The organism is Halorientalis brevis, assembly GCF_023077655.1.
The window spans coordinates 279,724-336,372 of sequence record NZ_JALLGV010000003.1 but is presented as its reverse complement, the minus strand read 5'-3'; the positions used below and the strand labels follow the sequence as shown (position 1 = coordinate 336,372).

Genomic DNA, 56,649 nt, shown 5'->3' with positions numbered 1-56,649 from the left:
GTCGCCCTCGTTCAGTGCGGTCGTGATGTGGGCTTCGACGGCCGCGACGTCGTCGTCGCTCATCACGGTCGAGACGTGCGCGCCGAGCAACGTCTCGCGGGCGTATCCGGTCCGTTCGACGAGCGTGTCGTTGACCATCGTGAACCGGCCGTCGGGGTCGACGCGGTAGACGAGGTCGGCGGCCGCGTTGATCCCCGTCTCGTAGGCCTCCAGTTGCTCCTCGCGTTCCTTGCGGTCGGTGACGTCCCGGAAGTACGCCGACAGGCCGGCGTCGTCGGGATACAGCCTGACCTCGAACCACGCCGCCAGCGACTCGTAGTAGGCCTCGAAGATGACCGGCTCCTGTGTCTCCATGGCGCGGCGAGCGTTCGCCTCGAACGTCGTCCCGGACGCGCCGGGGAACACGTCCCAGATGGGCTCACCCAGGACGGCGTCCTCGGTGACGCCGAGCAACTCCTCGGCGTGTGAGTTCAGGAACGTGAACCGGTCGTCGGCGTCGAGGGCGAAGACGCCGTCGTCGATGCGCTCGAACACCGCTTCGACGTCCGCGGTCGCGGCCGGGGGCTCGTCGGTCGGCCCCGGCGATCCCGAGTACGGCGTCACGTGTCGGCAACGACCTCCTCGATCTGCTCGGCGAGCGATTCGAGGTGATCCATCCCCTCGCCTTTCTCGACGTAGGCCGTCACGCCGGCGTCGATGGCCTCGCTTTCGACCGCGTTACTCCCCTTCCCGGTGTAGAGGATGAAGGGGATGTCGAGGCCGGCGTCCCTGACGCGGGCGAGGACGGACAACCCGTCCATCGCGGGCATCTCGAAGTCACAGAGCAGCAGATCGAAGCCGTCGGGGTCGTCCCGTAGGCGGTCGAGCGCGCCGTTCGGATCGGTCGTCGTCTCGATGCGGATGCCCTCCCAGAACCGCTCGAAGTAGTTCTCCGTCGTCGCCAGTGAACCGCGCTCGTCGTCGAGGTGCAGGACTCTGATCGGACGGTCGGTCGCGTCGAACGACACCAGCATTACGGGCCGACCTCCGGGCGCGTGGCGCCGAGGAGCGTCTCGACCAGTTCGTCCGCGGGCGTGACGTGGTCGACGTATCCGCTCTCGCGGGCGTTCGATGGCATCCAGTGGGCCGGACTCGATTCGTCGTCTTGCGCGACGGTCGTCCCGCCCGCGCGCTTGATCGCCTCCACGCCGGCGGTCCCGTCCGTTCCGAGTCCCGTCATCACGACGCCCACGAGCGGTCCGTCGACGGTTTCAGCTGCCGACTGCATCGTCACGTCGGCCGACGGCTGCACGGTCACGTCCCCGTCAGCCTCGACGTGGCCGAGCGTGAGTTCCGTCCCGTCGTCGGCCGCGACGGCGAGGTGTGAGCCGCCGTTGGCGACGACGATCTCGCCCGGGCCGAGGCTCGCGCCGTCCATGGATTCCCGGACCGTGTACTCGCTGATCGCGTCGAGGTTGCGGGCGAACTGGGCGGTGAACCGCTCTCGGAGGTGCTGGACGACGAGCACGCGAAAGCCAGCCTCCCGCGGAAGGGACGCGAGGTGCTGTTTGAGCAACCGCGGCCCGCCGGTCGAACTCGCGATGACGACGACCGGGTTCGCGTCCGGCATCGCGGTGGGTGCCGACGCCGCCGTCGCGTCCCGATCTGTCTGCTCGTCTTCGTCTGGGGCGAGCGGTTCCGGCTGGACCTTGGCGGCGTCCTCGATGGTGTCGATCAGTTCCGCCTTGTACTCGTAGAGATCCAGCGACGGCTCCTCACCGGGTTTGTGGAAGTAGTCCACGGCACCGGCTTCCAGCGCCGAGAGGGTGGTCTCGGCCCCGTCCTCGGTGTAGCGGCTGAGCATGACGACCGGCGTGGGCCGAGTGGTCATGATGCGCTCGACGGCCTCGATGCCGTCCATTCCCGGCATCTTCACGTCCATCGTCACCACGTCCGGTTCGTGGTCGTCGACCATGCTGATGGCCTGCTTACCGTTTCGCGCTTTGCCGACGACCTCGTGGCCCGCCTCCTCGAGGTAGCTGGCGACCTGTGACTGCGTGAAGTGCGAATCGTCGACGACGAGAACTCGTATCATAAGGTATCCTGTCTGGGCGTTCGGAGACTGCCAGCGAATGCTGGTAGCTGCGTGACGCTGCGAATTCGGGTCGATCTGTTGCTGTGAGGGTGTGGGAGGCGCATGCGAGTCACGCCTGGAACGGCGTCTCGGATCGGAGTCTGTCTCATGGGTTGGGGGAATCCCGATGCGTCCATGGCCCGACAGCGCCCGCAGCGGACCCCAGCGAGCCACGGCGAACGAACGCGTTCAGTGTCTGATCCAACACAACTCGCATATAAAAGCGCGATACCTAACGAGAGGGGTACTGACCGCTACTGGCGGAACCGAGCCGTCGCGAGGGGGCGAGGGCGGCCGGAGTGAGCGCCGTGGTGCGGACGGGGAGTCAGCGACCCGTGAGCCTCACGCGTCGTCGAAGAGGGTTTCGCCCTCGACCATGTGGTCGGCGACGGCGTCCATGTCGAGCGTCAGCCCCAGCCCCGGTTCTTCAGGGATCTCGATGTAGCCGTCCTCGATGACCGTCTCTTCCACCAGGTCCGCCCACCAACCCAGCTCGTAGGAGTGGTACTCGACGGCCAGCGCGTTCGGGATGGCAGCGCCGACGTGGGCGCTGGCCATCGTCGCGACGGGCGAGGAGACGTTGTGCATCGCCACGGGGATGTAGTAGGTGTCCGCGAAGTCGGCGATCTTCCGGGTTTCCCGCATCCCGCCGACCTTCGGGAGGTCCGGTGCGACGATGTCGACGGCCTGTTCTTCGAGGAGGCGGCGGTGGCCGTGCTTGCGGTAGACGTTCTCGCCGGCCGTGATCGGCGTCGTTGTACCGTGGGTGACCTTCCGCTGAACGTCGTGGTTCTCCGGCGGGACGGGGTCTTCCAGCCACCAGACGTCGTACTCCTCGATCGCACTCGCCAGTCGCTCGGCGCTGTTGGGCGTGTACGTCCAGTGGCAGTCGAAGGCGACGTCCGCGCGGTCGCGCACGCGTTCGGTCACTGCCTCGACGATCTCTACCTTGTGGCGGACCTCGCCGGGCCGGAGGTGGCGGTTCGCGCGGTCTTTCTCGTGGCCGGAGGGCACGTCCAGGTCGAACTTGAGCGCGTCGTAGCCCAGTTCCTCGACGACGCGCTCGGCCTCGTCTGCACAGGCCTCCGGATCGGCCTCCTCCTCAGTGTGGCAGTCACAGTAGACGCGGACGCTGTCGCGGTACTTCCCGCCGAGCAGCTGGTAGGCGGGCACGTCCAGGAGTTTCCCCGCCACGTCGTGCAGCGCGACTTCGATCCCGGAGATCGCGGTGACCGTCACGCCCTCGATGGAGCCCTCGCCGGACATCTTCTGGACGAGGTGCTCGAACAGTCGGTCGATGTCGAGCGGGTTCTCGCCCACGACGAAGGGTTTCATTCGCTCGATGAGTTCGGGGACGCCAGCGCCCCAGTAGGCCTCGCCGGTGCCGACGACGCCCGCGTCGGTGTAGACGCGCACGAGCGTCCAGGGGAAGTTCCCGTCGACCATCGTCGTCTGCACGTCCGTGATTTCCACGTCGCGCCCGCCTCCGCGAGCGCCGTCGACGCCCATCGTCTCCCCGGAGAGGTCCCGCATCGTGTACTCCGCGTTCGGGTCGTGGAGGCCGGCATAGTCGATACGCATGCCCGGCTCTAGCACCCAGCAGACAGTAAAGGTTGAGCGCGGCGCGGGCCCGACGTCAGCGCCGTCGGTCGCTCACTTCTCGGACTCCCGCTCGTCGAGAATGTCGTCCAAGTCGCGTTCGATGTCGTGACGGTTCCCGCCGATGTCGGCGTTCATCCGCTTGAGCCAGACGAAAAACATCAACACGAGCCCACCGAGCACGACGAGGACGCCGACGAAGCCGGCGACCAGCTGGCCCAGCCGACCGCCGAGCGTCGCCGCCCACACGAGGATCGCGATCCCGCCCAGCACCAGCGCGACGACCGACGGAAACCCCACGTACTCCGTGAACGACCCCAGCATACCTCACTCTCACCGTGGCACCGCTATCAACGTTGGGACGGCTTCGGCCGCTAACAGCGCCCCGCTGTGACCCGGACTACAACAGGTCCAGGTCCCGGAGATCGGTCTCCAGCGCCGCGCGGTCGTCCGCGTCCATCGTCCGCAGCGGACTCCGGAGCGACCCGACGTCGAAGGCCACGTCGCGGAGGGAGAGCGCGGTCTTGACGCCGGCCATGTAGGGGCCGCGCTTGAGCGCGTCGCGAACGTCGTAGACGGTGCTCTGAAGCTCGCGAGCGCGCGCTTCGTCGCCAGCGTCGTAGGCGTCGTAGAGGTCGACGACGAGCTCCGGGAACACGTTCGCGACGGCGCTGACCATCCCGGGACAGCCGATTTCGAGGCCCGCGAAGAGGAGCGAGTCCGACCCCGAGAGGAAGGTCAACTCGGGGAGGGCGTCGATGGCCTGCCCGAGCCACGGGACGTTCTTGCTGGAGTCTTTCACGCCGGCCAGCCCGTCGATGGCAGCGAGGTCGGCCAGCGTGTCCAGCGAGAGAGAGTTGCCCGTCTTGCTCGGGATGTGATAGACGTACACCGGGACGTCGACAGCGTCGGCGACCCGGCGGTAGTGCTCGACGGCCCCGTCGTGGTCCAGCGGGTAGTAGTACGGCGTGACGACGATGACGCCGTCGGCGCCGGCGGCTGCCGCGTGTTCGGCGTGTTGCACCGTCTCGTAGGTGCTCGGCGCGCCCACCCCCGCGACGACGGGGACCTCGTCGACGGCATCGACGACGGCCTCGACGACGCCGTGGCGCTCCTCGGGCGTTAGCAGCGGAACCTCACCGTTGGTCCCGAGCGGAAACACGCCGTGGCAGCCGTGCTCGACGACGAACTCGGCGTGCGCGGCCGTCGCCTCGTAGTCGACCGATTCCTCGTCGTCGAAGGCGGTCACGGTCGGCGGGACGACGCCGTGCAGGGAGAGCGGATCGTCTCGCCCTGGCGCGGGAGCAGCGTTCACCATATCCTGGCTTGCCACGGGCTGGCGGTAATAGTTTCTCCCATCAGCCAATGGTTTTTCGAGAGTGAGTTAACTTTTTGAACCCAGAGTGCATTGGTATGGATACCTATGTGCCAGATAGAAATCAGCCGGTCGCTGGCCGCACGGGTGGGGACCCACGAAGCGCACGTCGCCGTCCGTGACGGAGACACGGTACAGGACGTCATCGAACGGCTCTCGGCCGAGTACGGAACGCAGGTCCAGACGGGGATGCTCGACGGCGAGCGCCTCCGCTCGGACGTCATCGCAGTCAGGAATCCCGACGCCGACCACGAACCGGTCACTGCGGCCTCGCCGCTCACCCCCGGTGACACGCTCGAGTTCCACCTGACCTCCGAACACGACAAGGTCACGCACGCCTGAACGCCGCTGACTCTCCTGCTCTCCACCTGTTCGCCGTTTCTCGGCGTCTTCTCAGCCTTCCAACCGCGCGAGCCTGTTGAGCGCGTAGACGGTCTGGAGCACGTCGGTCGCCTTCCCGGGATCGAAGACGAGTTCGTCCGTGTTCATCACGTGATCGAGCACGTCGCGTGAGGCGTGTTCGGGCGCGGCCGCCAGTCCGTAGTCGTGCTCCTGGACCCACCGCATCACCCGGAGGTCGCTCTTGCTGTCGCCCATCACCACGCTGAACGGCTCGTCGATGTCCAGTACGTCGAAGGCCGCCTCGACGCCGACGACCTTGTTGAGTTCGAGGCTGCCGATCTCGGCGGCGTCGGCCTCGTAGTAGGCGACGTCGATCCGCTCGAACACGTCCCGGACGTCGGCGGGCACGTCGTCGGCCGTCGCGTCCGGGTACTCGCCGTGCTCTTCGAGGACGGTCCGAATCTCGGGGTCCTGGGCCGCGTAGAAGGCCCGCGCCCACTGGCCGGCCAGCTCGGCGTCGGCGTCAGACCCGAGTTCCTCGCAGACGGTGTCGCCGAGCAAGTCGAGTTCGTAGATCAGCGCCTCGTCGATGACGGCCCGGGCGTCGCTGCTTCCCGTCTCGAAGTTGGGTTTCATCGTGACGTTGAACTCGTTGCCCTGGAGGTGACAGCCCCGTCGAAGGTCGTCCGGGGCGTCCGAGAGGACCCGTGAGCGGACGGCGTCGAAGACGTTCCTGATTTCCGCGCCCAGGTCCTCGTACAGCAGTTGTTTGGTGTCGCCACCGTGGCCGGGCGTGAACACGCCGGTGCCGGCCTCGTAGACGATGCTCACGTCCCCCGAGTGGACGAGTTCGTTACCCAGGCCCTGGATGAGGAACCCCTTGACGTTTTCCAGGGTCTGGCCGGTACAGACGACGATGGGGATGCCGTCCTCGTAGAACTCCGTCAGGAGGTGCAGCGTGTCGCGGGGGATCTCGTTGTCGGTCTGGCCGGCCGACCGGAGCGTCTCGTCGACGTCCAGTACCAGCGCGTTGACGGGCTGGCCGTGTTTCGAGAGCAGATCGAGCGCCGTGAACGCCTGTTCCCGGGTGGCCTTCGACGCGATGGCGGCGAAGGTCTCGCCGGTGCTGGGGAAGGCGTCGCGGATCTCGTCTTTCCCTTCGGCGAGTTCGTCGCTGGCGTTCTGCCAGTGTTCCAGGGCGACCCGCGAGTCGACCGGCGGAAAGAGATCGACGAAGTCCTGATAGGCCCGGAGTCGACCGGTGTCGAACTCGTCGTAGAGGCGGTAGAGCTGGTCGTAGCGTTCCATATCTCCGTGTGGACGCGTCAGACCAAAAGACTGCGGGGGCCGCGGGGTGGGACGAGTACGACGGACCGGCGAATCCACTCGCAGTGACGGAGAGAGCGGTCCGGGAATGCAGGGAGAATCTGTCCGTGCTTTCTGTCCAAGTCAGCCGGTATCGACCCTGCGATCCGAATATTTACTCATTACCAAATAAATTATTCGGTGTGTGGTGAGCACGGTGCGGACAGCTGGCAGACGCCAGTCCCGGGCCGTCGTCCAGAGCGGCCGGGGAAAGGACAATAACGAACGCCGTCGAACGGGCTACCTATGAAGAATATCGACGACCTGATGACTAGCGCGGCGGAGCTGGCGGATCGGGGGCTCTCGAAGGGGGAGATCGCTGACGAGCTGAACGTCTCCCGTGAGACGGCGAGCTGGCTGGTCGAGCGCAGCGGCAAGAGCACGACCACGACCCAGACACAGCAGTCCACCGGCGGCCCGGACGACATCCACGTCGACTGGAACACGATCGGTCGCGACTCGAACCGCATGTGGCACATCAGTGCTGCCCTGGCCGACCTGCTCTCGAAACAGGGCGAAGAAGTGGACCTGACCATCGGCATCGAGAAGGCGGGTGCACCGCTGGCGACGGCCGTCGCTCGCGAACTGGATACGGACCTGGGAACCTACGCGCCGCGGAAACACCAGTGGGACGACGACGACATGGACGAACTGGGCGGGACGTTCTCGCGCAACTTCGCGAAGATTCGCGATCGGGAGTGCTACGTCGTCGACGACACCATCACCAGCGGGACGACGATGACCGAGACCGTCCAGGCGATCCGCGAGCAGGGCGGCGAGCCGGTGGCCTGCGTCGTGCTGGTCGACAAGAAGGGGACCGAGGAGATCGAGGGCGTCCCCGTCTACTCGCTCGTTCAGGTCATCCGCGTCGGCAACGACGACTGAAAGGAAGGGTTGATTTGACTCGTCGGACTCACCTCCGACATGGCCGACGACCTGTACGCCGCACTCGAGCGCGTCGCCGAGCGGTTCGACTTCGGCGAGTACGAGGCGCAGGCGTATCTCTCGATTCTCGAACACGGACAACTGACCGCCTCCGAGATCGCCGACCACACCGACATTCCCCAGCCGCGCGTCTACGACACCGTCCGCGGCCTCGCCGACGCCGGCCTCGTCGAACTCCAGGAGACCCGGCCGATGCGCGTCCTCGCGATCGACCCCGAGGAAGCGTTCGACGACATCCAGTCCTCGCTGGACGACCTCGTCGACGGGCTCGAACAGCGCTACACCGCCCCCGCCCGCGACACGGAGGCCGTCTCGCTCATCAAGTCCCGCTCGACCATCCTCCGGTACCTCGAAGAGGTCATCACCGGCGCGGAGTACGAACTCATCCTCTCGCTGTCGCCCGAACTCCTCGAACGGTTCGAGGACGAGCTGATCGCCCAGCACGAGGACGGCGTCGCCATCGAACTCCTGCTGTCGCCGGCCGCCGAGGTGCCCGACCCCGAGTCGTTCGACTACCTCGAGGTCGCCACGACCGTGCGCGCCCGCCGCGGAATCACGACCCCCATCGTCGCCGTCGCCGACGGCGACTACTCCGTCTACGCCACCCAGGAGGCCCTCCGCGGCGATCGCGACCGCTACGGCGTCATCTTCAACCGCTCGGAACTGGGGTTTCTCGTCTCCGGGTTCCTCAACACAGTCCTCTGGACGACCGCCGAAACCATCGCCGAGGGACCGGACGACCGGCCGTTCCCGCGCCGCTACGCGACCATCCGCCGGTGCATATCCGACCTGCGCCACGCCGAGGGCGACTTCTACGCCTCCATCGAGGGCCGGGACGTGCGCTCGGGAGACCGCGAGGTCGTCGAAGGACCGATCGACGACGCGACCTTCGGCGCCGGCCGCGAGACCGCGACCCTCATCGTCGAGACCGACGACGGCCCCGTCGAAGTCGGCGGCCAGGTCGCCGCCTTAGAAGACATCGAAGCCCACGAGATCCGCGTCGGGAAAGACCAGCCCCCGGGCGTGTAACGACGCGCGAGACACCAGGGAGCGCGTCGGAGGTCCACGAGTCGGTCGCGATTCTGACCGCCGCCGTTTTCGCGGAGTGCGGTATCCAGTCCGTCGAGCGACGCTCACGCGTCGAGCGCGCACCAGTCGCTGGTCAGCAGACGGAAAGAAAACGGAAAACGAATCGCGACTCGGGTCCCCGGCTACAGGATGTCGTCGTACTCGTAGGTGTCGATCTCGACGCCTTCCTCGGTGACCTCGGCGACGACCAGTCCGTTCCCGGAGCCGGTGTCGCGCTCGGCTGCGGCGTTGACCGCGTCGGCGGCGACGACGCGCGCCTCGTCCATCGAGAGGTCGTCCTCGTAGCGACTCTCCAGGGTCCCGTACGCGACGGTGAGCCCGGAGCCGGTGACGGTGTAGTCGTCTTTCATGACGCCGCCAGCCGGGTCGATGCTGAACACGTGGCTGCCCTCGTCGTCGACGCCGCCCAGGATCGGGTTGATGGCGAAGAAGGGGCCGCCGCGGGCGAAGTTGCCGGCGAGCGTGGCCAGTGCGGGAATCGAGATGTCCTCGCCGCGGCGGACCTCGTAGAGGTTGACCTCGGCGCGAAGCGAGCGGATAAAGGACTGGGCACCACCGACCGAGCCCACGAGCGTGAGAGCTGCCGTCGGGTGGATCTGCTCGACCTTCTGGACGTTCTTGTTCGAGACGAAGCGGCCGCCGAGCGAGGCGCGGCGATCGGTCGCGACGATGACGCCGTCGTCGTTCGCGATGCCGACGGTCGTCGTCCCGGTCTTGTTCACCTTCTCGTTGTCCTTGCCACTCGTGGACGGCAGCGTGCCGAGTTCCGGTTCGTAGGGGCTCTGCAGGCCGTCGTCCAATCTGGGCTGTTGCGTCGGGTCCATGCCGTGGTTCCAGTCAGTCATTCTTCCTCACCTTCGGTGTCTACGTCTTCGAGGTACGTTGCGATCTCCTCGTCGGTGTGCTGGCGATACTGCTCGGTCTCGACGTCGATGGTCCCCAGGGCGACGCCCTCGGGAGTGACTTCGCTGTCGCCGACCTCGGCGAGGGCGGACAGCGCGAGATCGATCCCGCCGTCGAGATCCAGGTCCTCGCGGTACTCCTCTTCGAAGTAGCTGAGGAGATCTTCACGATTGCCACCCACGGCGAGTGCCTGCCACTCGTAGGGCGTCCCCGACGGGTCGGTCTCGAACAGGCGCGGCTCGCCGTTCTGGATGCCGCCGACGATCAGCGCGACACCGAACGGGCGTGCGCCGCCCGTCTGGGTGTACTGCTGGATCTGGTCGGTGATGTCCTTGGTCAGCGACTCGACGTCGATCGGCTCCTCGTAGCGCAGTTGGTTGACCTGCGCGTCCCGCCGGGCGAAGTCGATGAGCTGGCGGGCGTCGGCGACGTGGCCGGCGCTGGCGATGCCGACGTGGTCGTCGATCTTGTGGAGTTTCTCGACGCTCGACCGCTCCAGAAGTGGAGAGCGAACGCGCGTGTCGGCCGCGAGAACGACGCCGTCAGTCGTGCGGACGCCGACGCTGGCTGTCCCGCGCTTGACGGCCTCGCGGGCGTACTCGACCTGATAGAGACGTCCGTCCGGGGAGAAGATAGTGATCCCCCGGTCGTACGCCTGCTGTTGTGAGTTTCCCTGCATGATTTGCATCGAAAGCCGGGAGTGGCCTTCACCTCCGGTTAGTGCCACCCGTATTTAAACCCATTTATGGTAGCAAGTGACACCGTGATCGCGTGTCGACGAGACCGTAAGGTCGATTGTGGCAGGAGGTGGAGTCCCGGTTGTGGTCAAGGGCACGTACACAATACTCGTGAATCTTCCGGAAGCGGCGACTGTCACCGTCGGTGCACTCGGCGAGCAAACGTTCCCAGCCGGCTACTACGCGTACACGGGCAGCGCGTTCGGTCCCGGCGGGTTCGCACGCGTCGATCGCCACGTGGAAATCGCCGCCGGCGACCGCGACGCCCGCCACTGGCACGTCGACTACCTCCTCGGTGATACCCCCGCACGGATCGAGACAGTCGTCCGCTCGCCCGAGGTCGACGTCGAGTGCGCGGTCGCCCGAGCTGTCGCCGACGTGGGCGAGACCGTCGTCACGGGGTTCGGTGCGTCCGATTGCGACTGTGACACCCACCTCCACCACGCGACTGCCAAAGACAGGTTGTTGACTGCAGTACGTAGTGCCCACGAGTGACGCTTCGTTTGAGCGGGGCCCGCCCGGCTTACCGCCCCTCGAACTCCGGCTCGCGATCCTGAAGGAACGCCTGGACGCCCTCGCTGAAGTCCTCGGTCGTGATGATTCGCTCCTGCGCGCGGGCTTCCGCCCGCAGTGCCTCCTCCAGCGGGCGGTGACTGTTGCGTTGCACCAGCCGCTTGGTCTCGCCCAGCGCCAGCGTCGGTCGCGAGGCGAGCGTCGCCACGCGCTCGGCGACCGCGTCCTCGAACTCCTCGCTCGAGATCGCCTCGGTGGCGATCCCCAGCTCGACCGCCTCCGCGGCGTCGACCCGCCGTCCCGTCATCAGCAGATCGAGTGCCCGCCGAACGCCCACCAACCGCGGGAGGACGTACGTGGCACCGGTGTCCGGCGCGAGGCCGATGTCGGTAAAGCCCCAGCCGAACTGGGCACCGGCTTCGGCGTAGACGAAGTCACACGCCGTCGCGATCGACGCCCCCGCACCCACGCACGCGCCCCTCACGCGGGCGACGGTCGGTTTCGCCATCCGAAGGAGGGCCGTCGCGATGGCGTTCAGTCCGGTTTCGAGTTCCTGGCTCACGCTCGCACCGGCGATGCCCTCCGTGAGATCGAGGCCGGAGCAGAAGTCCTCACCCGCGCCCGTGACGACGACACACCGGACGCCGTCGTCGGTCGCCAGCGAGCGGAGCTCCGCGGCCATCTCCTGGCAGGCCTCGGCGCTGATCGCGTTCTTGCGCTCCGGGTTCGAGATGGTGATCGTTGCGTAGTCTGCCTCTCGCGTCACGTCGATGGTTGTCATTGCACTCACCGATGTACTGGAGCCGGAGAGAGTTGTTGCCTCGGATGGAAGGCCTCGATGCAGAGACAGTTCGGGACGGTCGCCTCGAAGGTCTCGGACCCCTTCTTACAGCCGAGACACCGAACCATCGGCTCTCTCCTCCGTTGGATGCGTCAGTCACCAAGCCAGCCAGACACCGAATCCAACGACGAACGTGGACATGACCGGTAGGTACGTGGGGACCAGCCGGTAGAATCACCAGATGGTAGCGGGGTGTGGTTTGAAACAAACTCAACTCCGTTTTGAGCGGTGGCTCCAGGATGAGTAGTATCGCCGGAAATTAGGTGGCTGGGGAGATAAGGCCCCAGTCTTCGAGCGGTCAAAGACCGCCCGAAAGTCAGGTGGGCCAATCCGGATTTGAACCGGAGGCCTCCCGGTTATCAGCCGAGCGCTCAACCTGACTGAGCTATTGGCCCAGGTGAGCGCATTAGGGTGTATCCCCCTGGTTATGTTAAGCGTTTCTTTTCACCAGAGGGCTGTGGGTGACTCACATCCCCCAAAAGACGTGCTGGCGTCGACAGAACTCGCCCGTTACCGGTCGGTCTCGTCGTCTCGACTCGAGCCGCCGTCGGGATCGATGTCGTAGACGTCGTCGTCCATCTCGTAGCTGTCGTCGGCCGTACCGCCGGCCGAGTCGCCACCCGGGAACCCGCCGACGTAGACGTTGCCGGAGGCGAATCCGCCCGTCTTGGCGTCGACGTACGGGGAGACGACCCACTTTTTCGTCGCGACCCGGATCGGATAGCGCGTCACCGGAACCACCAGGAGGAGGCCGATGAGGTCGGTGACCAGGCCGGGCGTCAGCAGCATGGCACCGGAGACCAGCAGGAGGCCACCGTCGACGAGTTCGTTCGTCGGGGGCTCACCCTGACCGAGTTTGCGCTGTATCTTCCGGATGGTGTGGCGGCCTTCGGCGCGGACCAGCAGCATCCCGATCAGTGCGGTCAGGACGACGATGAGGACCGTCTCGAGAGTCCCGAACCACGCTGCCACCGCCACGAGCAGCATGACGTCGAACAGGGGAATGAGCAACAACAGCGCAATGATGCGCAGCATACCCGCCTTTAGTGGCCGCGCACCCAAAATAGAACCGCTTCGCCACCACTTTTTCGTCAGGGGGTATCCTCGCGAGCCGGGGGCTCGCTGTGGGTACCCCCTGAAGCGAAAACCCGGACTAAAAAGGCCGACGGCGAAGCTGTCGGTGAACCGCCTCCCTCCGGTCGGCGGATGCGAGTGTGCTCAACAGCGATGCACGCTGGCCGAACGTGCGTGATCGCCATTGCAGAGAGCAAACAGCTGACCCGCACAGTTGCGAGCGACAGCGCCTGCGGGGAATAGATCGGCACGTCGACCGCTCCGGATTTTGACCGTAGTTATCGGTCAGAAAGTCTTAGTACGCTCCGCGTGGTAACTGGTGTCATGGTTCGGTGTCCGCGGTGTGGAAACGCAGTCGATCAACTGCAATCGCTCCCGCGTGCGGCAATCACGGCTGGCCCACGAGCAGGGACAACCAGCGACGAGGACGTGAGGGCATGTAGCTGGTGTATTCACGAGATTATCGAAGGATGACGCCACTTCGGCGAGTGGGGGAGCGGTACTGACCAGCGCATTCGCCCGAACTCAGTGAGGGTGAAAGTCGGCTCGTCGTTCTTTTTGGGTTATCCGTTCGCGGGGCGGTCGCCGCCAGCGACCCGGCGCTCGCGAGAGCGAACCGCTCGTGAGCCAACCAGAAACCGGCGGTATCTGGTGCAGAAGAAAAAGATGGGATGGCAGAATACTTGTCCGGCGACGGCCACCGCCCGGTATGGACGAACACGCGGCGGACACCAAAGTGGAGTGGCGCGAATGGGGCGAAGAGGCCTTCGCGGTGGCCGACCGCAGTGGCAAACCCGTCTTGCTCTCGCTGTCGGCCCCGTGGTGTACCCACTGTCACGAGATGGACGCGACGACGTACTCGGAACCGCGCATCGCGGCCAACGTCAACGACGGGTTCGTCCCCGTCCGCGTCGACGTGGACCGCCACCCGCGCGTCCGCGAACGCTACAACATGGGCGGGTTCCCCTCGACCGTGTTCGTCACGCCCGAGGGCGAGATCATCACTGGCGCGGGCTATCTGGGTATCGACGGGTTCCGGGACATCCTCACGTCGGTGCGCCAGACCTGGGACGCGAAGGGCACCGAGAGCGGCCGCGTCCCGCGCGCGCTCCGTGACGGCACGCCACCGGCCGGCGAGGTCACGCCGCGCATCGAGGAGCACATGGTCGAACAGTTGCTCGCGGCGTTCGACGACGAGTTCGGCGGCTGGGGAACGGACACGAAGTTCCCGCTCCCCCGGACCGTCGAATTCGCCCTCGTTCGGGCGCGCGACCAGGCCACCCGGACGCTGGAAGCCATCCGGACCCACCTGCTCGACACCTACGACGGCGGCTTCTACCGCTACGCCCTGGAACGGAACTGGGGTGGCGCCAGTCGGGAGAAGCTGCTCGACGAGAACGCGGGGCTGATCCGCGCGTTCGCTCGCGCGTACCGCTACACCGGCGACGAGGGGTATCGCGAGCCCGCCGAGCAGACCGTCGACTACCTCACGACGACGCTGTGGACCGGCGACGCCTTCGCCGCCAGCCAGGCCGGGTCCGAGGAGTACTACCAGCTCGAACCGACCGACCGCGAGGACGCCGACGCGCCCCACGTCGACGAAACCGTCCTGGCCGACCGGAACGGGCTGGCCGCGGGGGCACTGCTCGCCCTCCACGCGTACACGGACGACGAGCGAGCGCGGCGCTACGCCGAGCGAGCGCTCGACCACGTGCTGACCGAACTCGTCGACGACGGCGAAGTGCTGCACTTCGCGGACCCCGAGACCGGCGAGGTCGGCGAGGCGGGACTCCTGCTCGACCAGGCCCGCGTGCTGGAGGGACTGACCACGGCCTGGCAGGTCACCGGTGACCACGCCGAGGACGCACGCGCGATCGCGGACTACACGCTCGACGAATTACAGGACGCCGACGGCGCGTTCCGCGACGGGCCGGCCGCGGGCGCAGGCCTCTGTGATCGCGCCCTCTATCCGTTGGATACGAACGTCGAGCTCGCGGACGCGCTGCTAGACCTGGCAGCCCTGACTGGCGAGGAGCGGTACCGCGATGCAGCCCGGGACGCGGTCGCTGCGTTCGCCGGCGCGGCCGACCGCATGGGCGTCGAAGTGGCCGGCTACGCGGCGGTCACGTCGCGACTCCAGTCCCCGCGAACCTTCCGGGTCGGAACGCGAGCGGGCAGCGACCTCCACCGCGCAGCGCTCCGCATCGCCGATCACGAGGCCGTCGTCGTGCCGGGCGCCGACGTCCCGGACGGCGAAGTCCACCTCTTCGAGGGCGGCGAACAGGTGGGCACCGCCGACACCCCGGATTCGCTGGCGGACCTCGCTACCGACGCCTGAGTCCGGTGGACGCGCCAACGCACGCATCGGTCCCTCGCTGAAACCAGCGAAATCGCAGGGCATATACACATCACTGTGTGAACGTACAGTATCGACAGGTCATTCGGCAGACACTCCCCGCGTCGTCGGGGAGACCGACACCCGTCGGCGCCGCCTCGAACCGACGGACAGGTTTCCGAATCGGACCTGCGCACAGAACCCGGCATACCCGGGTAATTCCCGCCGTGACGGACCCGAGTACCATAATACACAGTGGTAAACCTGCGATGCGTTTATAAGCCCCCGAACCAACCTAACGTAATAATGGCAAGTCTGAGAGATTTGGGGTTGTCCGAATACGAGGCGCGCGCCTACCGCGCGCTGCTGAAGACTGGGCCGACGACTGCCAAAGAGTTGTCACGTGTGAGCGACGTGCCGATGGGTCGGATCTACGACGTCCTCAACAGCATCGAGACGTACAACCTCGTCCGGAGTCAGAGCGCGAGCCGGCCGAAGAAGTACGTCGCCGTCGAGCCACAGACGGCGCTCGACCGGCTGCTCGAAGACAAAAAGCGGGAACTCGACGAGAAGGCGAGTCAGTACGAGAACATCGTCGACGAGCTCGTGGGCGAACTCGAGACGGCCGAGCCGGTCGAGGAGACGTTCTGGACCGCTGCCGTCGGCCCCGAGGAGACGGTCGACCTGCTCGTCGAGCGGCTGGCGGCCGCGGACGAACGGATCATCATGGTCGCGTCGACGCTCTCCCAGCAGTTCGACATCGACATGGTCGGCGACCTGATCGTCGAGGAACTGGGCGACGCACTCGACCGCGGCGTGGACGTGTCGCTGCTGATGCGGCCGGAACTGGTCGGCGAACTGCCCGAGAGCGTCGGCGAGCACTACCGGACACATCTCGCCCGCCACGACCAGTTCTCGCTGCGGACCTCCGGGAACGTCACGGGGACCTTCGAACTCATCGACAACGCCGAAGTGTGCATCGAGGTGCCGCACCCGCTCAACGCCGAGGAGACGTTCGCCATGATCGACCTCAAGGACCGGGAGTTCGCCGCGAACGTCAGGTCTGAGTTCGACCCCAAGTGGGAAGACGCCGAGCCGCTGAACCTCTAGGCGCTGCTCGCTGTCGGTCGAGCCGTTTCGCAGGGGAAAAGAACGCTACTGTTCGATCGGGAGCGCCTGGTTCGACTGTATCCACGCGTTCGGGTTCTCCGGGTCGGAGATCATCGAGACGGTCTGTGCACCGATCGGGAATTCTTCGTACAGTTCGCGGATCGCGGGGGTCGTGTCGGCCGTATTCATTTGCTGGGGTCTACCTCTCAGGTTCGACAGCAGTACCGTCGACGACGACGGTCAGGTCCGAGCGGACTTCCACGTCGTGCCCGTGGTAGCGGAACGTCACGGACAGACCGTCGGCCCGTGATTCGAACAGGCGATCCAGTGCGTCGGGATCGACCGCCATGAACAGCGGCCTGTTGAGGTCGACTGGATCGACGTCGCGCACCGACGCGACCGCGCGCACGACTGCATCGGTTGGCTGGACGGGACGCTGCCGTTCTTTTATCGTGTTCATTACGCTAACCCAGGGGAGAGAACGGCCTGGGGTTGCCCGCTATATGTATAAACAGCCGCCAGCTAGCGGTGTAACTGTATTCACCGCCCGGTCTCGACGGCGTCAGCAGCGTCCCAGGCGCCGAACTGGCAGTCTGAGCCCGCCCGTGTGGCTGGGGTAACAGGCAGACAGTGGTCGCGGTGATCACATCGGCACTCCGTCTTCGTCGCTCGCGCGCGGACGGTCCCCAGTCGAAGCCCGCCGCCACAACGATGTCTGTCGTCGGAGGCAAGATCGGGATCGGAATCGAGCAACTGGCAACCGAGCCACGACGGCATTCGGTTCAGACGGGACACAGCAACGGTCCTGGCGCCGGACGCGATTGTCGCGACTGGCCGGTGGCGATCGACCCGTGAGAGAACACCCGAAACCACCGCGTCGGGGAGCTTCCCAGCACGGCTTGCCGGAGGACAGGTGGTGCGTTTCACGTCCCAATTGCTACCTGTGGATCGAGAGATCCGCACCGCACAGCGACGTAAGTCCGTCTTACTCAGCGGAGTACCCTGTGAAGAGGCACTAAAAACGAACGCCACAGGGACGAAGCGGCCGCAACGACCGGCGACGCCCGCGCGAAAGAGGAGCGCTCACACCCGCCGAAAGTAGGCTAAACTTTACCGTTGGGCTCTTTACCGCCAGAACCGTTTCGAATTGAAGATATGGCTCGGTCCGCTTTGCGGTGGCTCGTTCCCGACGTTCTCAGGGAGCGGTTCGCGTTGAAGTTCACGGTGGCACTGGTCGTCCTGGCGGTCGTGGTAGCGGCGCTCGGAGTCGGCGCGGCGTTCAGCGTCGGCGCCCGATACGGGGTCGCAGCGACGTTCCTCGGCGTTGGACTCGTCGCGCTCGTCGGGTACTCTCTCGGACGGGACGCGGCGACGGCCATCACCGACCTGTCGGAGAAGGCCCAGCAGTTAGAGCGCTACGAGGGGATCATCCAGGCGGTCGGCGATCCCATGTACGCACTCGATGCGGACGGGAACTTCCTGTTCGTCAACGACGCCATCGAACAGCTGGCCGGCTACGACCCCAGCGAGTTGGTCGGCGAGCACGTCTCGACGGTGATGACGGAGGCGGACCTGGCGACGGCACAGGAACTGATCCGGGACGTGCTCCAACGCGGCGAAGCGCCGTATCTCACCTTCGAGATGGCGGTCCAGACTGCCGACGGCGGCGAGGTGCTGACGGAAAACCACATGGCGCTGCTTCCGGCGGAGGACGGCCAGTTCCGTGGAACCGCCGGCGTCGTCCGCGACATCACCGAGCGCAAACAGCGCGAACAGGAACTGGAAATCGCCGACAAGCTGTTCGAGAGCACGCAGGACGTCCTCTACGTGATCGACGTCGACGAGGAGAGCGACGAGTTCCGGTTCGAACGGGTGAATCCCGCGTTCGAGGAGGAGACTGGCCTCTCGAACGCGGACATTCGGGGCCGAGATCTGCGAGCTGTCTTCAGCGAGGAAGAAGCCAGCGCGATGATCGAAAACCATCGCACGTGTATCGAGCAGCAGGAACCCATCGAACTCGTCGAACAGGTCGCAGTCCCCGAGGAAGGGACGTACTGGGAGACGCGGATGGCACCCGTCGTCACCGACGGCACCGTCGAGCGGGTCGTCGGGGCCACGCGCAACATCACCGAGCGCAAGCGGCGCGAAGAAGAACTCGAGCGCCAGCGCTCCCTCCTCACACAGACCCAGGAACTCGCCCACGTTGGCGGCTGGGAACTCGACCTCGGTGGAGACCCACCGTACGAAGGAACCCTCACCGACGAGCTCAAACGCATTCACGAGGTTCCGCTCGACGAGTCGTTCGACATGGAGCGGGGGATCGAGTTCTACCATCCCGAGGACCGCCCCCGCGTCCGCGACGCGGTCGAGCGCGCCATCGAGGACGGCGAGCCCTACGACATCGAAGTGCGGCTCGTCACCGCCGAGGGGAACGAACGGTGGGTGCGGACCACCTGCGAACCCGTCATCGACGACGGAGCGGTCGTCAAGCTGCGAGGGACGCTCCAGGACGTCACCGAGCGCAAACAGCGCGAGCGGGAACTGGAAGCGGCGACCGAGCGCCTCGATTCCATCGTGTCGAACATCCCCGTGATCCTGTTCGCGGTCGACGACGACGGGACGTTCACCCTCTCGGAAGGAAACGGACTGAAGAAACTGGGCCTCGACCCCGGCGAGGTCGTCGGCGAGTCGGTGACAGACGTCTACGCGGACAACACGGACGTCGTCGAGGCCATCGAGCGCGCACTCGACGGGGAGCGAGTGAGCAAAACCGTCGAGATCGGCGACATCGTCTTCGAGAGCACCTATCAGCCGGTGTTCGAGGACGGCGTGGTCACGGAGGTCATCGGCGTCGCCTTCGACGTCACCGAGCGCAAACGCCACGAGCGGGAGCTCCGGAAGACGAACCGGCAGCTCAACGCGCTCATCGAGAACACCGCTGAAGCCGTCTACATCAAGAACAGAGCCGGCGAGTACGAACTGATGAACGAGGCCGCGGCCGGGCTCTTCGACCTCGAACCCGAAGACGTGGTCGGGAAGCGCGACGAGGAGCTCTTCGACGAGGAGACTGCGGCTGCACTCCGTGAACAGGACAGGCGGCTCGTGGAGACCGGCAAGCAGATCAACGCCGAGGCGGTTCGGTTCATCGACGGCGAGAAGATCACGTTCCTCGACAACAAGTTCCCCTACCGCGACGCGGACGGCGAGATCATCGGCGTCATGGGACTCAGTCGCGACATCACCGAGCGCAAACAGCGCGAACAGGAACTCGAAATCGCCGAGACCCTGTTCGAGAACACCCAGGACGCGCTCTTCGTGATCGACGTCGACGAGGACGCCGACGAGTTCCGGTTCAAACGCGTGAACCCAGCGTACGAAGCGACCACTGGGTTCCCGAACGAGGAGGTCCGCGGAGAGACCCCTCGAGCGGTCTTCGGCGACGAAGACGGCGAGACCCTCTTGGCGCACTACAGAGAGTGCGTCGCCCAGCGGGACCCGCACAAATACGAAGTCCAGCTGTCGATCCGCGACTCGGAGACGTGCTGGGAGACCCGGCTCGCACCCGTCGTTATCGACGACACCGTCGAACAGATCGTCGGGGCGACGCGGAACATCACCGAGCGCAAAGAGCGCGAGGACGAACTCCAGCGCCAGCGCTCCCTCCTCGAACAGGCCCAGGAGATCGCCCACGTCGGCGGCTGGGAACTCGATTTCCGCGGAGAGCCGCCGTACGAAGTCCAGCTCACTGACGAACTCAAACGCATTCACGAGGTTCCGCTCGACGAGTCGTTCGACATGGAGCGGGGGATCGAGTTCTACCATCCCGAGGACCGCCCCCGCGTCCGCGACGCGATCGAGCGTGCCATCGAGGACGGCGAGCCCTACGACATCGAAGCACGCTTCATCACCGCCGAGGGCAACGAACGGTGGGTCCGGACGACCAGCGAACCAGTCCTCGAAGACGGCGAGATCATCAAGCTCCGGGGCTCACTCCAGGACATCACCGAGCGCAAGGAGCGCGAACAGGAACTCGAACGCCAGCGCTCCCTCCTCGAACAGGCCCAGGAACTCGCCGGCGTCGGCGGCTGGGAAGTCGACCTCGCGGGGGAACCACCGTACGAAGTGTCGCTCACCGACGAACTCTACCGCATCCACGGACTCTCTCCGGGCGAGAACTTCGACCTGGAGACGGGGATCGAGATGTACCATCCCGAAGATCAGGCGGGCGTTCGCGAAGTCGTCACGCGCGCGATCGAGGAGGGAGAACCGTACACCGAGGAATCGCGCCTCATCGGCGCCGATGGCGTCCAGCGATGGGTACGGTCCGCCGGGGAGCCGGTGTACGAGGACGGAGACGTCGTCAAGCTCCGAGGCGCACTCCAGGAGATCACCGAGCGCAAAGAGCGCGAGCGCGAACTGGAGGCAACGACCGAGCGCCTCGACTCCGTCGTGTCGAACATCCCCGTGATCCTGTACGCACTCGACGATGACGGCACGTTCACGCTGTCTTCCGGCAAAGGGCTGGAGAAGCTCGACCTCGAACCCGGCGAAGTCGTCGGCGAGTCCGTGGAGGACGTCTACGAGGGGCGAGACGAGATCCTCGAAGACGTCGCGCGGGCGCTCGACGGCGAGACCGTCAACTCGGTCCGCGAGATCGACGGCGTCGTCTTCGAGAGCACCTATCAGCCGGTATCCGAGGACGGCGAGGTCACGGAGGTCATCGGCGTTTCCTTCGACGTCACCGAGCGCAAGGAGCACGAACGGGAACTCGAGCGGCAGCGCTACCTCCTCGAACAGGCCCAGCAACTCGCCGGCGTCGGCGGCTGGGAACTCGACCTCACAGCGGGACCGCCGTACGACCTCCAGTTCACGGACGAGCTCAAGCGCATCTACGGCGTCCCGCTCGAGGAGTCGTTCGACCTGGAGAAGGGGATCGAGTTCGCGCACCCGGACGACCAGCAGGAGCTTCGCGAACTCGTCGAGGGCGCGCTCGAAGCGGGCGAACCGTACAGCTTCGAGTGCCGACTCATACGCGCGGACGGCGTCGAGCGATGGGTGCGATCCTCGGGCGAGCCCGTCCGTGCGGACGGCGAGGTCGTCAAGTACCAGGGCGTCCTCCAGGACGTCACTGACCGCAAACAGTACGAGCTAGCGCTCGAATCGCTCCACGACGCGACCCGGGAGTTGCTCCACGCGGAGTCCGAAGCCGCGATCTCTGAGACCGTCGTCGACATCGCCGAGGAGATCATCGACGTACCCGGAGTCGGCGTCTACCTGCTCGACAGCGAGGCCAACGCGTTCGCGCCGATCGCGATGACGACGGGATACGGCAGCCTGTGTGACGGCGTGCAGCCGCTCCCGATGGGGGACGACGAATCAGCGGCCTGGCAGGCGTTCGTCGACGGGGAGACCGTCTCGCTCGACGACCGCGCATCGCTTCAGTGGCTGCTCCACGACGAGACGCAACCGGACCGTTTCCACACGAGCCGTGGAGACCGCTCCGAGACCGCGACGGAATCCGACGCGACCACACAGAGTGGTCTGGTCGTGCCAGTCGGAGACCACGGCGTCGTGACGGTGGTATCGGCCGACGAGTCGGTTGACAGCCGGACGCGACAGCTCGTCGAGACGCTCGTCGCGACGACGGAAGCGGCGTTCGACCGCCTCGAAAGCGAGTCGAGCCTGCGAGAGCGAGACGAACAGCTCCAGGCACAGAACAAGCGCCTCAGGCGCCAGGTCGAGATCACCGACATCATCCGGAACGTCGACCAGTCGCTGATCGACGCGACGTCCCGCTCCGAGATCGAGACCGCCGTCTGTGAGCAGCTCGCCGAAAGCGACGTGATTTCGTTCGCCTGGATCGGCAGCCACGACAACACCGACGAAGCCGTCGTCCCCCAGACGTGGGCTGGGCAGGGCCAGCGCTACCTCGACAGCGTCGCCCTGACGGGCGAGGACAGCGAACCCGCCTGGCAGACTGCCGACGCGGAGTCGCCGACGGTCGTCGGAAGCGTCCTGGAGCGACTGCGCTCCGAGCCGTGGCGCAGAACGGCCCTCGAACACGACTTCCAGTCGGTCATGAGCGTCCCGGTCAGACACGACGAGTACACCTACGGCGTGCTGGCCGTCTACGCAGACGAACCGAACGCGTTCGGCGATCTCGAACGGTCCGTGTTCGTCGAACTCGGTGAGACCGTCGGGAACGCCATCAGCGCCGTCCAGACGAAGCAGGCGCTCTACATGGACACTGCCACGGAGCTGAAGCTCCGCTTTTTCAACGAGGAGTCGCTCCTGTTGAAACTCGCGACCGAGGCCGACTGTCGCGTCGAGTTCGACGGCCTCTCGGCCGACAGCGGCGAGACGACGCGGCTGTTTTTCACCGTGACTGACGCGCGCGCGGCGGAGATTACAGCGCTTCTGGACCGGTTCGTGACAGTGTCCGAGTACCGGATCATCAGCACGACCGACGACGGCGACCACTTCGAGGCCACCATCTCGGAAGGGCTCGTCGCCTCGACGCTCGTCTCACACGGCGTCCGGCCGCGCTCGATGATCGCCGAGAACGGGGAACTGGACGTCATCGTCGACGTGCCGCGCGAGACGGACGTCCGCGAGTTCGTCGAACTGCTGCAGGATCGCCACCAGTCCGTCGAACTCGTCGCACGGCGCGACGTCGAGCGCTCGATCGGCACGAAAGCCGACCTCGTCGAATCCCTCCTCGGCGCGTTGACCGATCGACAGCGCGAGACGCTCACCACTGCGTACTACAGTGGCTTCTTCGAGTGGCCGCGCGAGACGACCGGCGAGGAAGTCGCGACCATGCTCGACGTCTCACAACCGACCGTCAACCGGCACCTCCGACTCGCACAGCGCAGCCTGCTCGGCCAGTTGTTCGACGCCGAACAGCAGCCGGCGATGCCCACCGCGTAGGCCGCCCACAGCGACGCGGTTTCCGGCCTAAGCTGACCATAGCTGTCCGTAAGCCGAGACAACCGTATACATATTGCCTCGCCAGCGAGCCGACCGAATACACGTACCGGCCAGTCCTATCGCGTAACGGTACCTTACCGTTCGATAGGCGATACCGTCGAGACGGCGTCCGACCGACTCGACTCGCACCCACCGATGCTACTGAACACACTCACCGACTCATCGACGCACCTTCGAGCCAGTCTCGTCGAAGCAAACCGAGCCCTGCTGGCCGCGTCCGGCCTGTCCACGAGCACGCAGGACGGCGACGCCCCGGCCGACGAGATCGAACCGGCCGCCGACCTCCCGAACTGGGACGTCACCACCGACGTCGACGATCCCGACGAACTCACCGTCGGCGACAGCGTCCGGTTCGGCAAGACGATCTCCGATGCGGACGTCACCCAGTTCGCCGCCGTAAGCGGCGACACGAACCCGCTCCACCTGGACGAAGCGGCAGCCAGCGACACGATGTTCGGCACCCGGATCGCACACGGGATCCTCGTCTCCGGGCTGATCAGCGCCGCGCTGGCCCGTCTCCCCGGTCGCGTCGTCTACCTCTCACAGGACCTGGAGTTCCACAGTCCGGTCTACCTCGGCGCCCAGGTCACCGCCGACTGCACAGTCGTCGAACCGATCAGCGACGACCGGTATCGGCTGTCGACGACGGTCACCGACGAGGACGGAACCGTCATCGACGGTGAAGCCGTGGTGCTGGTCCAGCCCGGAACCGAGAGGGATGACGAACGCTAATTCGGCGCACAGGAGCCCACAGCGCGAATCCAACAGCCGAATGACACACTGTCACTGCTGCGGGTCGGCGATCGACACCTCCGATTGGTACCCGATCGTCACCGCGAAGGACGAACGCGGCAACGTCGCGCTCTACGCGTTCTGTGACAAGCAGTGTCGCGAGACGTGGCGTGCCCAGACGGCCGATTGATCGGAAGAACCACAGTGACGAACGAAGCGGTTGGTCTCCCCGGCAGCGCCCGTGACCCGCCGTGCGGACGAGCCGTCACCTGTGCCGCAGTTTCTGAACGGCGTAGACGATCGACGCGATCAGCCCGGGAATCGCCCCCATCGCGATCACGATCCCCAGGTCACCGATGAGTCGGGAGAAGACCAGCAGTGCGACCGGGAAGTAGTACACACCGCTCGGACGCCACGCGTCGGGTTCGCCCTCGCCGGACTCTGCGGCCAGCGCGTGGGCGAGCCGCTCGTGATAGACGTGGAGACCAAGCACCAGCGGCGACAGCGGAACGAGCGCGACTCCCAGCAGCGCTACCGGAGCGAACACGAGCGCCAGCACGGACGCCGGAACGAGCACGACCCCCAGCAGCGGAAAGATCGGCCAGGGAATCTTCCGCCAGACCGGTAAGAACAGCGTTACTCGCGGCCCGTCCGGCAGCGAGAGCGACGTCGGCTCCGTGACCACGCCACCATCGGTCACGTCAACCGTGTCCTCCGTTCCCGACGCACACTCGTGATCGCCCGGGAGTCGGTGGTCGATGCAGAACGCGTCCCCGCAGTCACGACAGTCGTATGCCGTCTCTATCCCATCCCCACATTCGGCACAGCTTGCCATACGTCCGTCTATTTCTATAAGACGATAATAATCTTGGGCATCTGACACCCCACCTTTTTCATCGTCGGGTCGCCAGCGGCGACCACTCCTCGAAAAACGTGGGCGAAAAACGGACCGCTCGCCATGCTCGCGGTCCGTGAACCGCCTCCCTCCGGTCGGCAGACGCTAGTCGTCCCCGTTGACCTCGCCCACGAGCGTCCCGAACTCCGCGACCCGTTCCGCGTGGGCGTTGTGCTGGTGGATCGACTCGTCGTTGGACTGTTTCATCGTCACGATGGCGTCCTCGGGGAGATCCGGGAACGCGTCGACGACGCCCTCGGCCATCGAGCGGACGCAGTCCTCGACGAACTTCGCGTCCTTGTGGGACTCGTAGGTCATGTGGTCCTCGTCCGGGCGCTTGGCCAGGTTGTAGATGCGCGCGCTCATCGAATCGCGGGCGACCTCGATGATGTCGTTCAGGTCCGCCTCGGGCGCGCCCTCGCTCTCGATGGTCAGCGTGGCGTGGCCCCGCTGGGAGTGGCCTGGCTGCGGTACCTCTTCTAAGAACTGGTCGATGACTTCGTCCTCGACGTTCAGGCCGCGGAGCGTCTCCCGTGCGCGGGACGTGCTCATTCCCTGCGAGCAGGGACAGACGGTCATCCCGGTGACGCGGGCGCCGATCTCCTCGTGGGTGCCATCCTCGGTGGCGGTCGCCGAGGCGATGATGTCCGCGGTCGACTGGGTCGGGCGGTCGCTCTCGGGCGTCCGCTCGCGGGTGACGTACTCCGCCTCCATGCGGACCTCGGCCTTGGTCGTGTAGTCGTGCTTGTCGAGCAGCCGTTCGGCGGCCTCACCGCAGACGTCTTCGACGCGGTAGGCTTCCTCTGCGACGGCGGCTTCGAGCGTCTCGTCGATGACCTCCATGTTCCGGGACATGTCTGCGCCCTTCCGCCAGGACGGCAGGTCGACGAACACCGAAAAGTCCGCCATGAGAACGATCGGACGGTCGTCTTGGCGACCGAGTTTGACGAGTTTCTCGACCCCCGTGACGCCGACACGGTTCAAGCCCACGCGTACTTCCGGACTGGATGCCTGGACGTCCGGCAGTTGCTGACTCATTGGAGTCTTCTTAGGCTTGAACTACCGTTAGTGCTTTCGAAAAGAAATTTGCTCTGCGTGAAGCCAGTCCCGGCTCCCACGGCTCGCACGCTCAGGAGCGGTCGACGTCTCCGGTGGGCTGACCGGTCGAAGCGGGATCCGCGACGGCCGCTTCCGATTCAGGAGGGTTCTCCGCCGCTGGGAGGTGGAGCGTGACGACACTGCCCCGGGGCTCGTTCTCGTCGATCGCGATGGTGCCCCCGGATTCGGTGACGATCCAGTTGATGATCCAGAGGCCGAGGCCGCTGACGTGATCGAGTTGGGTCTCCCGTCCGCGCAGGAGGACCTCGCGTTCGTCCTCGTGGATGCCGGGGCCGTTGTCGGTGATCTCGATCGCCACGTCACCGGCGTCGGTCAGCCAGACCGAGACCGACACCTCGACCAGCGGGTCCGGATTGTCGTTGTGTTCGATCGCGTTCTCGAGGGCGTTGGAGATGGCCGAATCGACGAGTTCGATGGCCGAGGCGTGCGCCGAATCGGGCAGGGCCGTGTCGATAGAGAGGTCGGGGCGTTCTGCCTCGATTTCGGCGACGACCTCGCGGACGGCTGCCGCCACGTCGATCGGTCGCGACTCGACGTTTTCCCCGTCGAGCGCCTGCTCGATCTGGCGGACCTTGGCGCTCAGATCGACCATGCCCGAGACGTGGTGCTGGATGGCCTGGACCCACTCGGCGTCGGGGTGGTTCTGCATGCCGAGTTCGGCGTACCCCAGGATGACGTTCGCCTCGTTGCGCAGGTCGTGACGCAGCGCCCGGTTGAGCACGTCCAACCGTTGTTCGCGCTGTCGGCGGTCGGTCACGTCCTGGAGGCTCACGAGCCTCCCGCGCAGCAGCCCACCGCCACGGCGCAACTCCGTCACCCGCACGTCGTAGTGGCGAAGCGTCCCGTTCTGCCGAAGCGCGACCTCGGTCCCGGTGTCGTCCTCAGAGAGCGTCTCGTCGCTCACGTCGGTCAGCGCGTCCGCGAGCCCCGGAACGACCTCGTCGATGGGTTCACCGACGATGGCAGCGGCCGGCTCACCCGCGATGTGCCTGGCGGGTTCGTTGAAATCCGAGATGCAGCCGCGGTCGTCGAGGATGAACACCGCCTCGACGAGGTTGTCCAGGAGTTCGTCACGGGCGATCTCACGTGCGACGGGCATCAGTTCGAGGAGTTTGTGTCTGTAGATGGCGATCAGAAACGCCACCGCCGTCACCGAGAACGCGACCGGCGTCGGGTCGATTGGGACGGAGAGGAGGCCGGACACGTACAGCGCGTTGCTGAGCCAGGGTGCCATCACCCCGACGAGGACGGCGGCGGACTGGCTCCGAAACACGGTCTCCGAGACCACGTAGGTTCGGACGAGCAGATACGTCCCCACCAGCGTCAAGAGGTACGAATAGGCGCTGTGGAACCAGAACCAGGGACCGTACTGAACGGCGAGCGTCGAAACGGAGCCGGTGTGCTCGACGACCCGGCGCGTCCACATCAGCTGGTGCGAGGGATTCGTCCAGACCACGAGCTGTGTGAGCACCGGGACCACGAGCAGCGGGAGCGGTCCGTACCGAGTCAGCCACACGTCGCGGTTGGCGTACTCGACGGCGAAAAAGAGGAACGCGACCGGGACGAGAGAGACGCCGACGAACGCGAGATTAGCGAACGCCCGGAGTCCACCGGGGTCGGTTCGAGCGACGCCGAGTGCGGCGGTCGCCGCCCAGACGGCCGTCGCAGCGGAGAGAACAGCCAGTGGCGTGGCGCCCGCCGCCTCGCGGTGGCGGAACGAGACGACGGCAGCGGCTAACAACAGGACTGTTACACCGGCGAACAGCACCGTATACGGCGTCTGTTCCCATGCCATGAGAGCCAGCGACGGCTATGACGGAGAGTCGAGGGAGTCGAAATCGGGTTCCGGCATCCGGAAGAGCGCGCCGAACTCGCCCTCCTCTAAGTCCATCACAGCGTCGTCGAGTTCCGCTTCGAGTTCGTTGATTCGATCGGTCAATTCCTGGTACTCCTCGTTGGTTTCGAGCGCCGACTGGCTCTTCGAGGTCTGGAGCGCAGCCCGCTTCGAGACCAGCGAGAAGTACTTCTGGAACGTGTCGTCGTACGACGAATAGGTGAGCAGTCTGTCCACCGTCTCGTAGAGATCGTCCCGCGAGACCGGCTTGACGACGTAATCGTCGAAGCCCATGTCGAGAATGTCGAAGTCCGGATCGACTGCCGTCACCATCGCCACGCGGCAGTCGTATCCCTCCTCGCGGATGTGTTCTAAGACCTCGTCACCGGACATGCCCGGCATCCGGCGGTCCAGGAGGACGGCGTCGATCTCCTCGTCCAGCTTCTCGACCGCTTCCGACCCATCATAGGCTGTCCGGACGTCGTATTCGTCCTGGAGATGAGCCGCATAGACGTCCGTGACTGCAGATTCGTCGTCGACGATGAGGATTGTTGTTTCGCCCAAACCTATCCACTCACGTTATCAGGTCGCAAAGAACAGGCAAAAAGTTTCCGCCCGTTCCTCAGAAATGAAAATCAGGATGCACGAACGCAGTGGCTGCCCGTGTGGGCGGAATCGGACGAATGCGGAGCGGTGGCAACCGTTCTGAACACGCAGTCAGTCGGTCCGCCGGACGGTTGCGGCCGAACTGTCGACGTGGCTACTCGTCGGACGGCCCAGCGGCGACCGTCCGGCCGTCGTGGAGTTCGCGGAACACGGCCGCGAAGTCCTCGTCGTCGAACTGCTCGACCCTAGCGTCGAGTTGCTCGCGTACCTCCTCCCGTCGGGCCGTCAGGTCCGCGAACTCCTCGCTGTTTTCGAGCGCCGCGTCGCTCTTGTTCGCCAGCAACGTCGCGTACTTGGTGCTGAGGACGTAGTACTCCCGGAGTTTCGCCTCGTATTCGGCGCACGTCAGCAGTCGCTCGAGCGTCTCGAACAGGTCGTCGCGAGAGACGGGCTTGATGACGTAGTCGTCGAACGGCATCTCGATGATGTCGAAGTCCGGGTCGACCGCCGTCACCATCGCCACGCGACAGTCGAGACCGCGCTCACGAATCTCGTCGAGGACGTCGTCGCCCGACACGCCGGGCATCCGACGGTCGAGCAGCACCACGTCCACGTCCGGCCCCAGTTCGTCCAGTGCCTCCTCCCCGCTGTATGCCGTTTCGACGCGGTACTCGGACGACAACTGCGCCGCGTAGGCGTCGGCCACGTCGGGTTCGTCGTCCACCACCAGAACGGTGGGGAGGTCACCGGAACTCATCAGGGTAGCACCTTAGACGCAACAGAATGATAAGCGTTCCGGATGTTTCGATAGACCAAGACGTTTTGCAGCTGCCACCACGAGGCAAAGTCCGCGCTTCAGCGACGCTCACCGCCAATTCCACCCCGTCGTGAGTGAGAGAGTTACAGTAATCATCAAACCGAGAGATCGACTGACGAGAAACGCTGGTTCGCTCGCACGTGGGGCGAAAAATCACTCGCCAACGATCTCGTCGTACCGCGCGCCCGTCTGTTTCAGCGTCTCGGTCGAGTACAGTCGCTCGTGCTCGCAGGGCAGGTACTCGTCGGCGAGTTCGTCGATCTTCTCGTCGACGGCCGCCGATTCGCGGCCGTGAATCATCGTGAAGAGGTTGTACGGCCAGTCTTGCTCGGGGCGGCGCGGGCGGTGATAGCACAGGGTGACGTAGGGCAGCGAGCCCGCAGTCGACCCCCACTCGTCCAGTTTCTCGTCGGGCACGTCCCACACCACCATGCAGTTGCTGTCGAAGCCGGTCGCGACGTGGTTGACCACGCAGCCGATGCGCTTGATACACCCATCGGCGAGCAGTCCCTCGATGGCCGCTAACACGTCAGCCACGTCGGCGCCCACCGCGTCGGCGACGTCCCGATAGGGCGTCGCCGACAGCGGGAAGCCGTCCTGGATTTCGAGCAGGAGCCGCCGATCCAGCGCGGAGAGGTCCGCCGCGGCGTCCTCGCTGATTCGAGTGGCCGAGGCGTCCGTTTCTGCGAAGGATTCCCGGGCGAAGCGGTCAGTGTTCACGACGGGGAACTCCAGATCGATGTAGTAGTCGGTGAGCATCGGGAGGACGAGGACGTCGAGGCCGGTTCGGTCCTCGATCTCGGCGATGATGCGGTCGCGCGTCTCCCGCGACCCGGCAGTCACGACGAACCACATGTTCCACTCGTGATCCCGTCGGTAGTTGTGGTTGACCTGTCGGTAGCCGTTGACGACCTCGGCGACCTCGTCGAAGCGGTCGTCGGGCGCTGCGACGGCTGCCAGCGTCGACGACCCGATGACGGGCGGGTTGAGCACGGCGCCGAACCGACGGAACACGCCCTCGTCGCGGAGCCGTTCGACTCGCTGGAGGGCGTCGGTTTCCGTGATACCCAGATCGTCGGCGACGACGCGGAACGGCCGTTCGGCGATTGGGAAGTCGCTCTGGTAGCCGTCGATCAGGGCCGCGTCCGCGTCGTCGATCTCGTCGCGCCAGTCGCCCGACTGGAGGCTCATTAGCCGGCCTATGGAGTCGTGGCGTGTAATCCTGTCGTTTCACCGCAACTGGTCAGCAACGAACGGGGACAACCTATTCGTGGGAGCGCCGGCCAGTAGGGAGCGATGGTCAGGTACTTCGATGATATCGAGGTCGGAGAAACCTACGAGCACGGCAGCCAGGACGTCACGAAAGACGAGATCGTCGAGTTCGCCGAACAGTACGACCCGCAGCCGTTCCACGTCGACGAGGACGCCGCAGAAGAGACGGCGTTCGGCGGCCTCGCAGCCAGCGGCTGGCATACCGCTTCGATGTGCATGCGCCTGCTCGTCGAAGTGATGGACGAGGCCGACTGGGCGTCCCAGGGGGCACGCGGCGTCGACGCCCTGCGCTGGATTCGGCCAGTCCGCCCCGGCGACACGCTCTCGGTCGAGGTCGAAGTCGTCGACAAACGAACCGACGAAGACAATCCTGCGGTCGGCCACGTCGACAGCAAGCTCACGGGGTACAACCAGGACGGCGAGGCGGTCATCTCCTGGATCGGGTTGGGCATGGTCGAGCGACGTCACGACGACCAGTGAGCGGCCACACCCCGGCTCGCCAGTCGAAGTGCCGTCACGTCGAGAGCGTATCTCATCGGGTTGGTAAGTGAGCCTCCTTTTCACGACGGATGCGGGCTGATAGCGGGGTAGCAGCCCGATATACAGGCGAATCTACACGTTTTTGCTCGTGCCGACCGACCAGTCGAAAATGGGTGTCCAACCGGACCCCTCCGAGGTGTTCCAGCGGGCGGTCGATGAAGGGCAACGGCGGCTGGACCAGTCGCCACTCGAACTCTTCGCGACCAGTTTCATCGCCGGCTTTACCATCGTCTTCGGGATCGCCGCGCTCGGCATCGTTGAGGCGGCGTTCGCGTCGCAGTTCGAGGACATTGCCAGCGTCGCCGGGGCGCTCATTTTCGGCACTGGCATCGTGTTCCTGGTGGTCGGTCGCGCGGAGCTGTTCACGGAGAACTTCTTCGACCCGGTCGCGGCGGCGGCCGAGAACTCCCAGTCGTGGCTCGTCTCGAAGCTCGTCCGCCTGTGGGTCGTTACCTTCGTCCTCAACCTCGTCGGCGGCGCACTGATGGTGTGGGTCCTGTCGGTCGACGGTGCACTCCCGTCAGGAACGGCTCACGCGTTACGCGGGTTCGCCGAGGATACCGTCGTCCGAGACCCGGTCGCTGGCTTCGCGAAAGGCATCACTGGCGGCGGTCTCGTCACGCTACTCTCCTTTCTCTTGTCGGCGGTCAATAGCGTCAGGAGTCAGATCACGGTCTCCTACATGGTCGGAGTTCTGTTGGCGCTGGGGCCGTTCGACCACGTCATCGTCACCGTGTTGCACCTGTTGTTCGGCGTCTTTTTCGGTGCCGACATCGGCCTCGGAACGCTGGCCGAAATCACAGCCGTCGTCACTGCCGGGAACATCGTCGGCGGACTCGGACTGGTGACACTGTCTCACATCGCGCAGGTGCAGGGGGCGCGCGAGGACGGCGGGTGAGACCCGACGTCGCAGCGTCGCGGTCGTCGTTCGGCGTCGTGGGAGAAGCGGCGCGTTCCGCAGGCTATTTCGCTCTGGCGGCCCGAGCGCCGAGTATGGCAGAAGCGACCCAGGAGTTCGGCGAGTGGCCGCTCAAACGGCTGATGACCGAAGTCGTCGGTTCGGGGCCCAAATCCGCAGCGGACATGGACCACGCGCAGGCCCGGGAGGCCTTCGAGCGCATCCTGGCCGACGAACCCGACCCCACGACGTTCGGCGCGTTCATGCTGGCCAACCGCTGGAAGCGCAACAATCCCGAGGAGCTGTCCGCGTTCACCGACGTCATGCGCGAGCAGTCCGTCGTGACGGCCGAACCCGACGCCGACCCCGTCGATTGCGGGGCGAACTACGACGGCAAAGCCGACACCGCCATCCTCGGTGTGGCCGCGGGCGCCGTCGCTGCGGCCGCCGGCACCCCGATCGTCATCCACTCCGGGGACCGCATCCCCTCCCAGAAGTCCGACTCGTACAAGCACGTGCTCGACGAACTCGGCGTCCGGACCGACCTCGAACCCGAAGAGAGCGCCGACATGGTCGACGAGGTCGGCGTGGGCTACTACTACCAGCCCAACTTCAACCCCGGCGTCGACGACATCTGGGAGCGACGGGACCAGATGGGCGTCCGGACGTTCGTCAACACCGTCGAGACGCTGGCCAACCCCGCCAACGCCGACGTCCACCTCGGCAGTTTCTACCACCTGCCCTTCGCCCTCAAGATGACCAACACCCTCCGGGAAGCCGAGACCCAGGACGTCAGCCGCGTCCTGATGTTCCAGGGCCTGGAAGGCTACGACGACGTCCGCCCCGGCTCGACCGTCGTCGCCGAGTGGAGCGAGGGCGACGAGGAGGTCGCCGACTTCGAGATCGAGACGCCCGAGTACGGGATGGACTTCGAGAGCGAGGACCTCGAAGTCGACGACGTCGCCGCCGACTCCGCGACGATCACCGAGGAAGTGCTGGCCGGCGACCGCGACGACCAGTTCGCCGACGCCGTCGCCGTCAACGCCGCGCTGCGCATGTACGCCCGCGAAGACGTCGACACCCTCGACGACGGACTCGACGTCGCGCGCGAGACCATCGAGAGCGGCGACGCCGAAGCGGTGCTGGACGACCTGCAGTCCTTCTAACTCACGCGGGCGTTTCTGCGGTTTCTCCCGTCAGTTCTTCGGAGCCACGACCCAGGAACACCAGCCCGACGCCCGTCGTCAGCAGGTTGACGCCGAGGATGAGGCCGAGTCCCCAGGCGGCAGTCGACGGCAGGCCGGCCCACAGGAGTGCGGCGAGCAACAGCGAGAGCAAGCCGCTGAAGACGTTCCACTCCCAGTTTGGCTCGTTTCGGACGGTGAAACTCAGCCCGATGAGGACGAGCCCTTCGACGGCGAGGAACGCGACGAGCAGCACGGTCAGCGACGCCAGCGTGAGAACCGGGTTCGCCATCAGCAGGATGCCGGCCCCCGTGTAGAGGAGCCCCAGGAGCACCTGTGCGATCGAGCCGCTCCAGCCGGCCGCCGAGAAGGCGTGCGCGTAGTGGAAGACGCCGCCGACGATCAGCGTCGCCCCGAACAGAAGCGCCAGCGAGATGCCGGTCACGAACGGGAACGCGATCGCCAGCACCCCCAGCAGCGCGAGCAGGACGCCGGCCGCCTGGAGCGTCCGCCGCTTGTCGGCGACCACCGTCGCCAGCGTCGCGTCGGTCGGTGTTTCCGTGCTCATACGCGCGCACAGGAACCGGAGACGGGTAAGGATATTCACGATAAATGGTTATATTCGAGTGGAGTTACGCGCCGCTGGCATGCCGGTCGGTTTCGGGTCACTCGGGAACGACTGTGACGATCACCGAACCGTGAGCGCGCCGTAGATGGCGAGCAGGACGGCGAGGAAGGCGACGAGGGCCGCGCCGTCAGCGCCGAGCGACTCGCGGAGGGCGACCCAGAGACCGAGGAACGCCGCGAAGACGGCGAGTGCGACGCCGAGCCCCCAGAGCGCGGCGCGGCCCGGACTGTCCCGCCGCGAGCGTTTGCTGTAACTGTACGGTGGGAGCGCGCCCATCGCGAGCGTCGTGAGGAAGACGGCGTAGAGGTTGCCGTCGAAACGCAGGTAGATGACGAGAACGGCAGGCAGCGCAGCGAGGAGTCCGGTAACCAGGACCGCGTTCGTCGCGGCCATTCCGCTGGTGCCCTCCGCCGTCGCCCGGTCAGTGCTCATGGCGGCACCTCGCAGCCCGGGACAAAAAACGGGCCGCTCCGTGCCGAACGGTGGCACGACAGCACCAGTCGACAGCACATTTATCGGGACAGACCGCATGCGTGGGGGCATGACCGGTGACCTCTCGACCGGGGTCGAACTCCTCGACAGCGCCATGGGTGGCGGCGTGCCACCGGGCAGTCTCGTGGCACTGACCGCGCCGCCGCGCGCACAGAGCGAACCGCTGTTGTACGCGATGGCGGCCGAGAACCCGACGCGATACCTTTCGACGCTTCGCACGAGCGACGAGGTGACCGACGCCATCACCGCCACGCTGCCCTCGACGGCCGGCGTCAGCATCGACGTCCGCGCGGTCAGCGGTGACGACATCCTCGCCAGCCCGGAGCAGTATCTCGGCGGCCTTGACTCGCACTCGCTGGTGATCATCGACCCGACGACCGAACTGGAGCAGGGTGACCGCGAACGCTACCGCTCGTTTCTGGACACCTGCAAGCGCGCGCTCCGGATGACCGACAGCGTCGGCCTGCTCCACTGCCACGAGAACACGCCCTCGGTCCTCCGCCGGGACATGACGCTGGCCCGCGCCGACCAGGTGTGGGACGTCTGTGCCGAGGTCATCGACGAGAACCTCCGGACCCGGATGGCCATCACCAAGGTCCGCGGTGGCTCGCCGTTCGGACTGGTCGATCTGAACTTCTCGGACGGCGGCGTGACCGCCGACGCGCGGCGCTAATCGGACGACCAAATGGCCCCAGACACCAGACTTTTCCCCTGACCCGACGGAGGGGACTCCATGAGCAACCCGACTGTCACGCTGTCGACGAACCACGGAGACATCGAAATCGAACTGTTCGCAGAGCGCGCGCCGACGACCGTCGAGAACTTCCTCAACCTCGCCGAACACGACCCCGCGGCGAACGACGAACCCGGCGTCGAGACGACGACGTGGGAAGACCCCGAGACGGGCGAGGTCCGCGGCGACTCACTGTACGAGGGGATCACCTTCCACCGCATCATCGAGGACTTCATGATCCAGGGCGGGGATCCCACGGGGACGGGTCGAGGCGGCCCCGGCTACCAGTTCGACGACGAGTTCCACGACGAGCTCCGCCACGACGGCCCCGGCAAACTGTCGATGGCCAACTCCGGCCCCGACACGAACGGCTCACAGTTTTTCATCACACTCGGCGCACAGCCACACCTCGACGACAAACACGCCGTCTTCGGCGAAGTCGTCGACGGGATGGACGTCGTCGAAGAGATCGGCGCCGTCGAGACCGACGGCAGAGACAAGCCGCTCGACGACGTCGTCATCGAATCCGTCGATATCGACCGCTGAGGAACGCGACCAACACCGAACCACGGTGACGAACGCCTCGTCACCGAGTCGTCGTTCACGTGACGACGAGAGTTTCGCTCGCTGAAACTGTCATAGCTGCTTTATTACACGGCTCGCGGAACATCCGACCAGCATGGTCCCGCCTGCAGAGCAGCCCTCCACACCCGAGAGCTGGTACCGTCCACGAACACGCTCGCGACTGCCGCCAAGCCGAGCGGTCCGACGCGCACCGATCGGCAGGCGGCGGTCCCGGCGACCGAGCGCGCCGCGACCGGTTAGCGCCGGAGGTCACCGATGACGCTCCGTACGGAATCCCTCGGGAAACAGTACGGCGAGGGGACGTGGGGGGTCCGCGACGTGACTCTCGAATTAGAAGAGGGGATTCACGGCCTCCTCGGGCCGAACGGGTCGGGGAAATCGACGCTGATGGGGATTCTCTCGACGATCCTGAAGCCGACGACGGGCACAGCCACCTGGAACGGAACGGACATCGTCGAGTCACCCGGCACCGTGCGATCGGTACTCGGCTATCTCCCGCAGGACTTCGGCGTGTACCCGGACCTGACGGTGACGGAGTTTCTAGAGTACATGGCTGCCTTGCGGGGACTCGACAGCGAGACGGCGAGCGCACGGATCGACGAGTTGCTCGAACTGACGAATCTCACCGGCGTCCGAACCCGGAAGCTCGAGACGTTCTCCGGCGGGATGCGCCAGCGCGTCGGGATCGCGCAAGCGCTGCTCAACGACCCCGAGCTGCTCGTCGTCGACGAGCCGACAGTGGGACTCGATCCCGAGGAGCGGGTCCGCCTGCGCAGCGCGCTCGCCAACACCGCGACCGACCGGGTGGTCGTCCTCTCGACGCACATCGTCCCGGACGTGGAGGCGACAGCGAACGAAATCGCCATCCTCGACGACGGCCGGTTGCTCACACACGCGACGGTCGACGAACTGATCGACCGGGTCGCCGAGACCGTCTACGAGTGCGTGGTGCCGCGGTCGGAACTGTCCACGCTCGCCGACCAGTATCAGGTGTGCAGCACTGTCCAGCGGTCCGACGGCGTCAAAGCCCGGGTGCTCGGCGAGTCCCCGCCCACGGAGACCGCAGCGCAGGTCCCGGCGACGCTCGAGGACGCGTACCTCGAAACGGTCGAACGACCACACTGACATGCGCCGGATCTATCACGTCGCGCGAGCGGACTTCCTGCAACGGGTGCGATCCCGGCGGCTGCTAGTCGTGCTCGCTGTCGTGGCGTACCTCGGGTACCTCGTCAACGTCGGCGCGATCGAGCTCGCCTACCAGATCGAGATGGGAGACGCGCTGACGAACGTCCACGGCGCGAACACGGCGTCGTTCGTCGGCCTCAAAGCCGGCATGACCGCCGCTGCGGTGTTGCTGTTCGGCGGGTTCTACCTCATGAAGGGCACACTCGAGCGCGACCGGCAGACCAACGTCGACCAACTCGTCGGAACGACCCCGGTCACCGACCGGGAGTTCCTGGCCGGGAAGTGGCTGAGCAATATCGGGTACGGCGTCCTCGTCCTCGCGACGCTGGGCTTCGCAACAGTCGTCAATCACGCGGTCCACGGCGTCGGACCGACCAAGCCGCTCGCACTCCTGGGACCGATCGTCGCGTTCGGGCTCCCGCTCTGTGCCCTCGTCGGCGCAGTGTCACTGCTGTTCGAGTCCGTCGAGCGACTCCGGGGAACCGGCGGGAACGTCGGTTACCTGCTGCTCGCGACGGTCGCACTGGCGAGTCTCGCCTCCGCAGAGGGGACGCCGCCGAGCGAGTTGCCGCTCTGGATCAAGGCGAGCGATCTCCTCGGTCACGTCGCTGTCTACACGTTAACTGCGGACCCGCTAACCGCAGCGGTGCCCGCAGCCGACGGCGTGCTCCCGTCGTTCGGCCTGCTCGAGGGCGACCAGACGTTCACCTACGATGGGCAGTCGTGGCCGATCTGGATATACGTTCAGCGTGCCGGCCTGGTGCTGCCAGCGCTGGTCGTCGTCCTCGTCGCGGCGGTTCCGTTCCGGCGGGTCCGATCAGTGACGTCCTCGGAGCAAACCGGGCGCTTGTCGCGACTCACCGCACTGCTACCTGCAGTCTGGTCCGGTCGCGAGAACAGCGACCCCGACGAGACCGCGGCCGACTCACAACCCGTCGATTCGGTATCACTCACGCCCGTCGAAGACCGGAGCACGGGGGGGTTCTGGCGCCTCGTGGCTGCGGAGGTGCGGCTGGCTGTCCGGGGCCGGCGGTGGTGGTGGTACGCTGGTGTAGCCGCGCTCGTCCTCGTCCCGATCGGGACTCTCCTGCGCGGCGGGCTGGCGAGTTCTCACGCCACGGTCACGCGACAGGTTCTGGTGCCGCTCGCGTTCGTCTGGCCGATATTCGTCTGGTCGGAGATGGGCGTGCGGACGACGCGACACCGACTGACGGCGCTGGTGCTTTCGTCGAAGTACCCTGTCGAACAACTCGTTGCAGAGTGGATCGCTGGGATCGCCGTGGCCGTCAGCGTCAGTAGCGGTCTGGGAGCGCTGTTCGTCGTCAGTGGGCAGCCAGCACTCCTCGTCGGACTCGCGAGTGGTGCGGTGTTCGCCCCGTCACTGGCGCTCGCAGCGGGGACCTGGAGTCAGTCGTCATGGCTGTTCGAGCTGTCTTACCTGATGCTGTGGTACGTCGGACCGCTCAACGGTGCAACACCGGTCGATTTCCTCGGTTCGACCGCCGCCAGCATCGAGACCGGCGTCCCACTCGCCTTCCTCGGTGTGGGGATCGCGCTGTTCGGTGCAGCACTGCTCCATCGGAAACTCGAGCTGCGGTGAGCGGGCGACTCTCTGCGTCAGTCGCACCGAGCAGCCGACAGTTCCCGCTCGCTGACGGGAGCCCACGACTAAGGCCCTCAGGCTCGTTTTGTCGAGACATGCACTGGCGCGACAGCCCTGTCGACGTGCCCCGTGTCTGGTCCGACGACTGGCGTGTCGGTCGCGGCCGCCACACCGGTGTTGATCCGACGTGAGCCCCGTGACCGACGGCGGCTTCGACCGGAAACGGGTCGGGCTGTGGGCCATCTTTCTGGTGCTGGTGGTCGGATCGCTGTTCGTCGCCTGGCAGTACGTCGGCACGCTCATCCTCGGGTTGTTCGCCTACTACGTCGCGCGTCCGGTGTTCGAGCGACTGGAGCAGCGCATCCCCACACGAACGCTCGCAGTGGCGGTGACGCTGCTGGTCGTGGCCCTGCCGGTTCTGTTGCTGTTGGGGTGGACGGTCACGACCGCGGTCCAGCAGTTCTCTGCGCTGCTCGGGTCCGACATGGCAGACCAGTTCGGTACGTTACTGGAGCCGTACGTCGGTACGTCGCCGTCGCTCGCGGACCTCGAGACGAACGCCAGAGCCGTCCTCGAAGACCCATCGCAACTCGACCGGCTGAACCAGTCGGCCACGACAGTGCTGGGGACCCTCATCGACTCGATCGTCTCGGTGCTGAACGCGCTCATTCACCTGTTCATCACACTCATCGTCGCGTTCTACCTGCTCCGGGACGACTACCGCATCGCAGCGTGGGCACGCGAAACCTTCGTGACGGCCGACGGCGTCGTCGACTCGTACCTGATGGCGGTCGACAGCGACCTCCAGAGCGTGTTCTTCGGGAACATCCTCAACGCGCTGCTCACCGCCGTGCTGGGCGTCGTCACGTACAGCGGGCTCAACCTCGTCGCGCCCGCCGCCGTTCGGATCCCGGACCCGGTGTTGATCGGTCTAGTCGCTGGCGTCGCCAGCCTCGTGCCGGTCATCGGCATCAAACTCGTCTGGGTTCCCATCGGTGCGTATCTACTCGGGAACGCGCTGCTGGTCGACCCGACCGCGGTGTGGTTCGTGGCGCTGTTCGCCGGGGTGTCGATCATCATCGTGGATACGATTCCCGATCAGTTGCTCCGCCCGTACGTGAGCGGGCGAACGCTCCACGTCGGTGCCGTCATGCTCGCCTACACGATCGGCCCGCTTCTATTCGGGTGGTACGGCATCTTCCTCGGCCCCTTCCTGCTCGTCGTGGCCGTCGAGTTCGCCCGCCACGTGTTCCCCTGGCTGGTCGATCCGGAGTACACCCCAGCGAGGGCCAGAACGGAGCCGATCTTCGCGTCCCAGACGGCATCCGAGACGGCACCGGAACCACCGGGAGAGCAGGCAGAGCTGACTGCGACGGTCCCTGCCGAGGAGTCCGACGAGCCGACGCAGTCGGGCGGGCAACCGCCGGCGAGCGGAGGGGAGTCATCCGATTCCGTCGCCGAAGACGGGTCGGTCGCCTCGGACGACGGGCAGGGAGACTCGGCGCAGTAGAGAGCCCCGACGACAGATCGGGACCACAGTTCGCAACTACAGCACACACAGGCTGAAACTATCCTTTTGCCACTGCTGGTGAATATTTCTCGGTGTCCGTTGCAGCGCGGTTTCACGTTCTCGACCGAGTCGTCCCGGGCTGTCCGCCCGAATCGTGGTCCCCACAACAGTAGCCATGAACTCCGATAACTCAGACGATACCATCGACGCAGACTCACAAGACGAGCCGACAGATACCCGATCAGAACGCGTGACGTCCGCGGGAGAACCGGGCGTGCAGTCGCTGGCAGCGAACCGGACGCTCGTGATGGCGGTCGGCGTGCTCATCGCTTTGCTGGGCATCGTCGCCATCCTCGCGCCGTTCGTCTCGGGCCTCGCACTCACGCTCGTGTTCGGTGGCCTCCTCGTCGCCGGCGCGATCTTCCACACCGCCTCGGCCTTCGCGGCACGAGGGTGGAGCGGCTTCGCCTTCGGCGTCCTCCTCGCCGTCCTCTACGGGATCGCTGGGGTCGCCTTGTTGGCGAATCCGACGCTGGGCCTGGTGACGTTGACGCTCCTGCTCGGCATCTACTTCCTCGTCGAAGGGCTCGTCCAGTTGTTGATGGGGTTGCGCATCCGAGCGAACTCGAACTGGGGATGGATGCTGTTTTCCGGCATCGTCTCACTCCTCCTGTCCTCGCTCATCCTGCTCGAATTCCCCAGCAGCGCGGCGTGGGCGGTCGGCCTGCTGTTCGGGGTGAACCTCCTGACGACGGGCGTCGCGATGGCCTCCCTGGCGATGGCGGCGACGCCCGAGGCAGCCCCGACGGCGACCGGTCCGGTCGGAGAGACCAGGACCTGAGGCTGAAACGACAGACGAAAGGTCGGCGGGTCCAAACTGCGGGTATGGCCGACGAGGACGGGCCGATCGACCCGAGCGAGATCGGTGAGCAGGACGCACCGCCGGTCGAAGACAAGCCCTACAAGATCGTGTTCGAGGCGAACAAGTGCTTCGGCGCGGGGAAGTGCGCCGAGGTCTCGGACAACTGGGATCTCGACATCTCGACCGGCGTCGCCAAGCCCAAGACGTACTTTTTCGACGAATCGGAACTCGACCACAACGTCCGCGCCGCCGAGGTCTGCCCGGCGAAGAAAGACGACGGCGTCATCCACGTGGTCGACCGCCGGACCAACGAGGAGATCGCGCCGGACCCCCACGGCGACGGCACGCTCAGCGTCGACTGGTAGTTATCCGTCGAGCGTCCCGTCGCGGTAGGTTTCCGCTTCGTCTCGCAGATAGACGCCCGCTTGCGGATGTTGATCCGCGTCTTCGACGACCTCGCCAGCGTCTCGTGCGTCTGCCAGCGCCGCGCGCGCCGTCTCGCGATCGACCCGTCCGACCACGGCGACGATGTCCAGCAGTTTCTGCTGAGGAATCCCCGGCCCGACCTCGGCAGTCCCGCGGTCGAGGACGAACTCCGGTGCGTCCCGTTCGAGAAAGGCGATGTACTCGGCCACGTCGGTCGAACCGCCGAGCGCCGCGTGCCACTCGGCCGGATACAGACTGAGTCGGCCGTCGCCGAGTTCGTAGAGACGGTCCCGGTCCGTCCACGTTTCCGCGTCGGTGAGCCGATCAGCGACGCCCTTGTCGAACGCCTGGAGGTCGAAGTCGACGTCACGGCGCTCCGCGAGCGCCTCGGCGTAGGTCGTCAGCCGGTCGCGCTCGATGCCGGGCTCGTCGTCGTGTGCGCGTTCGGCCAGCGAAACCAGGTCTTCCACCAGTAGCGTCTCGCCCCGGTGTGCGGCCTCCTCGAGCACGTCGTCGGAGAGTTCGGCCATGGACGCGATTCGGGTGCGACGCGAATAAGTCACAGGAGTTGCGTGCCGAATTTTAAATCCAATAGCGAGGAATTTACCGCCAGCTAATGAACAGAGGGCGACAGCATCAGCAGCGAGGGAGGGAAACGGAAGCGGCAGTCACGAGCGAACTGATCGAGCGGGGCATCTCAGTCCTGACGCCAGCGTTCGGCAACGAGCGGTACGATATGGTCATCGATCGAGACGGGGATCTAGAACGTGTCCAGGTGAAAACGGCGTACAGGCACACACAAAAAGAGCAGACCGTCGTCGTGGAGTTCGATACGACGGTGTATCAGAGTAGCGGGACACCACAGAGAACGTACTATACGGCCGACGAAATCGAGTCCTATTTGATCCACTGCCCGAATCGAGAGACGACGTTGTACGTTCGGTTCGATGAAACGCCGAAGACCCAGATGAACTTCAGTTTCAGAGAGAAGACAGCGTACAACGATCACAACCAAAAAGCAGTAAACTTCGCGGTGGATTACACACTAGACGCGAGACTGTGAGGGGGTAGCCAAGTGGTCAACGGCGCGGGTCTTAAGAACCCGTCTCGAAGGAGTTCCGGGGTTCGAACCCCCGTCCCCTCATCCACTTTTGCCGATCGCTCACGTCGGCGTGGAGTCGGGCACAGCACCGCACGGCAACGCAACGGCCGTCTCCACGTGGTTCGAATCGCATCCTGTTGCGACCAACCTGTGAGCAGCAGGTGCATCGATGGATTCGAACGAGGGGAGTCGCAGCGGCCGACCGGAGTGAGTCCGATCGTCTCCACGTAGTTCGAGTTCACCCCAGCACGTTCCTGAAGGTGAATCCGGAGTAGCAAGCGAACTCGAACAGTAACATCGCCCGAGAGAGCCCGTTCCGGCCGGTGGTTCTCGCTCGAAGAAAACGGCGTATACGCGACTGCACTGAGCAGCTCACTCGGATCGTCGTTACTGGAAGTGTCGCTTACTCTGAGTAGTCCCGTCGCCAGCAACTGACGGCGTCGCAAGAGAGACCGCGGTATTCTGGGGAAAGAGAGGGTCTAGAATGGCAAGTAAGGGCTACAGTCCGGCAGACGTGAGATAACAAAGGGAACGTTCGTGGATGGCAGGATTCGTAGTCCAGTCCCCAGGACGGGTCACGTGGGGCGTGGGCTACACGTAATCCATGCCAAGCAACAACGACCCTCAATCAGCAACCGACGAGACAGATCCGCTGGCAGGCGACGCGACACGACGCGACTTTCTCAAAGGGAGCGGTACCGTGGCAGGATCGGGGATGCTCTTCTCCGGATCCGACGTACAGCCCTTCGAGGAAGCGCTCGCGGGCTGTGACGAGACGGTCCCCGACGAGCCGACCAACGGCGGGAAGGTCTGTCACTTCGAGGTCCACGCCATCGACGTCGACATCGTGTACAACCGCTACGGGTTGCACCAACCCGTCGGCGTGATGTACGCGTTGAAAGACGACCTCGACCGGATCCGCGAGGTTTCGGGCAAACGGCCCTGCGGCAACAACGTCGTCTTCGAGGACGAGGATGCAGCTTTCTTTTGCGACGACGTCCCGGACGACGAACTGGCCGGGCCGGACTCGCGGCTCATTCAGCCGCTCACGCTCCGGGCGAACAAGGGTGACATCATCGAGATCGAGTTCCACAACGACCTCGACCGCCACGCGTCGATGCATCAGACGTCGCTGCCCTACGACGTCGAAGACTCGGACGGGATGGAGGTGGGTTTCAATCCGAACACGACCGTGCCGCCTGGCGAGTCCATCACGTATCGGTGGCACGCCAGGCACTTCGGCGGCCACTTCTTCCTCGACGGAGCGAACCAGGCGTTCGACAGCGCCGAGGAAGACCCGCAGGAGGTGAACCTCCTCTCTCGTGGCCTGTTCGGCTCAGTCGTCGTCCACCCGAAGGGGACGACCTGGACCGACCCGTATACGGGCGAGGAGGTCCAGGGACGCGTCCAGGCCGACGTACACGTGCCCGACGAGATCAGCGAGGAAGCCCAGACCGCCGGGTTCGTCCCAGGGGTCAGTTTCCGGCAGTTCATCGTCCACTACCACACGCCCGAAGGGATACAAACGGCGGATGGCGGCGAGCTCACGTATCCAAACGACGACACGCCACAGACTGTCCACGCCATCAACTACCGGGCGGACCCAACCGGGAACCGGATCCCGACGCTGGACCTCGACGATCCCGACATCGAAGAGCTCAGCGAGAACTTCTACAGTTCCTGGCTCCACGGCGACCCCGGCGGCGGTGACAACGTCTACCCGATGTACGTCGGCGACCCGGTGATGGCGATTCCGATGGGTGCATCCGTCGAAGAGAACCACGTCCACCACCTCCACGGCCACCGCTGGAAGGAGACGCCGCCGCTGGACGAATCGGACACCATCGACTCCCAGACAGTGGGCAACGGTGCCGTCCACCACAGCCCGTACGTGACCGCAGCCGGGACGCCCAGAGCGGGCATCAACGACTTCACGTCGGTTCGCCCGGGGATGGACTTCGACGAGTCGTTCGAGGTCGGTGCCGGCGGCGCGCACAAAACGACCGGTGACGTCCTGTTCCACTGCCACCTGTTCCCCCACTACGGCGAGGGAATGTGGGGCGTCATGCGCGTCCTCGACAAGGAGCGAGAGGGACTGAAAAAACTCCCGAACAACGACCCGCCGCTCGACGCCGACTCGGCCATCCCGGGCTTCCCCGAGTTCATTCCCGGCAAGTTCGGCGACGCACCGCCGTTCCCGCCGTACGGGGCGGCCGGCCTCAACGACTTCCGGAACCCGGAACCCGACGAGGAGGAAGCGCTCACCCGACGGGGCGAGATCCTGCCTGGTGCGCCGTACACAGACCCCTGCGATCCCGAGATCGACGACGACATCTACGACGGCCCGGAGACGGAGTTCGAGGGCGAAAAGCAGGAGTACACCATCGTCGCCCTCCCGGCCGACATCGTCTACAACGACGACGGGCACCACGACCCCAACGGGATCGTCTACGTGTTAGAAGAACACGCCGACCTGGTCCGGGAGGGGAAGATGAACCCCGAACCGCTGGTGATCCGGGCGAACGTCGGCGATTGCGTCGAGATCACGTTCAAAAACGAGGTCACGGAAGAGAACATCGCTGCGATCCCGGGCGATCGGTTCCCCGAGAACCCGCCCGATCAGGACATCGGTGCGGACACCGTCCCCATCGAGGAAGGCGGGAAGTCGAACCACATCCACTTCGTCTCCTACGACCTGCTCGGGTCGGACTCGCTGGCGACGGGCTTTAACTACCGCCAGGACGCTCAGCCGGACGAGCGTAACAAGTACCGGTGGTACGCCGACGAGGAGGGGACCATCTTCTTCCACGACCACATCACCGGCATCGAAGACGTGATGCACGGCTCGTTCGCGGCGATCGTCGTCGAACCGCCGGGATCGGAGTGGCTCGACCCGTACTCGGGAGAGCCCATCCGGAGCGGGACCCAGGCGATCATCGACCCCGAAGACGGTGACGCCTACCGCGAGTTCTGCGTGGCGTATCAGGACTTCGCTCAACTGATCGACCGAGATGGTGAACTCGTCAATAACCAGCAGGAGCACAACGAGAACGCGGGCGTGATGGCGCTCAACTATCGCAATACGCCGTACTACACGCGCAACGACGAGGACCCGGCGTACGTCCACTCTTCGTTCGTCCACGGCGATCCCTCCACGCCAGTGTTCGAGGCCTACGAAGACGATCCGGTCCGGTTCCGACTCTGGCAGGGGGTCTACGAGGAACAACACAACTTCACGATCCACGGCCGGCGGTTCGACGACGTGGGCGTCGGCCCGGAGAACGCCACGACACAGGTCATCGGAACGTCCGAAGCGTTCACGTTTGACCTCCAACAGGATCAGAACTTCGTTGATGGCGACCACGACCACAAGCACGGTCAGAAACACGGACACCACGACCACAAGCACGGTCGCAAACACGGTCAGAAACACGGACACAAACACGGCCGCAAACACGGACGCAAATTCTTCGAGGAACTCGACGTGAATCCAGCGGGGCTTCCCATCAGGGACTACGTCTACGGCTCCGCAGTGGTCGACGACCTCTGGGACGGGATGTGGGGGCTGTTCCGCGAGTTCGGCGGGCGGGTCGACCATCTTCATCCACTCCCGGACTGTGAGCCGCCGGACGAGAAGATCCACCGAGAGGAACTCAAAGAGATGGGCCATCCGGCCCCGTGGAGCGACTTCGACTGGAGCGAGTACGGGCAACTCGCGCGGCTGTTGTACGGGAAAGACGACGACAGGCGATTCCCCCCAGACAAGGACGCCCGCCAGAACGACGCCATCGACGGGAACCCGCCGCCGCTGGCACCGACGCCGGGCGATCCGTGTCCCGACGACGTCTGCCTCCGTGAGTTCGACGTCACGGCGTTCAACACCGAGATCGAGTACAACGAGTTCGGCGACCACGATCCGCTGGGAATCGCCTACGCGCTCGACTGCGACGTCGAGGAGATCAAAAACGGCGACCTCCCGCTGACCCCGCTGGTCTTACGTGCGAACCAGGGAGACTGCATAGAGGTCACGCTGACCAACGACATCGACTTCGACGAGATCGACGTCGAGCACGACCATCCCGAGATGCAGGGGCCAGATCAGGAGTGGGAGCGCTCTGAACGCATCTCTATCCACGCGAAGCAACTGTTCTACGACGTGCTCGGCTCCGACGGCACGACGGCGGGGTTCAACTGGGACCAGACGATCGGTCCCGGCGAGAGCATCACCTACCGGTGGTTCGTCAACGGAATCAGTACGAGCGCGGTCTTGCACGACTACGCGGACCTCCGAAGCAACCGCCACCACGGTGCGTACGGTCGACTCATCGTCGAACAGGAGGGCGTGAAGTTCCTCGATCCGACGACGGCCGAACCCGCACCGCAGGGCCGTGCCGATTCGGCGATGCTGAAGGTGCCCCACGGCACGGACCGCCGCGACTTCGCCCTCGCCTTCGCCGACGGCCAGTACATCTTAAACGAAAACGACCCCGACGACTGTGTGGTCCCGCCCGGCCCTGACGTCGAGAATCCGGACGCCCCGTGTAACCAACTCGGTGACCCCGAAGACCACGGCTATCAGGCGATCAACTACCGGTCGGCGCCGTTCGAGCGCCGGTTCGAGGAGGACCTCGAGCCGTGGCAGGTGTACGCCTCCGACATCGACCCCCCCGGCGACCCCGACACGCCGATTCCGCGCGCCATGCTGGGCGACCCCGTCACGTTCCGCGTCCAGAAGACCGCGGACAAAGCCGACGGCCTCGTGTTCCACCTCTCGGACCACCAGTGGCTGCGACTCGACGATATCGAAGAATCCGACACGATCGGCGTCAACGACGACATCAGTGTCACCCGATCCGACAGCATCACCCCACTCGGGGGCGCCGGTGGCCTGGCCGAAAGCACCGGCGACTTCATCTACCAGGAGACGAGACAGCGCCGCAAGCTAGAAGCCGGGTACTGGGGGATCTTCCGCGTTCGGGACCGCCCCGAGGAATTCGAGACGCCGGTGCAGCCGTTGCCTGACGTCGCCGAACACGAAGGCTACTACCCCGAGGATCGGCCGGGATGGAACGTCTCCTACGGTGACGTGACCGGCAACGGTCACGACGACGTGCTCATCGGCGTTCCGGACAGCAGTCTCAACGGCCACGACGCCGGCGCAGCGTACGTCTTTTACGGCCCAGTCGACGAGCGGGAAATCCTCGACCTGCTCGACGCCGACGCGCAGCTCCTGGGCGAGTCGGCCGGGGACCGCGCCGGCAGGAAAGTCAAGATCGTCGGGAACTCGCTCCTCGTCGACGCGACCTGCCGTGACACTCCCTACGTCATCGACGGCCACGAAAAGCCCGAGGGGACCTGCCGCCTCGGTGAGATCGACACCATGGGCGACGAGCACTGACGCCGGTCGCTCTCCGCCCGTCTTCGGGAACACTGTGACGCTCGTGTGATCGAGAGCGGGACCCTTCGCCGGACACAACGGGCTTTTGCCGACGACGACTCTAGAGGCTGGCAATGACCGACGAGATTCCCGAGCGGGCAGCGAAGACCTTCGACGCTCACGACGCGTTCGAGCGCGACGGCGACGCCTTTCTCGTGACGACCTCTCGCTTCGAGAGCCGCGTCACCGCAACCGACACGGACGACTGGGCGCTGGAATACGCGCTCACCGTCCGGGCACCGATGCTCTCCAGTGCGACCGCGGACGAGGTCGGCGACGCCGTCGAGTCCGGGTGGTTCGACACCTACGAGCGCCGACTGGAGGACGCACCGATGGCAACCCGTGCGGACGTGGAACTCGACGATCTGACCGTCACCGAAGAAGACGGCGCAGCCGTCGCCACGTTCACCTTCGAGTACGGCAACGCCGACCACGCACCGGAGGTCGCGAAGGCCATGGCCGAGTACGTTGAGGGAACCTACGTCGAGGGAGCCGTCCCGGGCTACGACTACGAGGGCGTGGTCGCGGACCTGCTCGGCGAAGCCAGTTCGGCGGGGCAGGGCGAGGGGACCGGGACGCCGCTGTAGCGGTCGCCAAAAAAGCAAGCATCCGCCGAGTCCGAAGGACGAGGCGGTTCACTGCGACCGAGCGGAGTGAGGTCGCAGCAGTTTTTAGCGTAGATTTTTGCGAACCGGGTGCCCGCAGGGCCGTAGGCCCGAGGACACCCGGTGAAGTAAAAAGGTACTAATCCATCGCAATGTACGTCTGCGTGTTCTCGATGCCGTCGATGGACTGGATGCCGTCTGCGGCGACGTTCTTGACTTCGGCTGGGGAGTCGACCGCCACTTTGGCGATGAAGTCGACGTCGCCGGCGACGATCGAGGCTTCGACGATCCCCTCGATGGCCTCGATCTCGGATTTCAGGCGGTCGGCCTCGCCCGAGAGCGCCTTGACCATGACGTAGGCAGTGACCACGCTCAGGCACCTCCCATGGCTGCGGCGCGGGTGTTGCCGTCACCGACGATGATCTGGCGGACGTCGTCGAGCACCTCGAAGTCCGCGAGCACGACGAGGCGGTCGTCCGTTTCGAGCGACGCGTCGGCGTCCGGGAGGCCGAACGTCTCGCCCTGCTTGCCGAAGGCCAGCACCTGCGCCTTGGCGGGGAGTTCGAGTTCGCTGAGGGTGTACCCCTGCATCGGCGAGCCCTCGGTGACCGTGAGTTCGACCATCTGGAGGTTACGGGCGATGTCGGCGACGGCGCGGATGGACCCGCCCATGAGCGCGTTCTTGGCGGCGATGGCACCGAGGCGTTCGGGGTAGATGACCTCGTCGACGTCCGAGGCGTACCGGCGGTAGATGTCCTCGCGGTAGTCCTCGTCGATGCGCAACACGGTGCGACAGCCGTGGTGCTTGGCGATCAGACAGGCGATGAAGTTGTCGTTCAGATCGCCCGAGAGCGCGCCGAGCGCGTCGGCGCTGGCCAGGTCTGCCTGGGCCAGCACCGCCTCGGTTGATCCGTCACCCGCGATCACGTCGAACCCCTCTTTGCGGGCGCGCTCGACGGACTTCTGGTCTTTCTCCACGACGACGACCTCGTGTCCTTCCTCCTTGAGCACGCGCGCGGTGCGCAAGCCGACGCGACCCGCACCCATGATAACGAATCTCATATGCTACATAATCCCACGGGAAGTCATAAAGCTATCCCGGTCGGTCGCCGGCGGCCGTCGGAGATCGTGTCAGAACCCATATACTGACTTCTCAGTACGTGGTCGGAACAAAGCTTTTGCTGTGTGACGGAGTACCACATGTCACGATGGTACGGGCCTACATCATGGTGAAGACGGCAGCGGGGAAATCCGAGGCGTTACTCACGGAGACTCGGGAGTTACCGGGGATCGACGAGGCACACATCGTCGCCGGCAAGTACGACGTCATCGCGGAGGCCCAGGATGACGAAGTGTACGACGTGATGCACTCGGTGGCGACGGACATCCGTGATCTCGACGGCGTCGCCGACACGCGCACCTACATCTGCCTGGAGTGAGACTCAGCGGTCCGGCTCGTCGCGCTCAGCGCGACCTCGCACTGTCTCTCGTTGCTCGCGGACGCGTGGTGACAGGTCCGCGTAGGCGTGCTCGAACACGTCGTCGGGGCCCGACTCACCTGCCGCTTCTGCGATTTCGACGGCGTCGTCTATCGCCTCGGTGGCTTCCTCGCGAGCGTGGTCGCGGAAGCCGTCGTAGACGACGTTTTCAGCGCGGAGGTACTCCGCGAACCGGTCGATGGGGTCGCGCGTCCGCCACTCGGGGAGCTCCTCGTCGCCACGATACCGGTCGGGGTCGTCGCTGGTGGTGTGTGGCCCCTGGCGGTAGGTCAGGCTCTCGACGAGCACCGGTTCGGACTCGCGGACGCGCTTGAGCGCCGACCGGACGAACTCGAAGACCGCCAGCGGGTCGTTGCCGTCGACCTGGCCGCCCGTGAACCCGTAGGCGTCGGCCTTCGCCGCGATGGAGGGAGCGGCGGTCTGGCGGTCCCGCGCGGTGCTGATGGCCCAGTGGTTGTTCTCGCAGAAGAACAGGACGGGGGCGTCGAATACTCCGGCGAAGTTGCAGGCCTCGTGGAAGTCGCCCTCGCTGGTCGCACCGTCGCCGAAGTACGCCACGACGGCGTGGTCGGCGTCCTCGTAGCTCGCGGCCATCCCCGCGCCGACCGCGTGGGGGAGCTGGGTCGCGATCGGAATCGCCTGCGGGAAGTGCGGGAGGTCGTGGTCGGAGTGAAACTCCGGGTGGCCGCGGCGAAAGCGCAGCAGATCGCTCGGCGGAACGCCGCGGGCCAGTTGCATGGCGTTGGCGCGATAGGTCGGGAAGAGCCAGTCGTCGGCGGCCATCGCGTGGGCCGCGCCCACCTGTGACGCCTCCTGTCCGCGGAACGGGGGATACCCGCTCATCCAGCCGCGCCGCTGGAGCGCGAGCGCGCGCTCGTCGAACACCCGCGCTCGCACCATCGCCGCCAGCAACTCGCGTGCCTGGTCCTCGGCGATCGTCACGTCCGAGAACTCCCGCTCACCGATGACCCGATGCATGGCAGAGTGCTCCGAGGGAGAGGGTAAAAAGGGTGACCTCACCTCGGGCGCGGTTCCGACACGCCAAAGGTTCCGTGGCACGTACGCCCGATATGGTCAGCGTCGCCGACGTCGTGGGACTGCTCGTCATTCTCGGTGTCAACACCACCATCGCAGCGCTCGCGACGCGGTTCTTCCGAGTGCGACTGAACACAGGCTGGGGGAGCGCGCTCTACACCGCCCTGTTGTTGCCGCTGCCGCTCGTGGCAGTGGTGTTGGTCCTGGGCGGCATCGGACTGGGACCCAACCTGGGAACCGCGAACGCGGTCCTGGGCGTCACGATCGTCCTGCCGATGGCGCTCGGCATCGCCTTCGACTTCTTCTGGATGCCGGCTCCCGACGAGGTCGACGTCCCCGACCGGACCCGTCAGCAGCGAACCCGGTAGCGGGGTCGCTCAGTCGCGACGGGCAGCGATCGCCGTCGCGGCTTCGTCCAGCACGGCCTCGGGAGACTGGGTCGCGTCGATGCGGACGAAGCGGTCCGGATCGGCCGCGACGAGGGCCTCGTAGTTGTCGCGAACCCGTTCGAGATAGTCCGTCTGTTCGAACTTGTTCGTCGCACCGCTGCGTTCCGCGCCAAGTTCCGGTGGCACGTCGAAGTACAGCGTGCAGTCCGGGACCCGCGTAAAGGGCTCGTGAATCTCCTGGACGTACGCCATCGGCTCGTCGATTCGTCCCTCGAGACTCGCACCCTGGTAGGCGTACCGCGAGTCGGAGTAGCGGTCTGAGACGACGAGGTCACCGTCGGCGAGCGCGGGACGGATCACCCGCGAGAGATGGTCGGCGTGGTCGGCGGTGTAGAGGAACAGTTCGGCCAGGGAATCGGCGTCGTCGTCGGTGATCGAGCGGTAGACGGCGTCGCCGTACCAGGAGTCGGTCGGCTCACGGGTGAAGGTGGCGTCGAACTCGTCGTGGAGCCCCTCCCAGACGGTGGTCTTCCCGCTGCCGTCGATCCCCTCCAGCGTGATGAGCATACCGTCACTGCGAGGGACGGCCTGTAAACGATTGCGCTCGACCGAGCAGTCGTGCTACCTATCGACGTACCCAACCAGTTGCGCACCATCCTTAAAGAGTTATAAAACGAACAGTAGGTCGTATGAACGTACTCGTTGTCGGCGGCAGCGGTTTCATCGGCACCCACTTGAGTGAGGAACTCACGGAACGCGGCCACGACGTGACCGTCGTGTCGCGCACGCCCGAGGACGAGGACCTCCCGGAAGGCGTCTCGACCGTGCGGGGTGACGTGACCGCCTACGACTCGATCGAAGGCGCCTTCGAAGGAAAAGACGCCGTCGTGTTCCTGGTCGCCCTCTCGCCGCTGTTCAAGCCGAAAGGGGGCGACGACCAGCACTTCGCAGTACACACTGAGGGGACGCGGAACGTCGTCGCTGCCGCCGAGGAACACGGCGTCGACCGGCTGCTCCAGATGAGCGCGCTGGGCGCCGACTCGAACGGGTCGACGGCATACATCCGCTCGAAGGGAGAGGCAGAGGAGATCGTCCGCGATTCCGCGCTCGACTGGGTCGTCTTCCGCCCGTCCGTGGTGTTCGGCGAGGGCGGCGAGTTCGTCTCCTTCACGAAGAAGCTAAAGGGGATGTTCGCACCCGGACTCCCGATCTACCCGCTACCGGGCGGCGGCGAGACGCGGTTCCAGCCGATCTGGGTGGGCGACCTCGTCCCGATGCTGGCTGACGCGCTAGAGGAAGACGAACACGTCGGCGGGACCTACGAGATCGGTGGCCCGGAAGTGCTCACGCTGCGGGAGATCACGAACATGGTGTACGACGCCGAGGGGAAGTCCGTCTCGATCGTTCCGATTCCGATGGGACTGGCCGGCATCGGCCTGAAACTCGGGGGCGCGGTTCCTGGGTTCCCGATGGGCGCAGATCAGTACCGATCACTCAAGTTCGACAACACGACAGCAGACAACGACGTCGCTGCTTTCGACGGAGACTCCCCCGACATGCGGACGCTGCAAGAATACCTGACGGCGGCGGGATAAGGACCCATTTTAGGGGCGAGTAAGAGGTCATTAAACTGGATGCTTTCAGGCGATTTGTCGTTTAATGAGTCGTTCTAATTGTTGATAAGCGGGCATAAAACTTATACACATTATGGGACTGTTTCTTTTCATACGGAGACGAAGATATGAAACTCGCGATGATCGGGTTCGGCCAGGCGGGCGGGAAAATCGTCGACAAGTTCCTCGAGTACGACGAACGGACGGGAAGCGGGATCGTCCGCTCCGCCGTTGCCGTCAACACCGCTAAAGCCGACCTACTGGGTCTCGAAAACGTACCGGAAGACAACCGGGTCCTGATCGGACAGGCCCGAGTGAAAGGACACGGTGTCGGCGCCGACAACGAGTTAGGTGCCGAGATCGCCGAAGAAGACATCGACGAGGTGCAGGGAGCCATCGACAACATCCCTGTCCACGAAGTCGATGCCTTCCTCATCATCGCCGGGCTCGGCGGTGGGACCGGTTCCGGGGGTTCCCCGGTGCTGGCGAAACACCTGAAACGAATTTACACCGAACCCGTCTACGGGCTTGGTATCCTGCCCGGCGGCGACGAAGGGGGCATCTACACGCTGAACGCCGCCCGTTCGTTCCAGACGTTCGTGCGCGAGGTGGACAACCTGCTCGTGTTCGACAACGACGCCTGGCGCAAATCCGGCGAGTCCGTCGAAGGTGGCTACGACGCCATCAACGACGAGATCGTCAAGCGGTTCGGCATCCTGTTCGGTGCCGGTGAGGTCAACCAGGGCGGCACCGTCGCAGAGAGCGTCGTCGACTCCTCGGAGATCATCAACACGCTCGCCGGCGGCGGCGTATCCACCGTCGGCTACGCCGCAGAAGAGGTCGAGCAGGAGAACGACGGCGGCCTCCTCTCGCGGTTCAAGGGCGGTGACGACGACGACGGCATGGATTCGGCCAACACCACCAACCGGATCACCAGCCTCGTCCGCAAGGCAGCGCTCGGTCGGCTGACGCTGCCCTGTGAGATCGAGGGCTCCGAGCGCGCGCTGCTCGTCATGAGCGGTCCGCCACAGCACTTGAACCGGAAAGGCATCGAGCGCGGCCGGAAGTGGCTCGAAGAGCAGACCGGGAGCATGGAGGTCCGCGGTGGCGACTACCCGGTGCCGGACTCGGGCTACGTCGCGAGCGTCATCCTCCTGTCGGGCGTCCACAACGTTCCGCGCATCAAGGAGCTCCAGCAGGTGGCCATCGAGGCACAGGACAACATCGACGAGATCCGTGACGAAAGCAAAGCGAATTTAGAGGAGTTAGTCGAGGACGAAGATGATGAGTTGGATCCGCTCTTCTAAGACAGCGGTGGTAGCGGCGCTGCTGGTAGTCCTGCTGGGGGCTACCGGGACGGCGGCGGCGCTAGAGCTGAGTGCATCGAACGTTCCGGAGGAAGCCGAAGTCGGCTCGGAAGTGAACACGACGGTCGTCATCGACGACGCGTACACCGAAAACGCCGAGTGGACCCTCCGCACCGAGACGGAACTGAACAACGTGAGCTGGACGGTCGAGGAGTACGACCAGGGCAGCCGCATCAACCAGTGGTCCGGCGGCGAGAAAACCTTCGAGCAGGCGCTCGCCAGCGACCCCAAGGGCGACGAGGTTCGCATCACGATCCGCGGGGACGTCCCAGCCCTCGAAGATCCGAACTACGAGCCCCGCGAGAACGTCACGCTCGTCGCAGTCAAGCGCACGACGGGTAGCAACACCGAGACGCTGAAGACGTACAGCGTCCACCACTACACGAACGAGAGCAAGACGGCTCGCGAGGCGATCGACTCCGCACAGGCCACCATCGAGCAGGCCGGCGGTGACTCGGAAGCGCAGAGTGACCTCGATCAGGCGATCTCCTCGTACAACAGCGGCAACTACGAGAACGCCATCTCCAACGCCAACGACGCCGAGAACCAGGCACAGCAGAAAAAGCAGTCCAAGCAGACCAACCAGATGCTGCTGTTCGGTGGCATCGGTGCTGTGGTCCTGTTCGTCGTGGTCGGCGGCGTCTGGTACTGGCGCAACCAGCAGGACGACTACGACAAACTGCGGTAAGTTCGTCTCCGACTGCGGCTCGTTTTTCTGCCCCGGTCTTCACCGGCAACCCGCCGCGCGCGGCTATCCGTCGATCGAAGAGACCGGGGTGATTTAGTGGTCCCGCGGAAAGACGCGACCATGCGCGTCGTCGTCCCGTTCGCGACCGAGATGCCCAAGACGCGACTCGGCGGCGTACTCACCGACGCCGAACGCGAGGCCTTCGCTCGCGCGATGCTCAGTGACGTGCTCTCGGCGCTCGACGCGACCGATCACGACCCGGAACTGCTCGCCACTGATCCCGTGGAGAGCGACGTCCCGGTCACCGTCGACGACCGACCACTCACCGAGGCAGTCAACGCGGTACTCGCGTCGTCCTTCGAGACGGGAGCGCACGAGGCGGTCGCCGTCGTCATGGCCGACCTCGCGTTGGCGACGCCACGGGCGCTCCAGAACCTGTTCGCAGCCGACGGCGACGTGGTCCTGGCACCCGGACGGGGCGGCGGGACGAACGCGCTCCTCGTGCGACACCCCGCGTTCCGCGTCGACTATCACGGCGCCTCGATCCGCGACCACCGTCGCGCGGCCGAGCAGGTCGGGGCCACGGTGAGGGAGGTCGATTCGATGCGACTGGCCACCGACGTGGACGAACCGGCAGATCTCGTCGAGGTGCTCCTCCACGGGTCGGGCCAGTCACGCGAGTGGCTCCGCGAAGCGGGGTTCGATCTCGACGTGACCGACGGCAGAGTCGGCCTCGCGCGCGACGGTACACCAGTGGAAACCAACTGACCGCCACATGTTAACAAGCTTCTAAGACCGTCGAGCCCGTAGCGTCGGTACCGTGTCCCTGCCCGCCCGGCTGTACCTGCTCGTCATCACGGTGCTGTTGTTAGCGGCGCTCATGATCTGTATCCCCGTCATCGTCAACATCGTCCGCGAGGGGCTCGACCGTCGTGAGCAGTGGCGAGCCGACGAGATGGAGATGTACAGTCCGGACCCGGAGTTCGAGGCCGGACCGCCAGCAGTGCTCGACGAGGAGACTCCCGACCTGCCACCCGGGATGGTCGCCTGTCCGTACTGCGGGGCGACGAACGAGTCCGGGTTCGCGTACTGTGGCCGCTGCGTGAGCCCGATCTGACGGGCTCGCCGGAACTGGACCCTTTTTCCGAGTCGAGTACGGAGCAATCGATGTGATTCCGGGGGCCACCGAGTACGGGATCGACGTCGCGCCAGCCCAGGCAGCGATCGAGCGATTGCTCGACGTCGAGCCGGCGGACGTCGAGCCGGCAGCCGAACTCTCCTACTGCCGAAACGTGTTCGTTCCGCTGACGACCGCCTGCCGCTACACCTGTACGTACTGCACGTACTACGATCCGCCGGGCCAGGCCGATCTCATGTCCCCCGACGAAATTCGCGAGACGGTCCGTCGCGGCGCGGACGCCGGCTGCACGGAGGCGCTGTTCACGTTCGGCGACGACCCCGACGACCGCTACGCCGCCGTCCACGACCAGCTCGCCGAGTGGGGTCACGACTCGATCCACGCGTACCTCCGGGAGGCCTGCGAGATCGCGCTCGAGGAGGGACTGCTTCCGCACGCGAACCCGGGCGACCAGACGCGCGAGCAGCTGGCACTCGTCGCCGACGTGAACGCCTCGATGGGAGTGATGCTCGAAACCACCGCCG

Annotated in this window: 56 protein-coding genes and 2 tRNA genes (2 of these 58 cut by a window edge); 31 read left to right on the top strand and 27 right to left on the bottom strand. The window is 65.5% G+C overall.

Annotation, left to right across the window (positions count from 1 at the left end; all coding sequences use genetic code 11):
* The 6 genes from MU553_RS23750 to MU553_RS07140 form a co-directional block, all read right to left on the bottom strand.
* A protein-coding gene (locus MU553_RS23750; protein WP_247377159.1) for a PAS domain S-box protein crosses the window boundary here: on the bottom strand, positions 1-603 show its 5' end (the start). It extends 1,971 nt beyond the left edge of the window; 603 of the gene's 2,574 nt are visible here — the first part of the coding sequence; its start codon is at positions 601-603; its stop codon lies off the left edge, out of view.
* Positions 600-1,013, bottom strand: coding sequence for a response regulator (locus tag MU553_RS07160; protein WP_247377157.1), 414 nt, complete (start codon positions 1,011-1,013; stop codon positions 600-602). Before MU553_RS07160 ends, MU553_RS23750 begins: the two co-directional genes overlap by 4 nt.
* Positions 1,013-2,074, bottom strand: coding sequence for a chemotaxis-specific protein-glutamate methyltransferase CheB (gene cheB / locus MU553_RS07155; protein WP_247377155.1), 1,062 nt, complete (start codon positions 2,072-2,074; stop codon positions 1,013-1,015). Before cheB ends, MU553_RS07160 begins: the two co-directional genes overlap by 1 nt.
* A gap of 381 nt (positions 2,075-2,455) precedes the next feature.
* A complete protein-coding gene (locus MU553_RS07150) occupies positions 2,456-3,694 on the bottom strand; it encodes a mandelate racemase/muconate lactonizing enzyme family protein (protein WP_247377153.1) in 1,239 nt (412 codons plus the stop codon).
* 72 nt (positions 3,695-3,766) lie between these two features.
* Positions 3,767-4,036, bottom strand: a complete 270-nt coding sequence (locus MU553_RS07145; protein WP_247377149.1) for a hypothetical protein — start codon at positions 4,034-4,036, stop codon at positions 3,767-3,769.
* A gap of 76 nt (positions 4,037-4,112) precedes the next feature.
* Complete coding sequence (locus tag MU553_RS07140) at positions 4,113-5,030, bottom strand: dihydrodipicolinate synthase family protein (protein WP_247377147.1); 918 nt, start codon at positions 5,028-5,030, stop codon at positions 4,113-4,115.
* A 105-nt stretch (positions 5,031-5,135) separates the two neighbouring features.
* On the opposite strand from MU553_RS07140, the gene MU553_RS07135 reads away from it, so the two are divergent.
* Entirely contained in the window at positions 5,136-5,429 is a 294-nt protein-coding gene (locus MU553_RS07135; RefSeq protein ID WP_247377145.1) for a ubiquitin family protein, read from the top strand.
* A 51-nt stretch (positions 5,430-5,480) separates the two neighbouring features.
* Here MU553_RS07135 and MU553_RS07130 read toward each other — a convergent pair whose 3' ends face one another.
* Entirely contained in the window at positions 5,481-6,737 is a 1,257-nt protein-coding gene (locus MU553_RS07130; RefSeq protein ID WP_247377143.1) for an HAD family hydrolase, read from the bottom strand.
* Positions 6,738-7,040: 303 nt separating this feature from the next.
* On the opposite strand from MU553_RS07130, the gene gfcR reads away from it, so the two are divergent.
* Both gfcR and trmB read left to right on the top strand, forming a co-directional pair.
* Positions 7,041-7,679 (top strand): transcriptional regulator GfcR, encoded by a 639-nt coding sequence (gfcR, locus tag MU553_RS07125; protein WP_247377141.1) that lies wholly within the window; start codon positions 7,041-7,043, stop codon positions 7,677-7,679.
* 39 nt (positions 7,680-7,718) lie between these two features.
* Positions 7,719-8,768 (top strand): HTH-type sugar sensing transcriptional regulator TrmB, encoded by a 1,050-nt coding sequence (trmB, locus tag MU553_RS07120; protein ID WP_247377139.1) that lies wholly within the window; start codon positions 7,719-7,721, stop codon positions 8,766-8,768.
* Between the two features lie 182 nt (positions 8,769-8,950).
* On the opposite strand, the gene psmB is transcribed toward trmB, so the two are convergent.
* A complete protein-coding gene (gene psmB, locus MU553_RS07115) occupies positions 8,951-9,652 on the bottom strand; it encodes an archaeal proteasome endopeptidase complex subunit beta (RefSeq protein WP_247377567.1) in 702 nt (233 codons plus the stop codon).
* A 17-nt stretch (positions 9,653-9,669) separates the two neighbouring features.
* Positions 9,670-10,410: an archaeal proteasome endopeptidase complex subunit alpha gene (gene psmA / locus MU553_RS07110; protein WP_247377137.1), complete on the bottom strand. Its 741-nt coding sequence runs from the start codon at positions 10,408-10,410 to the stop codon at positions 9,670-9,672.
* Between the two features lie 142 nt (positions 10,411-10,552).
* Between psmA and MU553_RS07105 the strand changes: the two genes are divergently transcribed.
* A complete protein-coding gene (locus MU553_RS07105) occupies positions 10,553-10,963 on the top strand; it encodes a GIY-YIG nuclease family protein (protein WP_247377135.1) in 411 nt (136 codons plus the stop codon).
* Positions 10,964-10,991: 28 nt separating this feature from the next.
* Here MU553_RS07105 and MU553_RS07100 read toward each other — a convergent pair whose 3' ends face one another.
* From MU553_RS07100 to MU553_RS07090, 3 genes are all read right to left on the bottom strand, one after another.
* Positions 10,992-11,762, bottom strand: a complete 771-nt coding sequence (locus MU553_RS07100) for an enoyl-CoA hydratase/isomerase family protein (protein WP_247377133.1) — start codon at positions 11,760-11,762, stop codon at positions 10,992-10,994.
* A 381-nt stretch (positions 11,763-12,143) separates the two neighbouring features.
* A tRNA-Ile gene (locus MU553_RS07095) sits at positions 12,144-12,217 on the bottom strand.
* 115 nt (positions 12,218-12,332) lie between these two features.
* Complete coding sequence (locus tag MU553_RS07090) at positions 12,333-12,857, bottom strand: FxsA family protein (RefSeq protein ID WP_247377131.1); 525 nt, start codon at positions 12,855-12,857, stop codon at positions 12,333-12,335.
* A 748-nt stretch (positions 12,858-13,605) separates the two neighbouring features.
* On the opposite strand from MU553_RS07090, the gene MU553_RS07085 reads away from it, so the two are divergent.
* Positions 13,606-15,234, top strand: a complete 1,629-nt coding sequence (locus tag MU553_RS07085) for a DUF255 domain-containing protein (RefSeq protein ID WP_247377129.1) — start codon at positions 13,606-13,608, stop codon at positions 15,232-15,234.
* A gap of 303 nt (positions 15,235-15,537) precedes the next feature.
* The gene (locus MU553_RS07080; protein WP_247377127.1) at positions 15,538-16,341 is read left to right on the top strand and encodes a TrmB family transcriptional regulator; all 804 of its coding nucleotides are present in this window, start codon (positions 15,538-15,540) and stop codon (positions 16,339-16,341) included.
* Positions 16,342-16,386: 45 nt separating this feature from the next.
* Here the strand turns inward: MU553_RS07080 and MU553_RS07075 are convergent, their stop codons facing one another.
* Complete coding sequence (locus MU553_RS07075; protein WP_247377125.1) at positions 16,387-16,530, bottom strand: hypothetical protein; 144 nt, start codon at positions 16,528-16,530, stop codon at positions 16,387-16,389.
* 10 nt (positions 16,531-16,540) lie between these two features.
* Positions 16,541-16,801, bottom strand: a complete 261-nt coding sequence (locus MU553_RS07070; RefSeq protein ID WP_247377123.1) for a HalOD1 output domain-containing protein — start codon at positions 16,799-16,801, stop codon at positions 16,541-16,543.
* 695 nt (positions 16,802-17,496) lie between these two features.
* On the opposite strand from MU553_RS07070, the gene MU553_RS07065 reads away from it, so the two are divergent.
* The 3 genes from MU553_RS07065 (at position 17,497) to MU553_RS07055 (ending at position 24,253) form a co-directional block, all read left to right on the top strand.
* Complete coding sequence (locus MU553_RS07065) at positions 17,497-23,271, top strand: PAS domain S-box protein (protein WP_247377121.1); 5,775 nt, start codon at positions 17,497-17,499, stop codon at positions 23,269-23,271.
* Between the two features lie 195 nt (positions 23,272-23,466).
* On the top strand, positions 23,467-24,063 hold the full coding sequence (locus MU553_RS07060; protein WP_247377119.1) for a MaoC family dehydratase: 597 nt from the start codon (positions 23,467-23,469) through the stop codon (positions 24,061-24,063).
* A 40-nt stretch (positions 24,064-24,103) separates the two neighbouring features.
* Positions 24,104-24,253, top strand: coding sequence for a DUF7576 family protein (locus MU553_RS07055; RefSeq protein ID WP_247377117.1), 150 nt, complete (start codon positions 24,104-24,106; stop codon positions 24,251-24,253).
* Positions 24,254-24,328: 75 nt separating this feature from the next.
* Here MU553_RS07055 and MU553_RS07050 read toward each other — a convergent pair whose 3' ends face one another.
* The 6 genes from MU553_RS07050 to ahbB all read right to left on the bottom strand — a co-directional run bounded on the left by MU553_RS07050 (position 24,329) and on the right by ahbB (position 30,525).
* The gene (locus MU553_RS07050) at positions 24,329-24,898 is read right to left on the bottom strand and encodes an AN1-type zinc finger protein (RefSeq protein ID WP_247377114.1); all 570 of its coding nucleotides are present in this window, start codon (positions 24,896-24,898) and stop codon (positions 24,329-24,331) included.
* A 165-nt stretch (positions 24,899-25,063) separates the two neighbouring features.
* Positions 25,064-25,996: a GTP cyclohydrolase MptA gene (gene mptA, locus MU553_RS07045; RefSeq protein ID WP_247377112.1), complete on the bottom strand. Its 933-nt coding sequence runs from the start codon at positions 25,994-25,996 to the stop codon at positions 25,064-25,066.
* Between the two features lie 91 nt (positions 25,997-26,087).
* Complete coding sequence (locus tag MU553_RS07040) at positions 26,088-27,872, bottom strand: histidine kinase N-terminal 7TM domain-containing protein (protein WP_247377110.1); 1,785 nt, start codon at positions 27,870-27,872, stop codon at positions 26,088-26,090.
* 15 nt (positions 27,873-27,887) lie between these two features.
* Positions 27,888-28,475, bottom strand: a complete 588-nt coding sequence (locus MU553_RS07035; protein ID WP_247377108.1) for a response regulator — start codon at positions 28,473-28,475, stop codon at positions 27,888-27,890.
* A 196-nt stretch (positions 28,476-28,671) separates the two neighbouring features.
* Entirely contained in the window at positions 28,672-29,274 is a 603-nt protein-coding gene (locus tag MU553_RS07030) for a response regulator (protein ID WP_247377106.1), read from the bottom strand.
* Between the two features lie 213 nt (positions 29,275-29,487).
* Positions 29,488-30,525 carry a siroheme decarboxylase subunit beta gene (gene ahbB / locus MU553_RS07025; RefSeq protein ID WP_247377104.1) on the bottom strand — a complete coding sequence of 346 codons (1,038 nt, stop codon included), beginning with the start codon at positions 30,523-30,525 and terminating at the stop codon, positions 29,488-29,490.
* Positions 30,526-30,630: 105 nt separating this feature from the next.
* On the opposite strand from ahbB, the gene MU553_RS07020 reads away from it, so the two are divergent.
* The 3 genes from MU553_RS07020 to MU553_RS07010 all read left to right on the top strand — a co-directional run bounded on the left by MU553_RS07020 (position 30,631) and on the right by MU553_RS07010 (position 33,210).
* On the top strand, positions 30,631-31,086 hold the full coding sequence (locus MU553_RS07020; protein ID WP_247377102.1) for a MaoC family dehydratase: 456 nt from the start codon (positions 30,631-30,633) through the stop codon (positions 31,084-31,086).
* A gap of 169 nt (positions 31,087-31,255) precedes the next feature.
* On the top strand, positions 31,256-32,044 hold the full coding sequence (locus MU553_RS07015) for a formate/nitrite transporter family protein (protein WP_247377100.1): 789 nt from the start codon (positions 31,256-31,258) through the stop codon (positions 32,042-32,044).
* A 95-nt stretch (positions 32,045-32,139) separates the two neighbouring features.
* Positions 32,140-33,210, top strand: coding sequence for an anthranilate phosphoribosyltransferase (locus tag MU553_RS07010; RefSeq protein WP_247377098.1), 1,071 nt, complete (start codon positions 32,140-32,142; stop codon positions 33,208-33,210).
* 1 nt (position 33,211) lies between these two features.
* Here MU553_RS07010 and MU553_RS07005 read toward each other — a convergent pair whose 3' ends face one another.
* Complete coding sequence (locus MU553_RS07005; protein ID WP_247377096.1) at positions 33,212-33,796, bottom strand: HdeD family acid-resistance protein; 585 nt, start codon at positions 33,794-33,796, stop codon at positions 33,212-33,214.
* A gap of 120 nt (positions 33,797-33,916) precedes the next feature.
* Positions 33,917-34,288 carry a hypothetical protein gene (locus MU553_RS07000; RefSeq protein WP_247377094.1) on the bottom strand — a complete coding sequence of 124 codons (372 nt, stop codon included), beginning with the start codon at positions 34,286-34,288 and terminating at the stop codon, positions 33,917-33,919.
* A gap of 109 nt (positions 34,289-34,397) precedes the next feature.
* Here MU553_RS07000 and MU553_RS06995 point away from each other — a divergent pair, with 109 nt between their 5' ends.
* The 7 genes from MU553_RS06995 (at position 34,398) to MU553_RS06965 (ending at position 41,191) form a co-directional block, all read left to right on the top strand.
* Positions 34,398-35,021 (top strand): RAD55 family ATPase, encoded by a 624-nt coding sequence (locus MU553_RS06995; protein ID WP_247377093.1) that lies wholly within the window; start codon positions 34,398-34,400, stop codon positions 35,019-35,021.
* A gap of 60 nt (positions 35,022-35,081) precedes the next feature.
* Complete coding sequence (locus MU553_RS06990; RefSeq protein WP_247377091.1) at positions 35,082-35,627, top strand: peptidylprolyl isomerase; 546 nt, start codon at positions 35,082-35,084, stop codon at positions 35,625-35,627.
* Between the two features lie 294 nt (positions 35,628-35,921).
* Positions 35,922-36,791, top strand: a complete 870-nt coding sequence (locus tag MU553_RS06985) for an ABC transporter ATP-binding protein (protein ID WP_247377090.1) — start codon at positions 35,922-35,924, stop codon at positions 36,789-36,791.
* A 1-nt stretch (position 36,792) separates the two neighbouring features.
* Positions 36,793-38,451 (top strand): ABC transporter permease, encoded by a 1,659-nt coding sequence (locus MU553_RS06980; protein WP_247377088.1) that lies wholly within the window; start codon positions 36,793-36,795, stop codon positions 38,449-38,451.
* Positions 38,452-38,641: 190 nt separating this feature from the next.
* On the top strand, positions 38,642-39,964 hold the full coding sequence (locus MU553_RS06975; protein ID WP_247377086.1) for an AI-2E family transporter: 1,323 nt from the start codon (positions 38,642-38,644) through the stop codon (positions 39,962-39,964).
* Positions 39,965-40,139: 175 nt separating this feature from the next.
* Positions 40,140-40,805: an HdeD family acid-resistance protein gene (locus MU553_RS06970; protein WP_247377084.1), complete on the top strand. Its 666-nt coding sequence runs from the start codon at positions 40,140-40,142 to the stop codon at positions 40,803-40,805.
* 44 nt (positions 40,806-40,849) lie between these two features.
* A complete protein-coding gene (locus MU553_RS06965; protein ID WP_247377083.1) occupies positions 40,850-41,191 on the top strand; it encodes a ferredoxin in 342 nt (113 codons plus the stop codon).
* Here the strand turns inward: MU553_RS06965 and MU553_RS06960 are convergent, their stop codons facing one another.
* The gene (locus tag MU553_RS06960) at positions 41,192-41,782 is read right to left on the bottom strand and encodes a hypothetical protein (protein WP_247377081.1); all 591 of its coding nucleotides are present in this window, start codon (positions 41,780-41,782) and stop codon (positions 41,192-41,194) included.
* Between the two features lie 86 nt (positions 41,783-41,868).
* Between MU553_RS06960 and MU553_RS06955 the strand changes: the two genes are divergently transcribed.
* The 4 genes from MU553_RS06955 (at position 41,869) to MU553_RS06940 (ending at position 48,378) form a co-directional block, all read left to right on the top strand.
* Entirely contained in the window at positions 41,869-42,315 is a 447-nt protein-coding gene (locus MU553_RS06955; RefSeq protein ID WP_247377079.1) for a group I intron-associated PD-(D/E)XK endonuclease, read from the top strand.
* Positions 42,314-42,396, top strand: a tRNA-Leu gene (locus MU553_RS06950). The genes MU553_RS06955 and MU553_RS06950 overlap by 2 nt, the downstream gene beginning before the upstream one ends.
* 562 nt (positions 42,397-42,958) lie before the next feature.
* Complete coding sequence (locus MU553_RS06945; RefSeq protein WP_247377078.1) at positions 42,959-47,752, top strand: multicopper oxidase domain-containing protein; 4,794 nt, start codon at positions 42,959-42,961, stop codon at positions 47,750-47,752.
* A gap of 113 nt (positions 47,753-47,865) precedes the next feature.
* A complete protein-coding gene (locus MU553_RS06940; RefSeq protein WP_247377076.1) occupies positions 47,866-48,378 on the top strand; it encodes a DUF5813 family protein in 513 nt (170 codons plus the stop codon).
* Between the two features lie 157 nt (positions 48,379-48,535).
* On the opposite strand, the gene MU553_RS06935 is transcribed toward MU553_RS06940, so the two are convergent.
* On the bottom strand, positions 48,536-48,766 hold the full coding sequence (locus tag MU553_RS06935; protein ID WP_247377075.1) for an Lrp/AsnC family transcriptional regulator: 231 nt from the start codon (positions 48,764-48,766) through the stop codon (positions 48,536-48,538).
* Positions 48,767-48,768: 2 nt separating this feature from the next.
* The gene (locus tag MU553_RS06930) at positions 48,769-49,458 is read right to left on the bottom strand and encodes a potassium channel family protein (RefSeq protein ID WP_247377073.1); all 690 of its coding nucleotides are present in this window, start codon (positions 49,456-49,458) and stop codon (positions 48,769-48,771) included.
* A gap of 146 nt (positions 49,459-49,604) precedes the next feature.
* Between MU553_RS06930 and MU553_RS06925 the strand changes: the two genes are divergently transcribed.
* The gene (locus MU553_RS06925; protein ID WP_247377071.1) at positions 49,605-49,835 is read left to right on the top strand and encodes an Lrp/AsnC ligand binding domain-containing protein; all 231 of its coding nucleotides are present in this window, start codon (positions 49,605-49,607) and stop codon (positions 49,833-49,835) included.
* 3 nt (positions 49,836-49,838) lie between these two features.
* Here the strand turns inward: MU553_RS06925 and MU553_RS06920 are convergent, their stop codons facing one another.
* A complete protein-coding gene (locus MU553_RS06920) occupies positions 49,839-50,873 on the bottom strand; it encodes a thiamine pyrophosphate-dependent enzyme (protein WP_247377069.1) in 1,035 nt (344 codons plus the stop codon).
* 92 nt (positions 50,874-50,965) lie between these two features.
* On the opposite strand from MU553_RS06920, the gene MU553_RS06915 reads away from it, so the two are divergent.
* A complete protein-coding gene (locus MU553_RS06915) occupies positions 50,966-51,298 on the top strand; it encodes a DUF7991 family protein (RefSeq protein ID WP_247377067.1) in 333 nt (110 codons plus the stop codon).
* Positions 51,299-51,307: 9 nt separating this feature from the next.
* Here the strand turns inward: MU553_RS06915 and tmk are convergent, their stop codons facing one another.
* Positions 51,308-51,886 (bottom strand): dTMP kinase, encoded by a 579-nt coding sequence (tmk, locus tag MU553_RS06910; protein ID WP_247377066.1) that lies wholly within the window; start codon positions 51,884-51,886, stop codon positions 51,308-51,310.
* A gap of 122 nt (positions 51,887-52,008) precedes the next feature.
* Here tmk and MU553_RS06905 point away from each other — a divergent pair, with 122 nt between their 5' ends.
* The 6 genes from MU553_RS06905 to cofG all read left to right on the top strand — a co-directional run.
* Positions 52,009-52,914: a complex I NDUFA9 subunit family protein gene (locus MU553_RS06905; RefSeq protein WP_247377065.1), complete on the top strand. Its 906-nt coding sequence runs from the start codon at positions 52,009-52,011 to the stop codon at positions 52,912-52,914.
* A gap of 146 nt (positions 52,915-53,060) precedes the next feature.
* The gene (locus tag MU553_RS06900; RefSeq protein WP_247377063.1) at positions 53,061-54,239 is read left to right on the top strand and encodes a tubulin/FtsZ family protein; all 1,179 of its coding nucleotides are present in this window, start codon (positions 53,061-53,063) and stop codon (positions 54,237-54,239) included.
* Positions 54,217-54,987, top strand: coding sequence for a hypothetical protein (locus tag MU553_RS06895; RefSeq protein WP_247377061.1), 771 nt, complete (start codon positions 54,217-54,219; stop codon positions 54,985-54,987). Before MU553_RS06900 ends, MU553_RS06895 begins: the two co-directional genes overlap by 23 nt.
* A 120-nt stretch (positions 54,988-55,107) precedes the next feature.
* Positions 55,108-55,755 (top strand): 2-phospho-L-lactate guanylyltransferase, encoded by a 648-nt coding sequence (cofC, locus tag MU553_RS06890; RefSeq protein WP_247377566.1) that lies wholly within the window; start codon positions 55,108-55,110, stop codon positions 55,753-55,755.
* Positions 55,756-55,807: 52 nt separating this feature from the next.
* Positions 55,808-56,104 carry a DUF7577 domain-containing protein gene (locus tag MU553_RS06885; RefSeq protein ID WP_247377058.1) on the top strand — a complete coding sequence of 99 codons (297 nt, stop codon included), beginning with the start codon at positions 55,808-55,810 and terminating at the stop codon, positions 56,102-56,104.
* 52 nt (positions 56,105-56,156) lie between these two features.
* Positions 56,157-56,649, top strand: partial view of a 7,8-didemethyl-8-hydroxy-5-deazariboflavin synthase subunit CofG gene (gene cofG / locus MU553_RS06880; RefSeq protein ID WP_247377056.1) — the beginning only. It continues 611 nt past the right edge of the window; 493 of the gene's 1,104 nt are visible here — the first part of the coding sequence; it begins with the start codon at positions 56,157-56,159; its stop codon lies off the right edge, out of view.

Bases quoted from the DNA above. Each gene is read 5' to 3' on its own strand.
- MU553_RS07160 (WP_247377157.1), bottom strand. From the start codon at position 1,013: ATGCTGGTGTCGTTCGACGCGACCGACCGTCCGATCAGAGTCCTGCAC.
- cheB (WP_247377155.1), bottom strand. From the start codon at position 2,074: ATGATACGAGTTCTCGTCGTCGACGATTCGCACTTCACGCAGTCACAG.
- MU553_RS07150 (WP_247377153.1), bottom strand. From the start codon at position 3,694: ATGCGTATCGACTATGCCGGCCTCCACGACCCGAACGCGGAGTACACG.
- MU553_RS07145 (WP_247377149.1), bottom strand. From the start codon at position 4,036: ATGCTGGGGTCGTTCACGGAGTACGTGGGGTTTCCGTCGGTCGTCGCG.
- MU553_RS07140 (WP_247377147.1), bottom strand. From the start codon at position 5,030: ATGGTGAACGCTGCTCCCGCGCCAGGGCGAGACGATCCGCTCTCCCTG.
- MU553_RS07135 (WP_247377145.1), top strand. From the start codon at position 5,136: ATGTGCCAGATAGAAATCAGCCGGTCGCTGGCCGCACGGGTGGGGACC.
- MU553_RS07130 (WP_247377143.1), bottom strand. From the start codon at position 6,737: ATGGAACGCTACGACCAGCTCTACCGCCTCTACGACGAGTTCGACACC.
- gfcR (WP_247377141.1), top strand. From the start codon at position 7,041: ATGAAGAATATCGACGACCTGATGACTAGCGCGGCGGAGCTGGCGGAT.
- trmB (WP_247377139.1), top strand. From the start codon at position 7,719: ATGGCCGACGACCTGTACGCCGCACTCGAGCGCGTCGCCGAGCGGTTC.
- psmB (WP_247377567.1), bottom strand. From the start codon at position 9,652: ATGGACCCGACGCAACAGCCCAGATTGGACGACGGCCTGCAGAGCCCC.
- psmA (WP_247377137.1), bottom strand. From the start codon at position 10,410: ATGCAGGGAAACTCACAACAGCAGGCGTACGACCGGGGGATCACTATC.
- MU553_RS07100 (WP_247377133.1), bottom strand. From the start codon at position 11,762: ATGACAACCATCGACGTGACGCGAGAGGCAGACTACGCAACGATCACC.
- MU553_RS07090 (WP_247377131.1), bottom strand. From the start codon at position 12,857: ATGCTGCGCATCATTGCGCTGTTGTTGCTCATTCCCCTGTTCGACGTC.
- MU553_RS07085 (WP_247377129.1), top strand. From the start codon at position 13,606: ATGGACGAACACGCGGCGGACACCAAAGTGGAGTGGCGCGAATGGGGC.
- MU553_RS07080 (WP_247377127.1), top strand. From the start codon at position 15,538: ATGGCAAGTCTGAGAGATTTGGGGTTGTCCGAATACGAGGCGCGCGCC.
- MU553_RS07075 (WP_247377125.1), bottom strand. From the start codon at position 16,530: ATGAATACGGCCGACACGACCCCCGCGATCCGCGAACTGTACGAAGAA.
- MU553_RS07070 (WP_247377123.1), bottom strand. From the start codon at position 16,801: ATGAACACGATAAAAGAACGGCAGCGTCCCGTCCAGCCAACCGATGCA.
- MU553_RS07065 (WP_247377121.1), top strand. From the start codon at position 17,497: ATGGCTCGGTCCGCTTTGCGGTGGCTCGTTCCCGACGTTCTCAGGGAG.
- MU553_RS07060 (WP_247377119.1), top strand. From the start codon at position 23,467: ATGCTACTGAACACACTCACCGACTCATCGACGCACCTTCGAGCCAGT.
- MU553_RS07055 (WP_247377117.1), top strand. From the start codon at position 24,104: ATGACACACTGTCACTGCTGCGGGTCGGCGATCGACACCTCCGATTGG.
- MU553_RS07050 (WP_247377114.1), bottom strand. From the start codon at position 24,898: ATGGCAAGCTGTGCCGAATGTGGGGATGGGATAGAGACGGCATACGAC.
- mptA (WP_247377112.1), bottom strand. From the start codon at position 25,996: ATGAGTCAGCAACTGCCGGACGTCCAGGCATCCAGTCCGGAAGTACGC.
- MU553_RS07040 (WP_247377110.1), bottom strand. From the start codon at position 27,872: ATGGCATGGGAACAGACGCCGTATACGGTGCTGTTCGCCGGTGTAACA.
- MU553_RS07030 (WP_247377106.1), bottom strand. From the start codon at position 29,274: ATGAGTTCCGGTGACCTCCCCACCGTTCTGGTGGTGGACGACGAACCC.
- ahbB (WP_247377104.1), bottom strand. From the start codon at position 30,525: ATGAGCCTCCAGTCGGGCGACTGGCGCGACGAGATCGACGACGCGGAC.
- MU553_RS07020 (WP_247377102.1), top strand. From the start codon at position 30,631: ATGGTCAGGTACTTCGATGATATCGAGGTCGGAGAAACCTACGAGCAC.
- MU553_RS07015 (WP_247377100.1), top strand. From the start codon at position 31,256: ATGGGTGTCCAACCGGACCCCTCCGAGGTGTTCCAGCGGGCGGTCGAT.
- MU553_RS07010 (WP_247377098.1), top strand. From the start codon at position 32,140: ATGGCAGAAGCGACCCAGGAGTTCGGCGAGTGGCCGCTCAAACGGCTG.
- MU553_RS07005 (WP_247377096.1), bottom strand. From the start codon at position 33,796: ATGAGCACGGAAACACCGACCGACGCGACGCTGGCGACGGTGGTCGCC.
- MU553_RS07000 (WP_247377094.1), bottom strand. From the start codon at position 34,288: ATGAGCACTGACCGGGCGACGGCGGAGGGCACCAGCGGAATGGCCGCG.
- MU553_RS06995 (WP_247377093.1), top strand. From the start codon at position 34,398: ATGACCGGTGACCTCTCGACCGGGGTCGAACTCCTCGACAGCGCCATG.
- MU553_RS06990 (WP_247377091.1), top strand. From the start codon at position 35,082: ATGAGCAACCCGACTGTCACGCTGTCGACGAACCACGGAGACATCGAA.
- MU553_RS06985 (WP_247377090.1), top strand. From the start codon at position 35,922: ATGACGCTCCGTACGGAATCCCTCGGGAAACAGTACGGCGAGGGGACG.
- MU553_RS06980 (WP_247377088.1), top strand. From the start codon at position 36,793: ATGCGCCGGATCTATCACGTCGCGCGAGCGGACTTCCTGCAACGGGTG.
- MU553_RS06970 (WP_247377084.1), top strand. From the start codon at position 40,140: ATGAACTCCGATAACTCAGACGATACCATCGACGCAGACTCACAAGAC.
- MU553_RS06965 (WP_247377083.1), top strand. From the start codon at position 40,850: ATGGCCGACGAGGACGGGCCGATCGACCCGAGCGAGATCGGTGAGCAG.
- MU553_RS06960 (WP_247377081.1), bottom strand. From the start codon at position 41,782: ATGGCCGAACTCTCCGACGACGTGCTCGAGGAGGCCGCACACCGGGGC.
- MU553_RS06955 (WP_247377079.1), top strand. From the start codon at position 41,869: ATGAACAGAGGGCGACAGCATCAGCAGCGAGGGAGGGAAACGGAAGCG.
- MU553_RS06945 (WP_247377078.1), top strand. From the start codon at position 42,959: ATGCCAAGCAACAACGACCCTCAATCAGCAACCGACGAGACAGATCCG.
- MU553_RS06940 (WP_247377076.1), top strand. From the start codon at position 47,866: ATGACCGACGAGATTCCCGAGCGGGCAGCGAAGACCTTCGACGCTCAC.
- MU553_RS06930 (WP_247377073.1), bottom strand. From the start codon at position 49,458: ATGAGATTCGTTATCATGGGTGCGGGTCGCGTCGGCTTGCGCACCGCG.
- MU553_RS06925 (WP_247377071.1), top strand. From the start codon at position 49,605: ATGGTACGGGCCTACATCATGGTGAAGACGGCAGCGGGGAAATCCGAG.
- MU553_RS06920 (WP_247377069.1), bottom strand. From the start codon at position 50,873: ATGCATCGGGTCATCGGTGAGCGGGAGTTCTCGGACGTGACGATCGCC.
- MU553_RS06915 (WP_247377067.1), top strand. From the start codon at position 50,966: ATGGTCAGCGTCGCCGACGTCGTGGGACTGCTCGTCATTCTCGGTGTC.
- tmk (WP_247377066.1), bottom strand. From the start codon at position 51,886: ATGCTCATCACGCTGGAGGGGATCGACGGCAGCGGGAAGACCACCGTC.
- MU553_RS06905 (WP_247377065.1), top strand. From the start codon at position 52,009: ATGAACGTACTCGTTGTCGGCGGCAGCGGTTTCATCGGCACCCACTTG.
- MU553_RS06900 (WP_247377063.1), top strand. From the start codon at position 53,061: ATGAAACTCGCGATGATCGGGTTCGGCCAGGCGGGCGGGAAAATCGTC.
- MU553_RS06895 (WP_247377061.1), top strand. From the start codon at position 54,217: ATGAGTTGGATCCGCTCTTCTAAGACAGCGGTGGTAGCGGCGCTGCTG.
- cofC (WP_247377566.1), top strand. From the start codon at position 55,108: ATGCGCGTCGTCGTCCCGTTCGCGACCGAGATGCCCAAGACGCGACTC.